We start from the raw sequence: 57671 nt of genomic DNA, 5'->3' as shown, positions 1-57671 counted from the left end.
GGGTAATGTTTAAATTTCAGATCTAATAAATATCGTAAAATCAACATTCATTCATTGAAATTAGACTATTAAAAAAATGCTCCAGCGGAGCTTTCAAAACACATAGAAATTCTGCACACATTTAAACAATTACAATCAAAAACACCTCTAAAACTTTTGGCTTTAGAGGTGTTTTTATTTTATGACAAATTGCTTTTATCGCTCGTCTTTAATCAAATCCATTATTGAAGCAGACAATAAACATATTATAGAAATGACAAAGAATAAAAATTTTGTATTTCCTGTTCTTTCAATAATATATCCAAGTAAAGGTTCTCCTAAAGCGGCAAAAAGATAACCACACATATTCATGGTTCCAATTGCAGTTCCTGTTCGCTCCCTTCCCATTATTTGCGGACACAAAGCCCAAAAATTGGCTTGAGGTCCGTAAACAAAGAAACCGCAGGCAATCAAAAGAAATCCTATCACAACTAGATTTGCATTATGCATAAAAAACAATAGAAACGAAAGTCCGCAGCAAACCAGCATTCCCATAAATATAGATTTGTAATTACTTTTAAAAAGCGTTGTTGACAGCTGTCCAAAACTAAAAGCGCCAAAAGCCATACCTAACGGAAGCAAAAAGGTAACCCAGATTAAAGAAGGATCTTCTTTCCAATTATCACCTAAAAAATGTACAGGAACCCAAAATATTAATCCGTAGCGCGCCATACTTTCTAAACCAAATGAGAGGCAGACTAATCTAAATTTTTTATGTCCCAGAACTTCACTGTAACTCTTTTTTATTGCTGCAAAATCAAAACCTTTTGACTTTCTTTCTACGGGAACCGGCGATGCTTTTATAAAAACTAAAAATACGGTGGCTGACACAAACAGTAATAAAACCGGCAGTCTAAACAACATCCTCCAGTCTAAATGCAGCGAGGTAATATAAATTGAAATACCAAAAGTCACTGCCGATGAAAATCCAGCTGCCATGGTATACAAACCAAAGGCTTTGTTCTGCTCTTCGGTTTTAAACCAATTGGCAATTATTTTTCCTCCAGGAGCCCAAGCCATCGATTGAAAGTAGCCATTTAAGAACCATAAAACTAAAATGATATAAGGCGAATGGGTAAAACTAATTCCTAAGTTGCAGGCTATAGACAAGTAAGCTCCTATAGGTACTAGGTATTTTGGATTAAAGCGATCGGCGAGATTTCCGTTGATAAACTGTCCTAGCGAATAACCTATCAGCATAGCGAAACTTATCCAGCCAATAAAAGTATATGAAATTCCTAAATCTTCGCGCATTGCTTTTGTTGCCCAGCCAAAGTTATGTCTGCCTGTATAAAAAAACAGGTAACAAAACATGGTGATAAAAAGCATTTGGTATTTTTTTGAGATTTTACTCATCATTAAATTGTAATTAAAACCCTGTATGGTTTATGTTTAATTGCATATTGAAATGCTTCCAGGGTTTCTTGCAATGGAAATTCTTTTTCGATGAAAGTACCAAAAGGATAATCTGAAAAATGATTTTCAAAAAATGAAACGGCATTAATAAAATCCTCATAATTATAATTATGCATTCCTTTAATGCTTAACAATTTACGAATCATCACCTCAGCATTAACTTCAATACTTTCTGTTGGAGTTACGGCGCCTATCCAAATGTGTTCTGCTCCTACTGCACTAAACTGTAAACCTGTTTTTATAGCTTCAATAGAACCGCTCATATCGATAACAACATCAAAACCTTTTTTATAAAATCCTGACGTTATCTGAGTAAGTTCTTCTATTGGATTTAAACTGTTGTAAATATAATCGGCACCAAAAGATTTACTTTTCTCTAATCGCCTGTCATCAATATCAATTACCGTAACCGATGATGCTTTTTTCTGTTTTGCAATCGCTGCAGCAATTAAACCTAGAACTCCTGCGCCAAGAATTAGTACATTTTTGCTTTCAATTTGACTAACTAATCGATAAGCTGCCATTGCTGTAGCTCCGGCGCAATTAATAATTGGTGCAAATTTTTCATCTATTGACGAAGGCACTTTCAAAATCCCTGTCCCCTTTTTCAATACACAATGCGTTCCTAATCCGCCGTTAAACTTCTCGTTTTCGGTAAACTGAACATGTCCGTATTTAAATAAACCCGCAGATTTCTGGGGCATTTTATCTCTTACAAACTCATCTGTATCTGTTGCGGCAAAAATGGTCCAGGTAATAAGATCACCTTCTTTTAAGATATTTCCATTTAAATCATAAAAAGGCTCGCTTTGCGATAATTCCAGAATTTCTCCTACGATCTCATGTCCTAAAACAATTGGCGATGGTTCTTTTCGTCTTCCTGTAAAAGTATGCAGGTCGCTGCCGCACAAAGTCGTGTATTTATTTTTTACTAAAATTTCGCCTGTCTGCAACGTTGGCAAAGCCGTATATTCTGGAAGAATACTGCCGTTTTTTTCATTAAACAGCATAACACATGAACTACACATTTTTCTTTAAGTTGTTTAAGTTATCAATTGTAAAATCAGGACCTTGCCTTTCATCACCATCTCGCAGCAGTATATCAGAATTGAATTTATAACTGATGTTGATTTGCTTTTTACTCACTTTCAAAATAAAATAGCCGTGAGCTGCAATATCATTGTAAATCATATGCGGATTAAGCTTGTATAAGAGTTTGCTTTTTTTTGCAATTTGCTCGCTTGTTAGGCGGTCATCATTTTTAGAAGTTATCGACGGCGTTAAAAACTCCCACGCAATACGTTTATTATTGGCCGAATCTGGTGCGTTTAATTCTAAAACATGACTTTGATGATGATCTCCTGTTAAAATAATCGGCGGGTTTTTCAAGCCCTCAAAAACTTCGATCAGCTGTTCTCTTTGGTAAGGATAACCTGTCCACCAATCCTCTTCTTTTACTGTTTCTATTTTTTTGCTTTTATAACCTGTAAACATGACCTGATTTACAAGGAAATTCCATCTTGCATCACTATTTTTCAATTCATCTGATAAATGATCAAACTGTTTCTTGGAAATCATTTTTCGCTGCGGATTAAATTTTTCTGGGTCGCTGCTTAATAACTGTTTATCTCTGCCGTCTAATCGTTCTTCTAAGAAAAAGAAATTGGCCTCCTTTCCTATTTTAATCGAACGAATCATTTCGCTTGTCGATTTAGCTCTCACTGGCATCCATTCAAAATAAGCTTGTACAGCAGCGGCGCTTCTGTCAGTCCAATTCCCTTCGTTTCTCTGGTGATTTTTTGCTCCGCCGAAATAGGCATTATTAGCCAGTTCGTGATCGTCCCAAATACAGATAAATGATTTTGTACTATGTGCTTTTTGAAGCTCTTTATCTTTACGATAAAGAGCATATCTTTTTCTATAATCTGCTAATGAAATAAGCTCATGAAGCGGGTCGTTTAAACGATTGCTTTCTTCAAGAAAAGCTTTATTAGCATATTGTCCTGTTCCGTATTCATAGATATAATCGCCCAAATGAAATACATAATCAATGGCTTTATTATCTGCAATATGACGGAATGAGGTAAAATAGCCGTCTTCGTAATTGTTGCAGCTTACAACTGCTATTTGAAGCGGTTTTAAAAGCGAATCAGGCAACGTTTTACAAACTCCAATATCAGAAGTCGTTTCGTTATAAATAAACCTGTAAAAGTAAACCTGATTACTTCCTAGATTCGTTGCATCAATCTTAACCGTATAATCGCGGTCTTGTGATGTTGTTACGAAGCCTTTTTTTACTATGTTTTTAAAAGCATCATCATTAGCGATCTGCCATTCGACATTGCAAATCCCTGAAAATTCTGTAGTAATACGTGTCCATAGTATCACTGCATCGTTTGTAGGATCTCCAGAAGCCACTCCATGCATAAAATACGCATTGTTATTTTGGGCAAATAATGAAAATACTTTTACAGGAAACAACAGCGGAATCATTCCGAGCATTGACCTTTTTACAAAACCTCTTCTGTTCATCTTATCTTTATAAAAAACACAATAGTACTACTTGAATGTTACCTTTATGTTTAGAAATTATTAAAATCTATAGCTTGCTCCAATTTTACCACGAATGCCGTAATACTCCACCTGCTCTGGTCTTGAAACTACGCCATGATAATAACGTAACTCTTGATTGTTAAGGTTGTTAATATCTATGAAGAATGTAATATTCTTAGGCGTTGTATAAGAAAGGTTCATATCTAGATGAAAATCTTTGTCCTGATATCTGTCAGCTCCTTTGTTATCGCGGATTTCAACTAAAAAGGCTTCACGGTAATTTGCCGCCAATCGTGCTGCAAAACCTTTGTACTCGTAAATAAGCGATGCATTAAAGATGTTTGGCGATTGATTCATTAAACCTATTTTTTCGTCACCTCGATCTGATAATGTGGTTTCGGATTTTGTAAACGTGTAATTTGCTTTTAGACTAAAATTGCTTAAAAATCCAGGTAATTCTTTAAATTTCTTATTGAAACCTACTTCTATTCCGTACAAGAATGCATTGTCAGAATTTAAAGGTCTTGAAACTTTATACAAATCTTCGGCTCCACCAACAGTTCTTATCTCGTCAGTCGTCGATGTATAAATTAAATCTTTAAGATCTTTATAGAAAACACTTCCGGTTACGTAATCGTTTTTGTTTAAATAATAAGAACCTACTACATCATAATTCCATGAAAATGTTGGTTTTAAATCGATGTTTCCTTCTACAACCGTATGATTATCGGGATTTACTCTATTACTCGGGCTCAACTCATTAAAAGCCGGACGGGCAAAAGTTCTGGTAACTGCCGCTCTTAAATCCAATTTCTTTGATGGTTTGTAAATCAGATGTGCCATTGGTAAAAATGCACCGTAATTTTTACTTCCGTATATTGGTGTAACTACTTTGGTTTTATCGTTGAACTCGTAACTTTTTGCATCTACAGCTGTGTTTTCGTATCGAATTCCACCCACAAAACGAAAATCATCGTTAATATTCCATTCTGCAGATCCGTAACCTGCCCAAACTTTTTCGGTCGCATCATAATTACCTGTTGCATAACTTGAATTGGTTACATCCTGATAGTTATACTTTAAGTTTTTGGCAATCGCAGGATTTCCCATTGGGTCAATAAAAGAGCTTTCTGTTGGATAATTGAATTTTAAATTATCATAATTATTATTCAATTCAGGAAACCAATTATTACTTGGAAATGCTTCTCTTTCCCATTGATTCAAATAAGCTTTTGGTGCTTTTGTATCGTAAATCCAGGTAATGTAACGGTAGTCGTATGTACTGGTTTTATTTCTAAATTTTCCTCCAAACTTAATTTTTAAATTTTCTTTTGCAGTATAATTAAAATCAGCGGCAGCTACTTGATCTTTCTCTTCGACATTACGAATTGAAGTTACATATCTGTCTAAATAATATTTTTCTGGATCATATGGAGCCGAAAAGTGCGGCTGAATATTATTGGATGGATCACCCACATAACCCGCTGGTCCGTCGCCTTGCAAAAACTTATAATTTGTACCGTCGACTTTTACCAAATTGTCATATTTTACAGTTTGTATCCAGTTTCCGTAATAATAACCTCTGTCATTTTTTGTTGCTGATGACGGACCGTTATAACCTGCCCATGAAGTATAAGCAGCAACTTTGGCGTTCATTTTTAATTTGTCCGATAGTTTACTTTCATATCCAAATTCACCTCCATAGTTTTTAAACAAATAATCTACGGTACTCCAACGCAATACAGCATTACTTGTCGTTTTATTAAAGTAGTGCATTGTTTTTCTGTTTTGCTCTTCGTCTAGAAATTGACTGTAGTAACCACGAGCATAAATTTTGTTTCGGCTGTTAAAACGAAAATCTGTTGCAACATTAAATCCGGTATTGGTTCTCACTCCCTGATAATTTCTAACATCCAGCGTATTTACATTGTGTAATGCATTACCATAAACAACCTCATAATCATCTGTAGAATAAGTACGTCGATTGTAATTGGTCATGGCTAGAAAGCCGAATTTCTTCTTAAAAAATCGGTTACCATATAATACTGTGCTATTATACCCCACTTTATCATCCGCACGAAGATTAACAGGAATAGCAACTGTCGCACGAAAAGTTTCTTTTTTTGGAGAAAACTTCGGAATATAATTAATTGTTCCCCCAATAGCATCTCCTTCATATTCTGGCGTAATTGCTTTTACAACCTGAATATATTCCAGAAATTCTGTTGGCAATAAATCCATTGGTACTGTACGATTACCAAGCAAATCTCCTGAGGTTTTTGCAGATGGCATTCTGTCTCCGTTAATAGTTGCCGAACTCCATTGCGACGGCGTTCCTCTTACGGTTACATATCTTCCTTCTCCTTGATCTCTGTCTATACTTACACCTGGAATTCTTTGTACGGCCTCAGCTGCACTAATATCTGGCATTTTACCCATTGCATCTGCACTTACAACATCCATAATCGCATTTGAACTTTGGCGCATATCCATCGCTTTTCTTTCTCCGCTGCTATAATACTCTAAAACTACTTCATCCAGTTTTTCCTCCTTACCAGTAAGAACAATAGTTCCTAAATCAATATTCTTTGTTGAAACGTTTACTGCAATTTTTTTTGAAGTATGGTTTTCACTTGAAATTTCTAAATGATATTGCCCTGCTTTAAGTTTAAAAGAGAAATTACCATTTTGGTCTGTGTCTACAATTCTAGATTGCTCTATAACTAAAATCGAAGCCGGATGTAAGGGACCGGATTCACTGCTGATTTTACCTTTAACTTCTTGTGCATACGAAGTTGTTAAGAATAATGCAGCTGCAATGTACAGTAAAGCCTTCATGTGTTTAATAAATTAAAGTTTGTTTTTTAATTCTGATAAATCGTCAATAATATAATGGTGATAATGATGCTCTAATTCCTCGCGGCTGTATGCTCCAGTGGTTACGCCGACTACTAATCCGCATTTTGCATTTTGACCTTGTTGTAAATCTGACATTGTATCACCAACTTTTCCAACTAATGAAGCGTCTGCGATATTAAAATGCTCCATAGCTCTAAAAATCATATCTGGATAAGGACGTCCGTGCTCAACCTCATCAGAAGTAATACTGAAATCGAAATCAACACCTTGTTTCCAGTTTAGTTTTGCGAAAATAGCATCGGCAATCGGACGAGAAAATCCTGTATCGAAAGCTACTTTTATACCAATGTTTCTTAAATACTGAATCGTTTCATGAGCATTTGAAGTTGCTTTTACATCATTGCTCTGCTCATAAAAAGCAATCATTTTTGCTACAAAAACTTGATGGATTTTATTTATTAACTCAGGTCTTTTTTCTTCTAATAAAATCGAAATCGCTACTGGTTTTTCGTAACCCATTACTACATTAATTTGATCAAGAGAAAAATCATAACCAAATTCTTTTAAAACGGTTTGCAATGTTAAGCCAACTTTATTTTCATCATGGACTGTCGTGCCAGCCATATCAAATACAATTAATTCCATACTTTTGTTTATTTTTACAGTGCAATATTACTATACAAATGTTTACTATATGTAAACAAATCGTAAAGTAATGTTTATTATTAATTAACTTTTGTATACAAATACTAAACATGGAAGGAGCTATTTTACTTGAAATCAGCAAGAGAATAAAACAATACCGAATCGAAAAAGGATTTACTGTACAGGAACTTGCAGATTTAAGTGACGTAAGCAAAGGCATGATTTCTCAAATTGAGAACGGAAGAAGCATTCCTTCATTAACAGTTTTACTTAGTGTCGTTTCTGCCCTGCAGATTAACTTGAGTGAGTTCTTTAAGGATATGACTCAGGAAGACGAAATGGTGCTTATAAAAAGAAAAGATGAATATGACCTGTTTCAAAAGGAAGGATCAAACGGTTTTTCGTATGAGCGTTTTTTAACCCGTACCATAAAAAATTCTACTATTGATATTGTTTTCTTAACTCTTGAACCTAATAGTTACAGAGATCAGGTAAGTACAGATGCTTTTGAATATAAATACATTATATCGGGCGAAGTTGATTATTTGATAGCAAATGAAACCTACACTTTAAAAGAGGGCGATTCGCTGTTTTTTGATGGAAGATTGAAACACGTACCGATCAACAAAAGCAAAAAGCCTGTAAAGATGCTAATCGTATATTTTTTCGATAATTAAAAAACTGCTTTTCTAGCTAACAATAAAAAAATCCCAAGTATCAATATGATGACACTTGGGATTTTCTTTTTTCTAAACTTAAACTATTACTTCAAAGAAGCCATATCAATTACAAAACGATATCTTACATCGCTTTTCAGCATTCTTTCATAAGCTTCGTTGATTTCCTGAATTTTAATAATTTCAATTTCCGAAACGATGTTGTGTTTTCCGCAAAAATCTAACATCTCTTGTGTTTCGGCAATTCCGCCAATTACAGAACCTGCAACAGATTTTCTGCCTAAAATCATTGGCACTGTATTTAAAATAGGCTCTAAACCTCCTAAATACCCCACTAGAACTAAAGTTCCACTGATACTTAATGTAGCAACATAAGGATTTACATCATGTACATAAGGAACAGTATCAATAATTAAATCAAATTTTCCGCTTACTGCATTCATCTGATTATTATCTGTTGAAATTACTACCGCATCTGCACCCAGTTCTAAAGCGTCTTTTTCTTTATCTGGCGTTCTTGAGAACAAGGTAACTTCGGCACCAAGACCTTTTGCCAGTTTAATAGCCATATGTCCAAGTCCGCCCAAACCAACTACTGCTACTTTGCTTCCTTTACCTACATTCCAGTGTTTTAATGGTGACCAAGTTGTAATTCCAGCACAAAGCAATGGTGCAACAGCGGCTAAGTTTAAGTTTGAAGGCACTTTTAAAACAAAATGTTCATCGACAACTACTTTTTGCGAATAACCACCATAAGTATGTCCTCCTAAATGAACATCTCGTCCATTGTAAGTTCCTGTAAAACCATTTAAGCAGTACTGCTCAAGGTCATTTTTACAACTATCACAAGTATGACATGAATCGACCAAACACCCTACTCCTGCTAAATCGCCAACTTTAAGTTTTGTTACTTCACTTCCTACCTTAGTTACTCTTCCCACAATTTCATGACCGGGAACAGCTGGATATTGTGTTCCTCCCCAATCGTTTCTTGCAGTATGTAAATCTGAATGACAGACACCACAATACAAAATTTCTATTTCGATGTCTTTTGCCAAAACTTCTCTGCGCGCGATTGTCATTTCTTCTAATGATGCATCGGCTGCAATGGTTCCAAATGCTTTTGCGTTAATTGTGTTCATACTTTATATATTAAATTATAGTGTAAAATTAAAAACCCTCTCTCTTTAAAAATAACAGAAAAGAAACATTTACTTATGAAATTCAAACAATTCTAAACCTTATAAAGGTAACTAATTGGATTGTTTTTTCATAACCTAAAAACAACGTAACAGCTAACAATCAACACCTTAAAAACAAAAACCGCAGCAATCATCGATTTTATACTGATAATTATATAATTGCAAAGTTCAATAATGTAAGCATTCCTGCTATTATCGATTTAACTTTGAAAAGAGCATTTTTTGAACTATAAACCGAAGATTATGGATTTATATATTCTCATACAACTGGTTTTAATTTCGGGAGCTGCGACATCAGCGATGACGTGGTTCAGCTATTTTATGTCTAAAAATTACAGAAAATTATACAAAGAACCCGTACTTCTAAGCTCGGTATTGGTCCAAATGAACATTGATATTACAAACGAGTGTAAAAATAATTTGGGCTGGTTTCTTCATTTTGTAATTGGCTTTCTATTTGTATCCGTTTATCATATCCTTTGGGCAGAAGATATTTTGGCAGTTTCACCACTTAGTGCTCTTATACTTGGAGTTATTAGTGGTATTATTGGCATAATCAGCTGGGTGTTTATTTTTAAAATCACTCATTATCGTCCCCCCCTTGGTTTTAGAGATTACTATATTCAGCTGTTTTTTGCCCATATCATTTTTACTATGGTAGCAACTGCTCTTTACTTTCTTACGTTAATTTTACTTATTGTTACGAAAGCTTATTTCACTATATAAAGACACTCATAAACTGACTAAAAGACATTTAAGGATATTTTTAAAATAAAAATGGCGCCTAATTGCGCCATTACACCTTATTAAAACAAAATCTTTACTTTTTATCAATTTTATAAAGTCTGCCTTGATCCGTCACTGCATACAAAGCACCGTCACTGCCTTGCGTAATATCTCTAAAACGTTGATTTTCGCTGGCAAGAAGTCTTTCTTCTCCAGCCACTTTATTATCTTTAATAACAAGACGAACGATATGCATACCGCTTAAACAGCCTACAAACAAATTGTTTTCCCATTCTGGTATACGATTTCCAGCGTAAAAAGTAATTCCGCTTGGCGATACAACAGGATCCCAATAATACACAGGCTGCTCCATTCCTTCTTTTTGTTGAATCGCGGCACCAATAGGTTCTCCGCTATACTCAATTCCATATGTAATTATCGGCCAGCCATAATTTAATCCAGCCTGAAGACGATTAATTTCATCACCTCCTCGCGGTCCATGTTCGCTCAACCAAATTTCTTTTGTAATTGGATGCACAGCCAGTCCTTGTGGATTTCTATGTCCGTAAGTAAACAATTCAGGCAATGCTCCTGCTCCCGCAAAAGTTGGATTTCCCGCTGCAGCTTTCCCCTCTTTTGTTATTCTGATCACTTTTCCTAAACTAGCTGTTAAAGATTGCGCCAAAAGTCTGGTTTCTAAAACGGAGCGTTCTCCTGTACTCACAATAAGATTTCCTGTTTGATCAAAAAGAATTCGTCCTCCATAATGCAAATTACTTGCGTTTGCTGGACTTGAACGATAAATTACTGTCGCATTTTCGATCGTTTTTTCATCATTAGATAATTTTCCCTTTGCCACCGAAGATATATTCCCGCCCGAAACTGCTTCAGAGAAAACCCAATAAATCATTCGGTTTGAAGTAAAATCAGGATCCAAACACAACCCTAATAAACCGCCTTGTCCTGAAGCATTTACTGCTGGAAGACCAGTAATAGGAGCACTTACAACTCCTGCAGGAGTAACAATACGCATTGTTCCTGTTTTTTGAGTAACCAAAAGGCGTCCGTCCGGCAGACTTTTTACTCCCCACGGATTTGTTAATTCTGATGTAAGAACAACAGCCTGAAACGCAGTATTGGTAGTCACGCCATTTACTCGGGTTTGCCCTGCAAATGCAGGTTTATAATTAGAATTTGGCTTTTCTTTTTCTACAGGATCCGTTTTTGTTCCTCCATCATTCTTTGCTTTATCATTACTTGAACAGCTAAATGTCAAAAAAGCAGTTGAAAGAACAAAAATGTATTTAATTTTTTTCATAGCAGTTATTAGTTAATTTGGGTTAATACAAACAAATATCTAAAATTAAGAATATTAAATCTTATATGATTTACATTTTAACTTATAGAATTTCACCAATTTACAAAAAAAAAGTCCAATCGAGTTGAATTGGACTTTTGAATTATTTTAAAGAAAAACTTAGAGTTTTATTGCAATTTTCCCAATCGTTTTTCCTGATTCTAAAAGCTGGTGCGCTTTTTTAAGATTATCTGCTGTAAGGCCTATTAATGTTTCATTTAAAGTGGTTTTCAAAACACCTTCATCTAACAAATCTGCTATTTTATTCAAAATGTTATGCTGTTCGATCATATCTTCTGTTTGAAACATCGAACGTGTATACATTAACTCCCAAGAAAAGGATACACTTTTACTTTTCAATTTATTCAACGCCACAGGGTCACTGCTGCCCGTAATTGAAGCAATATGTCCTTGCGGTTTTATCAATTCAACCATTAAATCCCAATACAAGTTGGTGTCAACGAAATCTAGAATAAAATCTACATTTTCAAAACCAGCTTCTCTAACTGAAGAAACTAAGTTTTTATGATCAACCACAAAATCAGCTCCTTGTTTTTTGCACCAATCTATCGTTTCTGGACGTGAAGCTGTTGCAATCACAGTTAAACCAGCGATTTTTTTAGCAAGCTGAATTGCAATCGACCCAACTCCTCCGGCGCCTCCAATTATTAAAATTGATTTTCCTTTATCCTTTTCCGGATTTATTCGGATTCGATCAAATAAAATTTCCCAAGCTGTTAAACCTGTCAACGGTATAACAGCAGCTTCTTCGATACTTAACGATTTTGGTTTTCTTCCGGTAATTCGTTCATCAATATTTTGATATTCGGCATTACTTCCTTGTTTTGTAATATCACCCGCATAATAAACTTCGTCCCCTTTTTTAAACAGCGTAACATTTTCGCCAACCGCTTCTACAATTCCAACAGCATCCCAGCCAATAATCTTCGGGTTTTCTAAAACGGTATCTTTGGCACTGCTCTGACGAACTTTAAAATCTACCGGATTTACTGAAATGGCATCTATTTTTACTAATAAATCATGAGCGGCAGGAACTGGTTTTGACGTTTCAAATTCGATAAAACTGTCTTTTTCCGCTATAGCTAATGATGTTTTAAATCCTATTGCTTTCATTTTTATACTTTTTTATTTCGTTATTTCTGTTTTTAGTACCTACCTCAACTAGTTTACTTTAACAAAGATACAAGGAGATTAAATTTTAAATATGGTATATTTTAATCCTATAATGGTACAAATTCAGCATTGTAAATATAAAATCATCACACGCTCTGAATATTATAATTGTAAATTTGTAAAAAGTAAAATACTCTATTATGGTTATCAGAAAAGCTGTTATCTCCGACTCTAAATACATTGCTCCAATTTTGTTACTTGCAATGGAAGACATTATTTATAAATTTATTTGCAAAAACGATTATAACAGCGCACTTGACTTTCTACAGCATTTTGTCGAAACAGAAAACAATCAGTATTCCTATCAAAATTGCTATGTAGCCGAAGCTGATAATGAAATTATTGGTGCCGTTAATCTTTATGATGGTGCCGATTTGCAAAAATTGCGCAATCCGATAATCGAATATGTGCGAAACAATTATAATCCCGATTTTAATCCTGAAGATGAAACGCAGGCTGGAGAGTATTATATTGACTCTTTAGGCATAAATCCTAAACATCAGGGAAAAGGAATTGGTTCTGCAATTCTGCAATTTTTAATTGATAAATACGTTCATAAAAATAAAGAGACTTTAGGTTTACTTGTAGAGGAAGATAATCCAAATGCCAAAAAATTATATTTAAAGCTTGGTTTTAAACCCGTTGGACATAAAACTTTGGTAAAAAAGAATTTGGAACATCTTCAAATTAACTAAAATAAAAATAAATGAGAAACATATCGACAGCAGATGCAGGATTAGTATTAAGAATAGTTTTAGGAATTACAATGCTTTCGGCAGTAGCAGATCGATTTGGACTTTGGGGCACACCAGGATCTAACGCAGTCGCGTGGGGAAACTGGGAAAATTTTGTTATCTATACCCAATCTCTTAACACGTGGGCAAGTAAATCTACGGCAGAAATATTAGGCACAGCAGCCACATTTTTTGAAATTCTGCTTGCCGTATTATTACTCAGCGGTTTTAAAACTAGAATTGCAGCTTTTGGCACCGCTGTTTTAATGCTTCTTTTTGCGCTCGCAATGGCTGGTTCTGTTTCAATAAAAGCACCATTTGATTATTCTGTTTTTACCAGTGCAGCTGCGGCTTTACTGCTTTCTACAATTGCTAAGACCACTTTTGCGGTTGATAATAGGATATGATTGCTAATGGTTATGAATAAAAAAGAGTTTGCATAGCAAACTCTTTTTTATGCTCATGAACTATAAACCACCAACCATAAACTAAAAACCTTTTTAAGCCATTTTTAAGCCCCTTATTTTTTCAGGAACTGATATGTATTCGTAAATTAGCCACAAACAAAACATATCTTAATGACAGTACTTACATTTACCCTGATTATGCTTCTTGGCGCTTTTATGGCTGGTTTCATTGGTTCGTTGTCAGGATTGGGCGGTGGTATAATTATTATTCCTTTATTGACTATTATACTTGGTGTTGATATACATTATGCAATTGGAGCTGCTTTAGTTTCGGTAATTGCAACTTCTTCCGGCTCTGCGGCGGCTTATGTAAAAGAAGGAATTACCAATATGCGTCTTGGAATTTTTCTTGAAATCGCAACCACTATTGGTGCCGTTGGAGGCGCTTTACTTTCGGCAATTGCTCCTACTTCTTTCATTGCTGTGTTATTTGGACTTACATTGATTTTTTCGGCAATAAATTCTCTTAGAAAAAAAGAAGAACATATTGTTTTAGAATCAAGTCCTTTGGCTAAAAAACTAAAACTGGAAGGAACTTATCCTACTCATAACGGAGAGGTTGTTCATTACGGAACAAAAAATGTTATTGGAGGTTTTAGCATGATGGGACTTGCCGGAATGATGTCTGGTTTACTCGGAATAGGTTCTGGTGCTTTTAAAGTAATTGCAATGGATAATATTATGCGTATTCCGTTTAAGGTTTCAACTACAACAAGTAACTTTATGATGGGTGTTACAGCAATGGCAAGTTCGGTAATTTATATACAAAAAGGATATATTGAACCCGGAATTTGTATGCCGGTTGTTATTGGTGTATTATTTGGCGCCATGGCAGGTGCTAAAATTTTGGTTAGAACAAACCCTAAAAAACTACGAATCTTTTTTGCCTGCTTGATCTTTGTTCTCGCAATTAATATGATATATAATGGACTTAATGGAAAAATCTAAAGTTATGCAGCACGAAAAATTTGGAGAAAAAGATTTTCAAACCATTATTGGTAATTTACTGCGTTACGGCGTTTGGATTTCTCTATCGGTAGCTTTTATTGGAGGTATCGTTTATTTAATGCATCACGGAAGCGACATTGAAAATTATACTGTTTTTAAAGAAAATGACCGCAATATCTTTGAAGTAATTTCAACTGTTTATCAGGGAGTACTTCAAGGTAATGGCGAATATTTAATCTATTTTGGAATCATTTTACTCTTCTTAACACCAGTTCTAAGGGTTATATTCTCTTTGTTTTCATTCTTCCTTGAAAAAGATTATTTATATGTCGTGATTACGTTAATCGTTATTCTGATCATTATAACCAGTATTTCTTTTGGATTCTCTCATTAATGTAATCTTTCAAATGTATTTTCAAACACATAGAAACAGCATTTTTCAACGTACTAAAATTAGTTTTATTCTATTTTTCTAGGTGTTAAATAATATTCTTTAGATAAAAATTAAACATAAATTTCACCTTTCAAATACAAAACAGCCTGACCAGATAATTTTACTCTGTCCTTTAATAAAGTGCATTTTATACTGCCTGTTCGCTCTGAAAGCTGAAAAGCACTTAACTGTTTCTTTTTTAACTTTTCTGCCCAAAAAGGAGTAAGTGTCGTATGCGCAGATCCACAAACGGGGTCTTCGTTTACACCAACTGCAGGTGCAAAAAAACGAGATACAAAATCATACTGAATACCTGGTGCTGTTACAATAATTCCTCTTGCTTCTATTTCTTTTATAAGCTGTAAATTGGGTTTTAGGTTTAGAATATCTTCTTCCTTTTCAAAAAGCAGCATATAATCTGTTCTGCCTTTGTATACAGCAATTGGTATTTTGTTGGTTAAAGATTTAAATTCATTTGACAATGTTACTTCTTGAGAGATATCCGCAGGAAAATCCAAAACAAAATTAGATTCTTCAACAGCTACAGATAAACTACCACTTCTTGGAGAATAAAATTCAATTACATCTTTGTTAAAATCCTCTTGAGTAAAAAGCACAAAAGCTGCTGCTAAAGTAGCGTGTCCGCATAAATCTACCTCAACTGTTGGCGTAAACCATCTTATTTCATATTTATTTCCTTTGGGCACATAAAATGCCGTTTCAGACAAATTATTTTCTGAAGCAATTTTCAAAAGCAAATCATCAGGAAGCCATTCTTTCAATGGACACACAGCTGCGGGATTACCTTTAAAAACACAATCTGTAAAAGCATCAACTTGATATATTATAAGTTTCATAACTATAAATTTTAAATCGTATTCTTTATTAATTGACCTAATCGTTTTAAGTCAAATTCTGTTTTTTCATTCCATTCTACAGCAAAATTAAGCCTCATACAATTATTATATTGATCGTGCTGTGTAAAAATTCTGCCCGGTGCAAAACCTATTTTTTGTTTTACAGCGGTATCAAAAAGCACCGCAGTATCAATGCTTTTGTCTACTTCAAGCCAAAGAAAAGAACCTCCCTGCGGCTGCGAAATCTTTGTGTTTTCTGGAAAATGATCTTCAATCGTTCGCTGAAAATGAAGTGAATTAGTGTATAATGTATTTCGAAAATTTCTTAAATGATGATCGTATCTTCCATGCTCCAAAAAATCAGCAACTACTTCTTGATACAATGAAGGCTGACAAATAGTTTGCACTAATTTTTCTCTAATTACCTGATCCTTAAATTTGCCCGGAACAACCCATCCTACTCTATATCCCGGAGCCAAAGTTTTAGAAACAGAACCGCACCACATTACAATACCAGCTTCGTCATAATATTTACAAGGTTTTGGTTTTGGTCTTGATCTGCCAAAGAAAAGATTCCCATACAAATCATCTTCTATAAGAGGAATATTATGATGAGTAAGCATTTTTACTAATTCTATTTTGCTTTCATCCGGCATCAAACTTCCAAGCGGATTACTGAAATTAGTCACAAAACAACAGACATCAATTTTATGAATCACTTTTTTCAACGCTTCTAAATCGACACCTGTAACTGGGTGTGTGGGAAGCTCAATAATATTAAGTCCCAAAGTTTGGGCAACTTGAATAATTCCAAAATATACAGGACTTTCAATTGCAATAGTATCACCTCTTTTGGCAACTGCCCTTAAACAATTATAAATAGCATTCATGGCTCCAGAAGTAATTACAAAATCATCTTCAGCCAGTTTTCCATCCAATATAAGAGACCATTTTGCTACATTTCGTCTCAAGTTGGCGTTTCCTTGAGCTGGTTCATATGTTGTACCACTTTCTGCCCAATTTCGTGCAACTTTTAAAAGCCCTTTGTTCAGTTTTGCAATTGGAAGCAGACTTTCATCAGGAACTCCTAATGAAAATCGGCTGATACTTTTATCCTGCAGTGTATCAAAAACCTTTGTAATTAAATCTTCTGGAGCAGCCTGCTTTTCAGATAGTTTTAATTTATTCATTGAAGGTATCGCCAGCTTCCTGTTTGAAGTATTACTAATGTAGAAACCAGATTTTGGTCTAGATTCAATCAATGATTTACTTTCAAGTTCTAAAAATGCTTGCTTTATGGTATTTAAACTTACATCGTGCAACTTTTGCAAAGCACGAATTGAGGGAAGTTTGTCTCCAATTTTTAAAGTTTCAGAGAATATTTGCTCTTCAATTGTATTTGCAATTTTTAAATATAAAACTTCTTTTGCCATCTTTTTATCCTCCAATCTGTATCCTGTAAAAATATAAAAATTAAATCTGTAACCGTTAAAAAATTAAATGCAAACACTTAACCAATTGCATAATTTTTCGGTTGCATTCTGAATTTTAACCGAACGTGTTCCAGTATCTTTAAATGTTGAATGGAAAATAGTTTCTGCATGAAATTTTAAATTTTGTTCTGCTTCAATGCTGTAAAATTCTTTTTCCCAATACGAATTAATTTCAGGTTCTTCTATATTATTAATCGTTACAAAAGCATAACCAATAACTCGATTTTCAAAAGAAGCAACACTTAATGGAAGTCCTAAATTATTGATTAAGTACAATGATTTGTCTTTAGAATTACTATTCACAGCACTTTTATTCTGGCACATATTTACAACAGCTTTTAATGATGATACATTAACTTCATTAAACTGAATTTTGGCTGTATTAGTGGTTTTCATTTCTCTAGTTATTTAGTTTCAAAGCAAAATTAGCGGGCAAAACAGATTAGATACAGATACAAAAAACAATTATTTCACAGGTACAGTTGACTAATATCAACACTCTTAAAATCGCTTTTTTTGAGAAGAGAAAAAAATAAATTTAATATCTTTACTATTATGATAGAAATAGGAATTGACAGTTTTGCTTCGGCAATGTATGGCGACAACAACACTTTAAGCAGTGTTGATGCAATGGAACAACTGCTGCAAAGAATTGAATTTGCAGATCAGGTTGGGTTGGACGTTTTCGGAATTGGAGAACATCATAAAAAAGAGTTTCTTGACTCGGCTACAGCTGTTATTTTAAGCGCAGCTGCAGCGAGAACAAAAAACATCAGACTGGCAAGTGCAGTTTCTGTTTTGAGTGCTGCTGATCCTGTGCGTGTGTATCAAAGTTTTGCAACACTTGATTTAATCTCTAAAGGAAGGGCTGAAATTGTTGTAGGCCGAGGATCTTCGATTGAAGCTTATCCCCTTTTTGGATACAATCTTAACGATTATGATGCTCTTTTTCAGGAAAAACTGGACTTGCTTTTACAAATTAGAGATAATGAATTTATAAACTGGAGCGGAAAATTTCGCCCGGCAATAAATAATCTGCCAATTTATCCTAGAGCATTACAGGAAAAACTTCCAGTTTGGCTGGGCGTTGGCGGAACTCCAGAATCATTTGTCAGAGCAGGAAGTTTAGGGTTGCCTTTGATGGCTGCTGTAATTGGAGGACAAACACATCGTTTTCGTCCGTTAATAGACTTGTATCGTGAAGCTGGAAAAGCAGCAGGTTTTAAACCACATGAACTAAAAGTAGGTTTGCACTCTCCAGGTTATGTTTCGAATACAACCCAAAAAGCTATCGACGACTATTATCCTGGCTATGCTGAACTTTGGACAAAATTAGGAAGAGAACGCGGCTGGCCTCCCGTAACAAAAGACAAATTTGATGGTTTGATTGATGATCTCGGCGTTTTAATTGTAGGAAGCCCCGAAAGAGCTGCCGAAAAAATTCTGCGTCACAGTGAAGCACTTGGCGGAATTTCGAGATTTACTTTTCAAATGGACAATGCAGGACTAACACATTCTCAGTTAATGAATGCTATAGAACTTATTGGTACAAAATTAATTCCTTTAATACATAAAGGATAGTTTTTTTTTGCCGCTCCCGATAGTTATCGAGATAAAAAGAGTAAAAGGGTTGTTTTCACGCAGATTTGGCAGATTAAGCAGATTTACTTTTGATATTAGAAATAGTAAAATCTCAGGAGATCTGCTTAAATCCCTTTAAATCTGCGTGAAAGCTATTTTGATACAGATTAAAAAATCCTCTTAATCCGTGGCTAAAATTATCCTATAGCTATCGGGATAAAAAGAGTAAAAGGATTGTTTTCACGCAGATTTGGCAGATTAAGCAGATTTACTTTTGATATTAGAAATAGTAAAATCTGAGGAGATCTGCTTAAATCTCTTTAAATCTGCGTGAAAGCTATTTTGATACAGATTAAAAAATCCTCTTAATACATGACAAAGTTTCTTTATGGCAGCATCCCCTTACGCAGACCTTCCACAACAATAAACTATAAACAAAAAAAGCATCCGCCAAAACTGACGGATGCTTTTTCGATTATAACAATTCTACGGTTTTAATTAAAACTTGTACGTTACACCAACTCTTACATTAATTGGCTGTTCTGTCTGCCAGTAATAAGCCGATAGATAAGAATAGTACGAACCGCTGTAAAGGTATTTGTTCAAGATATTAAATACGTTTGCCGTAACTTTAAACTTTCTAGTGTCATAAGATAAACCTCCATCGAGTTTAAAATAGTTAGGAAGTTTTTCAAGTCCTACACTCCAAGTATCTGTCATACGTCCTGCAAGATAAGTTCCTCCAATAGATGCTCCAAGACCTTTAAAGGTTCCGTTTTGAATACTGTAGTTTAACCAAGCATTTGCAGTATGTTTTGCATAACCCGGAACAATCGAACCTTCTTTAATAGTCGACACATTAGACTCCAATACAACAGATTCTGTAAAAGCATAATTTGCAATTAAATTAAGACCATCAAAGATTTTTCCTCTCAAATCAAGCTCAACACCTTGCGCTCTTTTTTCGCCTAAAACAAGACTAAACTGCTGACCTGGTGTATTTGCAGGATCTGATGTTAATTCGTTTTTCTTTAAAATGCTGTAGGCAGCCAATGTTGTACTCCAAGAACCATCAAACCAGTCTTTTTTAACACCAAATTCAACATTGTTTCCTGTAAGTGGTTTTACACTTTCTCCGCTTTTAATAATACCCGATTGAGGCGTAAAAGCCTGATCGTACAAACCATAAACCGCTAAATTTTCAGTAACAGAATAACTAAGTCCTACACGAGGCGTAATATGACTGTCTTCTTGTGTCGATCCCCAGCTTGATTGACTCAGCCAAGTATATCTTGCAGCAAGCGTTAACCTTAATTTATTCTCAAAAAAACCAAGTTCATCTTGAATATAACCAGCAGCATATTTAGAACTCATAAGTCCACCTGCTCTCTGGCTTAAAGGTGTTTTATGATCAAACTCAGGAAAACCATTAGAAGGCGTTCCGTAATCTGGATTATAAACATTAAAAGGCTTATCAACAGTATCAAGATCATGCGATTGTCCCCAATCTGCCATATAATCTTTGTTTCCTAAATCAACTCCACCTAATACTTTATGCGATACAGAACCAGTATTGAATTTTCCGTTAACAAATATTTGTCCTAAATACATATTACTTTCAGCATCCCAAATACCAACATTTCTAATAATTTCACCTTTTGCAAGAGTTCCTTCAGAAACACCGTCAAAATTTCTATCTACATTACCTGGTCCAACTACTCCCGGCCAAGAACTATATCCTTGTTGAATGTATTTAAAATATGAAGTTTGCGCAGTAAGTTTCCATTTATCATCAAATTTATGTTCAAACATCAAATAACCGCTGTGATCTTGAATATTAGTATCTGGTAATCCCGGCTGTGTCATTGTAAAACCAACTGGCAATGTTGCATATCCATCAGATTCAGGTCCAAATACATAAAAAGAACCTACTTCAGTCATATTTGCATATTGAAAATTATACTCCGCAGTAATTTTTGTTTTATCATCAATTTGGTATGAAATAACTGGTGCAATTACATAACGATCATTATGTTCGAAAGGACGATGTGAACCTTTTTTTTGTGCAGCACCATTAAAACGGTATAATAGTTTCCCTTTTTTATCCAATTTTCCGTCTAGATCAATACTTGCTCTGTAAAAATCATAGCTTCCTGCCATTACAGTCGCTTCCCCTTTTGTAATTCCTGTTGGCTTTTTAGTCACCACATTATAAAGTCCGCTTGGATCACCGCTTGAAAGCATAAATCCTGCAGGTCCTTTTACAAACTCAATGTGATCTACAAAACTCATATCTTCCGTTAATGGTCCCCAAAAAGAAGAAACTACATTAAAGCCATTACGAAAAGCCTGAATTTGCGAACCACGCATTGTAATATTAGTGTACATATCGCCCCAATGTTCTATACGTGTCGCACCACTCACATTACGAATTACTCCGTCGCTCATGCTCACAATCTGCTGATCTTTTAAGGTTTGTGCGCTTACAATTTGAATGTTCTGAGGAATCTCTAAAACAGGCGTTTGAAGACGCAGTGACAAAGAAGGTTTGTCCTGCTTGTATTTGTTTTTTGTAATTACAACCTCTTCGAGATCTTCTTGGCTTTCTGAAAGCGAAAAGTTTTTAGTAGTAGTTTGGTTTGCATAAACCTCAATCTCATTTTCTACAGCATGAATCCCAACCGCTCGAACACTTAATATATAAGAACCTGGCTTAACATTTTTAATCTCATACAATCCGTTATCATTTGTAACAGAAGTATATTTTGTTCCTTTAAGAACTACAGAAATACCTTCTGCGGGTTGTTTTCCGCTTAGCGAAACTTTACCGCTTACCTTCCCCAAGTTCTGACTTATCATGTTTAATGAACTTAAGAAAAGCATCAAAAAGCAAAATTTCTTAATCGTATTTATAATCATTTTAGTAAAATTTTAAGTTTTATTTGGCAAAAGTAATTGCTAATATTTTTCTATGCAAGTTATTTTTAATTATTCTAAATAAAATTAATTAAAAAATTCTCTTAGATTATCAACGACCAAATGGCATTTTTTCTCCCTGCAATCAAAATATCAATAAACTCTGCCTATCTTTAGTATTAAAATTTTATGTCATCGAAACAAAACTCTAGATATGAACAATACCACATCAATCAGAAAAGTTGCCATTGTAGGTTATAATCGAATTCCGTTTGCAAGAGCAAATACTGCTTATTCTAATGTTGGAAACCAAGATATGATGGTTGCTTCCTTAAATGGGCTTATCGATAAATACCGCCTAAACGGAAAACTACTTGGAGAAGTTGCGGGCGGAGCAGTAATAAAACATACTTATGATAATAATCTGATTCGCGAATGTGTAATGAAAACTTCTCTAGATCCAGCAACTCCTGCCTGCGATTTACAACAAGCCTGCGACACCGGAATTGAAAGTGCAATTTATATTGCTAATAAAATTGCACTTGGTCAAATAGAATCAGGAATTGCCGGCGGAGTCGATTCCATAAGTGATATACCGATGTCAATAAGCGAGAATTTGCGAAAGATTTTATTAGAAGCTCGAAATGCAAAATCATTTGGAGGAAAATTAAAAGCATTTCTAAAAATTCGTCCAAAGGATTTATCACCATTAGTACCTAAAAATGAAGAATCCCAAACGGGACTTTCGATGGGCGGACATACTGAAATCACAGCAAAATACTATAAAATATCTAGAGAAGAACAAGATCAATTTGCTCTTAAAAGTCATTTAAATATGGCAAAAGCGTATGACGAAGGCTTTTTTGATGATATGATTACGCCTTTTAACGGACTTGAAAAAGATAATAATCTAAGAAAAGACAGTTCGCCTGAAAAACTTGCAAAATTAAAACCAGCATTCGATAAAGTAAATGGAACTCTAACTGCTGGTAACTCAACTCCTCTTACCGACGGTGCTTCGTGTATTCTTCTTGCCAGTGAAGAATGGGCAAAAGAACAAGGTTTACCTATTTTAGCCTATATTACATTTGCCGAAGTTGCCGCAATTGAATATGTAAAAAATCAACAAAACCTTTTATTGGCACCTCTTTTTGCTGTAAGCAGAATGCTTGAAAAAGCAAACTTGAACTTACAAGATTTTGATTATTATGAAATTCACGAAGCCTTTGCTGCTCAAGTTTTGGCAACCTTAAAAATTTGGGAAAGCCCTGAATTAAGTGCAGAAGTTGGTTTAAAGAAAACACTTGGAGCAATCGATCTCGAGAAACTAAATATAAAAGGAAGCAGTTTGGCGGCAGCGCATCCTTTTGCTGCAACAGGCGGAAGAATAATTGGTGTTATGGCAAAATTGTTAAATGAAAAAGGCTCTGGACGCGGATTGATTTCAATATGCGCTGCAGGTGGACAAGGCGTTACGATGATAATTAAAAAATAACAACTTAAAAACTGACAATCAAATAATTGCACAATAAATTCAATCGGTTTACCTATAAAAATAATTAAAACTGTAACAAAATTAAAAAAAAGGTCTCTATAGATAAAAAGCTATTATTAAATCAAAACTAATATTACTTAACCTTTTTATTATGAAAACATTAAAACTTGTTACTGTATTCGTCTTTACTTTTGTTTCTTTTTCCAAAATAAATTCTCAGACTGCACAAAACGATAGTTTAAAGCTTGATTATACTAAGATTTATTCACTCGCATTAGACGGAAATCCTAAACAGGCTTTATCTTTATTAGAAATTGATCCTAACAAAAAAATATCTAAAAAAGACTTAAACTTTAAAACCGATTTTGAAAACCGTTTTAAATTTAAAAATGACAAAAGCGATTTCCTTGAAACCCGAAAATCAAAAATCGATCAATTACTGAAAATATACAGAGATTACTGGAGAATGTCTTTCTTAGACAAGGAAAAGAAAAATGACACGCTGCTTATGAAAAACGTTTTCAATTTTCTTAAAACAAAACTTCCTTCTTCAGAAAAATTGACTTTTAATGAAGACAGTATCAATGTGTATCAAAAAAAATACATTTCAAGTTTAGGGTATCACACCACAGGATTTGGTAAAACGGGAGGTTTGTACGATTTATTAGTTTGGAAAACGGAAAAAGATACTGTTTACAACCTCAATTACGACGGAAAAGAAACGGATGTCAAAATCTATTTTATGGATGATTTTGTTACTTTGGGCTGGAGCGAATATGCCACTTTAGGCCGCTATTATCCTGCAGGATGGGCAACAAAAGAAGCTTTGTTTTGTGTAAAGAAAGCTTATGATTTAAAATCAGAAACCTTTAAAATTAGCTACATCGGACACGAAGGAAGACATTTTGCTGACTATAAATTGTTTCCAAAATTAAAAGGAGTTGGTTCTGCTGATTTAGAATACAGAGCAAAATTGACTGAATTATCTCTTTACTCTCCCGATGGATTATACAAAAGATTGCAATTCTTTATCAATAATGGCAATTATGACAGTGAAAATGGTCATTCTATCGCAGCCTTTTGTGTTATAAGAGATTTATCCAGACTATTATTTCAAAATGACTACGAAAAAGACCTGGATAAATGGAAAGCAATTCCGGCAGCTAAAATAAATGAAGCCGCCACTAAACTTCTGGAAGAAAACACAAAAGCATTGGAGAAAATTCGAGACGTAGAAAAACTTATCAAATAATATATCTATTCCACTTCAAACAAAACACAGCCTAATTATAGAGCTGTGTTTTTGTTTTTATAACATTTTACATCTGAATATCAATTGGTAAGATAAAAAAAATAAAATTTTACCGAACATTTTTAATGCTTTTAAATAGTTTTTTATTTACAAAAAATCAAAATTTTATAGTAAATTAGACTTTCTTATAATTGAGTTTCTTGTTTAAGCTTTTGCATGAATTTATTTTAAACCGTAAAAGAATGATGGAATCAAAAATACCACACGGGCCTCTTCCCGAAAAATGGAGTACTTATAAAGCCAAAGCCAAGCTTGTAAATCCTGCAAATCGAAAAAAACTAAATATTATTGTTGTTGGAACAGGACTTGCAGGTGCTTCCTGCGCTGCCTCATTAGCAGAACAAGGCTATAATATTAAATCATTTTGTTTTCAGGATTCCGCAAGACGAGCACATTCTGTAGCGGCGCAAGGCGGTGTCAATGCTGCTAAAAACTACAAAAATGATGGTGACAGCGTTTACAGAATGTTTTATGACACGATCAAAGGCGGTGATTTTAGATCTCGTGAAGCAAATGTTTACCGCTTAGCCGAATGTTCTGCAGCTTTAATCGATCATGCCGTTGCGCAAGGCGTACCCTTTGCAAGAGAATATGCTGGGTATTTAAACAACAGATCTTTTGGCGGTGTTCAAGTTTCAAGAACCTTTTATGCCCGCGGGCAAACGGGGCAGCAACTATTATTGGGTGCCTATCAAGCCTTAATGAGACAAGTTTCTACAGGAAAAGTCACCACATACACACGTCATGAAATGCTGGACTTGGTCATTATTGACGGAAAAGCAAAAGGAATTATTGCTCGAAATCTTGAAACGGGAGCATTAGAGCGTCATAGTGCAGATGCTGTAGTTTTGGCTTCGGGAGGTTACGGAAAAGTATATTATCTTTCGACATTAGCAATGGGCTGCAACAGTTCTGCAATTTGGAGAGCGCACAAAAAAGGCGCTTATATGGCAGGTGTAAGCTGGATTCAGTTTCACCCTACTTCTCTGCCCCAACATGGCGCCAATCAATCCAAACTTACTTTAATGTCGGAATCATTGCGTAATGATGGACGCATTTGGGTTCCCAAAACGGCCAAAGATGATCGAAATCCAAATACAATTCCTGAAGAAGAACGGGATTATTATTTAGAACGCCGCTATCCCTCTTTTGGGAATTTAGCTCCAAGAGATATTTCGTCACGTGCAGCAAAAGAAAGAATTGATGCTGGACATGGCGTTGGTCCAATGAAAAATGCTATTTATCTCGATTTTTCTGATGCCATAAAAGCGCAGGGAAAAAAAAGTATAGAAGCAAAATACAGTAATCTTTTTGCGATGTACGAAAAAATCACTGGAATCAATGCTTATAAAGAACCAATGTTAATTTCTCCCGCAGCACATTTTACGATGGGCGGACTTTGGGTTGATTATGAGTTAATGACCACAATTCCTGGATTATTTGCTTTAGGCGAAGCTAATTTTTCAGATCATGGAGCCAATAGACTTGGCGCCAATTCGTTGTTGCAAGCTTGTGTTGATGGTTATTTTATAGCGCCGTATACTATTCCCAATTATTTATCAGGAGAACTTAATGCTCCTAAATTTGATACCAATCATCCCGCTTTTGAAGAGGCTGAAAAAGCAGTGAGAACGCAGTTAGATCATTTTTTAAATAGTAAAGGCACCCTCAGTGCAGATTATTTTCATAAAACGATAGGAAAGCTTCTTTATGAAAAATGCGGACTTTCTAGAACTAAGGAAAATCTTGAAGAAGCTATTGTCGAAATCAAAAAATTGAAAGCTTCTTTCGAAAAAGACCTCTTAATTACAGGCGATGATACTCTTAACAGCGAATTAGAAAAAGCGGGACGTATTGCCGATTATTTAGAATTGGCCGAATTAATGTGTTACGATGCTTTGCAGAGAGAGGAATCCTGCGGAGCTCATTTTAGAGAAGAATACCAAACTTCCGAAGGTGAAGCTGTTCGTAATGACAATGATTTCTGTTATGTTTCGGCTTGGGAATATCAAGGAAAAGATCATCCGCAAAAATTGCATAAAGAACCTCTTGTGTTTGAATCTGTAGAGCTTGCGGTAAGAAGTTATAAATAAATGTGAATTGTGAAATACAGCTGAAAATAGAATGCTGTACGCAAAAACCATAAACTATAAACCATAAACTATAAACCACAAACTAAAAGCATATGAAACTATTTTTAAAAATATGGCGTCAGTTTGATACTTCCTCAAAAGGAGAAATTGTAGATTACGAAATAGACGGCGTTTCTGAGCATATGTCTTTTCTAGAAATGCTTGATCTTTTGAACGAATCGCTTATTCAGAAAAAAGAACGTGTTATCGAATTTGATCACGACTGCAGAGAAGGCATCTGCGGACAGTGCGGCGTTATGATTAACGGACGTGCACATGGACCTTTAAAAAACACCACAACCTGCCAGCTTCATATGCGAAGCTTTAAAGATGGCGAAACTATTTATATTGAACCTTTTAGAGCAAAAGCTTTTCCAGTACTTCGAGATTTAAAAATCGATAGAAGTGCTTTCGATTCTATTATAACCTCTGGCGGATTTATTGGAGCCTCAACTGGTCAAGCGCCTGAAGCCAACAGCATACCAATATCTTATGAAACTGCCGAAGCTTCGTTTGATGCTGCCGCCTGTATTGGCTGCGGTGCCTGTGTTGCCACTTGTGTAAATGCAAGTGCAGCTTTATTTGTTGGAGCCAAAATAACTCATTTGGCTTTGCTTCCTCAAGGACAGCTAGAAGCTTCAAAAAGAGTATTAAATATGGTGAAAGAAATGGATGCTGAAGGTTTTGGAAACTGCTCTGATACAAGAGCCTGTGAAATCGAGTGCCCGCAAGGAATTTCGGTGCTTTCTATCGCAAAAATGAATTATGAATATAGCAAGGCTGTACTTTTGAGGAAATAAATTTTGATGTAATTTTTTTTAAGCCGCCGATTAATAGGATAAAAAAATATGTCATTTCGACTGAAAGGAGGCTCGAGCAATAGCGAACTGGCGAAGCAAATCGCACTAGAAATGCCGTAACAATGATCGCCAATCTTTGTTGACTCACTAGTGCGATTTCTCCTTTCAGTCGAAATGACAAATAATCTGCTTAATCAATATTTTAATACAAAACTTAGCGTTTTAGTGCCTTTGCAGTAACAAAACTGTTACACCGCAAAATAAGGCGTCAAAATATCTTCAAAATTATAAAGCCCTTTTTTCTTGTCTTTTAAGTTCTCGGCTACAAAAACAACTCCGTTTCCAAAGGCTTCCCTTGAAATAGATTCATGAATTAACCGCACGGTTTGGAACGGAAATCCAAAAATAACTTCGTGTTTTCCTACTATTCCTCCTGCTCTAACTGAATTTATATTTTCTTTTTCAATATCTAAGGCTTCTGCGATTTTTACCGCAGTTCCAGATGTTCCTTCTTTTTTCTTAAAATGCTCTTCGTTTACTTCAATATCAACCCAAGGTGCAATTTTCTTTAAAAATTTAGCAGCAAACAATAAATAATTTACTCCTAAAGTAATATTTGGTGACCAAAAAACAGTGGTTTTATTGGCTAGTTTTTTTAGCAGTTTTAATTCTTTCTCTTTATAATGTGAGATTGCCGAAATGATTTTTACTTTTCGATCCGCAGCACACTCTCCGTAAGTATAAATTCCCTCACTTGACGAAAAATCAATGATAACATCTACTGGATGTTTTTCCAGCAGCTCTTCAACGCCAGTATTAGAACTAGAATAGATTAATCCAGGTTCTTCTGATTCAATTCCTAAAAACTCTGGAACTGATCTGTGTTCTAAAACTTTGCTTTGTCTTAAAACCCATTCCAAAGAGAATCCTTTATTTTCTAATAGTATTGAAGCTACTGATTTTCCAGTTTTTCCGAATCCGATTAATCCTATTTTCATATGTAATTTTTTTTATTGAGTATGAAACTCGTTAGCAGAAATTGACCTATTTAAGATGAAAAGTAAATCATAAAAAATGCGTTTTATGAATCTTAAAAAAGGTCCTAGTAAGGTAAAAATAGGGATTATATAACAGGCTGACTAACAAAAACTGCATTATATAACATTTTTCAATGCTTTTAACAGGAATAATAAGCGTATTTTTTTTGAAGCAAAAAATGGTAATACTAATTCAAAAAAATACCAAAAACAATAAATTTCAAACCAAAACAACTAAATCAAACCTGCCAAATATGTCAGGATAGTTGAAATAATTCTCATAATCTTTTATTAAAACAAATAAGATACTATATTTGCAACACTGTTGCGTTACTTGTTTTTACTAATGATACTAACAAATAGCGCACAGAAATACCACTAAATGAAAAAGAAAGTCGTAGTTGTCAACTTCATAATATCTTTAACTGTATTGTTTACAATGCTGTTTCAGACTATTCACTCCTACGAACACGTTTTTAAACAATTATCTGAGAAACACTGCGATCACAAATATACTGCTGGTCAAAATGAGATAACACACAGTCATTCTACAGACACAAACTGTCCTATCTGCCATTTTGCATTTAGTACATTTATTCCAAACAACTTTCAGATCCTATCTTTTCATAAAGTAATTTCTGAAATATCTTATCAGTTTGTTTATTCTCAAACTGTTTCTACGTTTTTCAAAGGCAGTCTTTTTGCCCTTCGTGCACCGCCTGCATTACTTTAGTTTACAAAATTTTATTCGTCACAATTTTAAAATTGCCTCATGCCTATTTCACTGTAAATAAGCAAAATCGCGTTTTATTATTATGTCATTATTTAAGCTGTTTTATTCTAAAATCAGTTCAAACGCTTGAATAATCAATTTTCGTAAACAAATCTTCACATTTATTTTTAAAAACTAAAAATCAAGCTTTTACAAAACTGTATCAGCTCGAAGCTTCTATATCAAAAATCAAAATAATCCATCCAAATACATAAAAAAAATATGCTGACAGCTGAGAATCTTACCAAAAAATATGGTGACAATATTGCTTTGAACAAATTGAATCTAACAATAAAAGAGGGTGAAATTTTTGCTCTTTTAGGTCAAAACGGTGCAGGAAAAACAACAACGATTAATCTTTTTCTTGGATTTATTGAACCTACAGACGGCGAGCTGCGAATCAATAATATCTCGGTTACAGAAAATACGCAGGAAACAAAAAAACACGTGGCATACATTCCCGAAACGGTTATGTTATATCCTAATCTAAGCGGTTTAGAAAATCTAAAATTCTTTTCGTCGCTGGCTGGATTCAAATATTCTGCGGGAGAATTGACGTATTTTTTAACGAAAGCAGGTTTGCAAGCTGCTGCGCACAACAAAGATTTAGGAGGTTATTCTAAAGGAATGCGTCAGAAAGTTGGAATCGCTATTGCGATTGCAAAAAAAGCCAAAGTGCTTTTGTTAGATGAGCCTACGAGCGGTTTGGATCCAAAGGCTTCTAATGAATTTTCGCAGATTTTAAAAGAACTTTCTGCAGATGGAACGGCTATTTTAATGGCAACGCACGACATTTTTAGAGCCAGGGAAGTGGCTTCGCACATTGGAATCATGAAACAGGGAAATTTAGTTACAGTAATCGAAGCTGACAAAATCTCTGCAAATGAACTTGAAAATCTGTATTTACAAACGGTATAAAAGGAAATCGAATTTCCATTAAAGCAAAAAAATGAAACATTTATTCAGCCTTTTATTTTTAATAATTGGCACACATTATATACAATCTCAAACGGTTAACAGGAGATCAAAAGACACAATCGCTAAAGATTCTATCAAACGAAATGAGTTGCAAACGGTTGAAATTGTAGGCCGCTCAACCAAAAAATACAACAGCGATTACTCGTTTGCTGCAACAAAAATTGCAGCTTTAAACAAAGATATTCCGCAGTCTATTTCAACAATAACTAAAGAATTAATTGCGGATAAAGCTGCATTCTATCTAGCCGATGCAGTAAAAATGTCAAGCGGCGTTATTCCTGCGAGTTATTACAATCAATACACTATTCGAGGAATCAGTCAAAACGAAGAAGGTCAGATTATTAACGGAATGCGAACACGCCAATACTACTTTTTACAGCCTTTAACGAGTAATATAGAACGTGTTGAAGTTATAAAAGGTCCGTCGAGCGCAACATTTTCATCTGTAGATCCGGGTGGAAGCATCAATTTAGTAACAAAAAAGCCATTGGCAATAGACAGAAAAGAAGTTAGTTTGAGCGTTGGAAGTTTCAGTACTTTACGAGGAACTTTGGATTTCACAGGTCCTTTAAACGAATCCAAAACGCTTTTATATCGTGTAAACGGCGCTTATCAGCAGGCAAAATCATTTCGGGATTTAGTTAATAATAAATCGTTCTTATTCTCTCCTTCTTTCAGTTATATCCCGAACGAAAAAACAGCTCTTAATACAGAATTGATTTTAAGTAATATGACAGGAATTCTGGACAGAGGTCAACCTATTTTTGGCGCTGTTGCAGGAAAAACAAGTCTGAACAAAACCCCGATAAGCTTAAATCTTGGCGCACCGAGTGATTTTTTTAAATCGAAAGAAATGATCTTGACAACCAATTTTGCTCATAAATTCAGTTCAAAAATTGGTTTTAATGCTGTTTACATGAAACAAACCTGGACAGAAGATCTTCAGGAACATAGAACTACAAATGCTTTTGCGGTTGATATGAACAATAAACCGGTTACCAATCTCGCCATGATGCAGTTTGTACAGCGTCAGCAAAATTGGGATATTGACAACTTAAGTGCTTATTTCAATTTTAATTTAAAAACCGGAAAATTAAATCACAAACTACTAACAGGCTACGATTTAAGCAGCTGGAACAAAAACAAAGGCGGCGGGCAAAATGCGGCAAGAGGTTATTTGTTGAAAGACGGAACGGTTGCTGGTTCTTTTGTCGCAGCAAATGCAGCAAATTACCAAACGGTTACCATTGACGGCGTGGTGATGCCTAAACCAAATGTTGATTATTTTAATTTGGGCAATCCTACTTATAAAATCACAAGTCCTAACGATTATACTTTAAATGTTAGAACCGCTCTTCCATCAGCCTTAACAACAACAAATGCGGTTTATATTCAAGATCAAATACAATGGGAAAAATTTACTTTTTTATTGGGATTGCGAAATGAATGGTTTGAAGACATTACGAATTATGACACTAATAAAGAATTAAAAGTAAAAAAATCGGCTTTATTGCCAAGAGTTGGAATCACGTATGCTGTAAACGATGCAATTAATGTTTATACAACTTATCTCGAAGGTTATCAGCCGCAGTCAAACACGGTGACTTTAATGCCGCAAACAGGGACTTTGCCTGCCGGAAGTTTATTTGATCCTCTTGAAAGTGATTTGAAAGAAGTGGGAATAAAAACTACTTTTTTAAATAATTCTATGAGTTTCAATGCCGCGATTTACGAAATCAATCAACGCAATATTTTAATGAATGCTAATGATCCAGCAAATCCTGATTTATTGGTAACGAGAGGTGCTGAACGAAGCCGTGGTTTTGAGTGTGATCTTGCCGGATATATTACGGCTGACTGGCAAATTAATGTTTCGTATAGTTACATCGATGCCGAAATTATTCAAGACAATAATCCTGCATTAATTGGTGCCAGAAAACAAAATACACCAAAAAATAGCGCCAATTTATGGACACGTTACAACTTTGCTTCTGATTCTGTTTTAAAAGATCTCGGAATTGGTTTTGGAGTTCAATATCAAAGCAGTAAAGTGCCTTGGTTTACAAGAGATTTTACACTTCCTGATTTTACCATTTTTGATGCTGCTTTGTTCTACAAACCAAGTAAAAGTAATGTACAAATTGCTGTAAATGCAGGTAATTTATTAAACAAAACCTATTGGCTTGGTGCGCAGAATTATTTGCGTTTGTTTCCGGGAAGTCCTAGAAATGCAAGTCTTACTGTAACTTATAAATTTTAATTCGTTGAAGTGAAAAATATTTAAACACATAGAAACATAGATTTTTTTTCTAAAGAAGATAATTGAAAGAAACTAGTTTCTAACACATAGCTATATGAATTTATACAAATGAAACGCCTTGTAAAAACCAACCAAAAGCTATGTTTCTATGTGTTTAAACATTACACTCAACAGGTAAATTTTAATTAACATGAAATTATTACACACCGAAATACTTATTGCTAAACATTTTAAGAACTCCGTTTTTAAAAACGCTGCAATATATGTAATTACACTTTTTATTGGTGCTCTGCTCCTATTTGCAGCGTTTTCCGGCTGGGACAATTACAAAAGTCAAAACGAAACCAGCGAAAAATATCAGCATGAATCGCGCGAAGACTGGTTGAAAAATCCAGATAAAAATCCGCATAGAATGGCGCATTACGGAAATTTTGCGTTTCGAAAAAGTACGTCTTTAAGTGTTTTTGAATTTGGAATGGAACCGTTTTTTGGAAATGCGATTTTCCTCGAAGCGCACAAACAAAATACGGCTAATTTCTCTGAAGCAGGATTCTCAAACAGTATGCTTCGTTTTGGCGAAATCAGTATTGCGATGGTTTTGCAGGTTTTGCTTCCGCTATTAATCTTTTTTATTGGATTTAATTCTGTCGCTTACGAAAGGGAAAACGGAACTTTAAAAATCCTTTTAAGTCAAGGAATCAGCTGGAAACAACTTTTGTTTGGTAAAATCCTAGGCATTGCAAGCGTTGTTATGCTGTTTTTTGTTCCAACAATTATTGTTTTAGTTTTGATTTGGTTACTGCTTCAAAATTTCTCTATTTCGGCAGATGAATCGATTAAAATGCTGTTGTTTATTGGGTTTCATTTTATTTACCTGATGTTCTTTTGTGTTGTTGCCGTTTTGATTTCGGCTTCAAGCCAAACATCAAAAAAAGCGTTGGTTTCTTTAATTGGAATCTGGTTGATTTTTACCATTATTCTGCCAAGAACAACTCAGGCAATTGGAGCGTATTTGTATGAAGCACCATCAAAAATTCAGTTTAACAGCGATATCGAGAAAGACATTTTAAAACAAGGCGACAGTCATAATCCAAACGATGTGCATTACAAGGCTATAAAAGATTCTTTATTGAGAGTTTACAAAGTCGATTCCGTACAAAAACTTCCGTTTAATTATTCTGGGTTTATTATGACTGAGGGCGAAAAAATCAGCTCGAATATTTACAATAAACATTTAGAAAATCTTCTACAAATTTATGCTGAGCAAAATAGTTTTTCTAAAGCCGTTTCGTTCCTAAATCCCTACATCGCAATGAAAAATTTATCGATGGGATTATCAAATACAGATTATGATTCGTACATCGATTTTCAGAAACAAGCCGAGAAATATCGTTACGAAATGGCACAGAAAATGAATGCTTTACAAATTAAATACATCAGCAATAAAAAACCGCAGCCTAACGATAAACCTTTAACAATTGGCAAAGAACATTGGGCTGATGTTGAAGAATTTCATTATGAACCTAAAAGCATCTGGGAGGTTTTGAAAACCGAAATTGCCTCTGTTATTTCTATTCTTTTATGGGTAATTCTGTTGTTTGTTTTGATCCGAATTGCCGCTAAAAACCTAAAAGCCATTTAATATGTTAGTACTCTTATTTAAAAATTTTATCCGTTCGAAAGGCACCAAAATTGGATTGCTTTTTTTACTCGCAATTGGCTTTATAAGTCTTTTAATTGGACATCAGTTTCAGGAAAAACAACAGAACAATATTACCGAAGCGGCAATTTACCAAAAGGAACATATAGCGAGAAATGCCGCTTTTCATAAAGACGAAATTGGACTTCTGCTCTACTACATCAAGTTTTCATTGGTAAATAAAACACTGCCTATAAACAGTTTATCGATTGGGCAGCGCGATGTAAATCCGTCTATTCAAAGTGTTACCATTCGTGGTTTGGAAGCTCAGAAATACGATTCAGAACTTAATAATCCCAGCAATCTTTTAACCGGAAATATCGATTTTAGTTTTGTGCTTTTGTATTTATTTCCACTTTTGATAATCGCTTTTTCATATAATATTATTTCTGAAGAAAAAGAATCTGGAACTTGGAAAATTGTGGCGACACAGAGTCCAAACACCTTTTTATATATCTTGAAACTATTCTACGTCCGAATTTTAATTTTAATTGGACTTTTGACTTTGATTCTTTTAGCAGCGGTTATCTTTTTACAAATTCCAATTGACAAATCGTTTATTGTATTTTATGGACTTTCTGTTTTATACTTATTATTTTGGTTTGCCGTTTGTTTTTTTATTGTTTCGCTGCAAAAAAACTCAAACTTCAATGCGGTCATTCTATTGACGATTTGGTTATTCTTGATTATAATTCTTCCTTCGGGAATTAATACGTACATCATCAATACATACAAAGTTCCTGAGGCTTTAGAATTAACGCTTACGCAGAGAAACGCTTACCATGAAAAATGGGATATGGACAAGCAGGAAACGCTGGATAAATTCTACAAACATTATCCGCAATTTAAAAATTATCCTTTGCCTGATAAGGAGTTCAGCTGGCTTTGGTATTATGCCATGCAGCAAATGGGTGACGATGAATCTGCTGTTCATTCAAAAGAATTAGAAACTAAACTGCAGCAGCGCAATAATGCCGGCGAATTTATAGCACAGTTTATTCCAACGCTTCACACTCAAATTCAGTTAAATGAAATTGCAAAATCAGATTTACGAAATCAGCTTTTATTTTTAAAGGAAACGACAGAATTTCATGAAAAGCTGCGTTTGTATTTCTATCCAAAAATATTTGACAATGCTCCGGTTACTCAGGAAAAATGGGAAAATTTTAAAGTTGAAACTTTTAATGATAACTCTGATACTAGTTTTGTAAAAGCGTTTTTACCCTTATTGCTTTTTAATTTTTTGCTGATTGGTTTTGGATGGCGAAATTTTAAACGTAAGGTTATTTAACCGCAAAGAGCGCAAACAATTACGCAAAGTTCGCAAAGTTTTACACAAAGCTTTGCGAACTTTGCGTTTTTACTAAGCTTTTTTTAAACTCACAGATTTGTCATTTCGACGAAGGAGAAATCGCACTAGAAATTCCGTTGCTATTGCTGCCAAAACTTTGTAGATATACTTGTGTGATTTCTCCCTCCGGTCGAAATGACATTACTTTGTCTTAAATAAAACTTTCTAAACCTATTCTGAATAAAATCATTCGAATTAATCTTTATTTGAATTTTATTTAGAATTAATATAAATAAACTTTTATATTTGCCGCTTTCTTAGCAAATCGAAGTACTTTTCAAAATTTACTTAATATTGCTTTTTCAAAGTAAATTTCGTTTAATGAACAATAATACCAGTTTCGAATTAAATCTATTCTTGTCCTTTAAGGAAGGTGATGAAACTGCGTTTAAATTTTTCTACGACAAATATTTCAGACGAATTCAATCTTTTAGTGTTCAATTTATTTACGATTCAGACGAAGCTGAGAACCTTGCACAAGAAGCTTTACTTCATTTGTGGCAAAATAGAGAAAGCGTAGATTCTATCAACGGGATTCAGGCTTTTTTGTTTACTTACGCCAAATCTAAATGTTTGAATTTAATTCGTCATAACAAGGTAAAGGATAAGTTTAAAAATGATTTGTTGAACTATAAAGAGAGAGAACTGGATATTGAGGTTTTAAATTCGCTTCAGTTTGACACTTTAGAATTGACTGAACTTGAACATATAATTCAAGAATCGATTAACGATCTTCCACCTAAAACCAGAGAAGTTTTTATAAAAAAACGCTTTGAGAATAAAAAAAATGCAGAAATCGCCGAAGAAATGCAAGTTACTTTAAAAGCTGTTGAAGCCCACATGACAAAGGCTTTGAAGATTTTAAAAACAAAATTATCCGATTATTTATTTCTTATTTTTATCCTTATTTATAATAATTAAGAATAAAAGGTAGGGTTTTTTATTTCTGAGGTGTACTTACTATAACTAGAAGTTTAATATTTAAATATGACATCAGAAATAATAAATAAATACCTTTCTAACGAAGCTTCGGAGCAAGAAGTTCAGGCACTTTTTGAATGGATTGAAGCTTCTGCCGAAAACAAAAAACAATTTATTGCAGCAAAAAAAGCGTGGGTTCTTTCCGGCTTATCAAACGTTGGTGCAACTGATGTTGTTTCTGTAATTCAAATGAAACCAAAAAACAGACTGAGGCAATACTTAAGTTATGCTGCAGCATTTTTAGTTCTTTTAGGATTAGGAACGACATTTTTATTATTAACTAATACTTCTAAAACTTCAAAAGAGATTGTTCTAGAACTTGGCGACGGCCGTTTAGAATATTTTTCTGAGAAAAATCAAACTACACTTTTAAATGATAAAGGAGATTTAGTGGCCAAAAAATTCCCTGACGAAATTATTTATTTTGGTAAAACTTCTGATGAAAAGGTGGTTTACAACACACTTACGATTCCGTACGGAAAACGATTCAAACTTAAACTTTCAGATGGTACAATTGTAAATTTAAATGCAGGAAGTACTTTGCGTTATCCGCAGCAGTTTGGCATCAACGGCAATAGAAATGTTTATTTAACTGGTGAAGCTTTTTTTGATGTTGCCAAAGACAAGGAGCATCCGTTTATTGTAAACGCCAATCAGGTTGATATTAAGGTTCTTGGTACAAAATTTAATATCAGCGCTTATCCAGAAAACCCAACTGTTAACAGTACTTTGATAGAAGGGAGCATTGAAATGTTTGAAACTGCAAATCCTGCAAATGTTGTTTTACTTGAGCCAAACCAAATGGCTACTTGGCAGCATAATGCAAAAAAAATTACTTTAAAAAATGTTGATCCTGCCTTTTACTCAGCCTGGACAAAAGGTGAATTAGCGTTTAAAGACACCCCATTTTCTACAATCGCAAAGATTATTCAACGTACCTATGACGTTGAGATTATCAATGAAAATTCTGATTTGGCCAGACAGAATTTTACTGGTACTATAAAAATCAGCGAATCGAGTGTCGAGAACATTTTAGATCTTCTAAAACGTGACACGCCTTTTAATTATTCAATTGAACAAAAAACCATTACCATTACCAATCCTCGATAAATAAATAAACATGACATTTACGATACAACCCGTTTTAAGAAAAATTCTATTTTTCTTAGCCATACTTATATCTGGATTTAAAGGATTTTCTCAAAATAAATTAATAACGTTACATGTAAAAAACAAACCTATAAGCCTAATTATCAAATCGATTGAAGAACAGACTGATTTTAGAATAATTTATAATGCCAGAAAAATAGATGCTGATCAGCTGGCTGATTTAGATGTCAATAATGCGTCTCTTGAAACCACTTTGAAACTGTTATTGAAGGGTAAAAATATTTCTTTCTACATTCAGAAAAAACAGGTTTTATTAACGAATGCTGTTCCTGAAGTTACTGCAAATACGCAGGAAACAGAAAGATTTATTAGCGGTACGGTTTATAATGCAAAAGACAAACTGCCGCTTCCGGGTGCAACTATACGCATTAAAGGAACTGGAATGGGTGCTATTACTGACTTTAACGGAAAATTTGTTTATCTGTTAAAAGGAAATAATATCAATGATCTTGTTCTTGAAGTTGGCTTTTTGGGTATGGAAACGCAATCGCAAAAGGCAGACAACAAAAAACAATTTGTTTTTCATCTTCAAGAAACTACTGATGAGCTGAATCCGGTTATTATTACCTCATCATACGGTACAACAAAGTTAAAAGAGGAAATCGTGGGAAGTATCTCTACTTTGAACGCAAAAGATATTGCGGTCGAACAGGCTTCTGAATCTGTTGACAAAATGATTACGGGACAAATTGCAGGAGTTTTGGTTGAAAATACAACAGGAGTTGGAGGTCCTGTAAAAATTAATATCCGCGGACAAGGTACTCTGCCTTCTTTTACAAATGCTAGAACTGGAACTTCTACACAGCCTCTTTTTATTGTTGATGGCGTTGTTATGAGCGAAGAGTTTGGTTTAGACAGTACTTTTTTTAGTGGAAATGGAGATGCTACAGAAACATTTTCTAACCCGTTAATGAAGATTGCTCCAGAGAACATAGAAAGCATTTCGGTTTTAAAAGATGCTGCTGCAGTTGGTATTTATGGTGCTGATGGTGCAAATGGTGTAATTTTAATTACAACTAAAAAAGGAAAAAAAGGAAAAACACAATTTGGATTTTCAAATCAGCTTGGTATTTCGTCAGCCATTAATCAAATTAAATATTTAAATGGCGAACAGTATACTGAACTGCGCAATGAGTTTATAAAAAACACTTCACCTGGAAGTGCTTTAACGCCTTACAACGGGGTAAACACAGATTGGTTTAGTTTATTGAATAGAACTGGTGTTTACAATAAATATAACTTTAATGTTTCGGGTTCAACTTCAAAATTTTCATATCGTACTAATGTGAGTTATACCAAAATTGATGAACCTCAATTGGGTAATGATACGAAACAATTAAATGCAGGAATTAATTTAGGTTTTCACCATAAAAATCTAAATGTAAACTTAATGCTTAATCCAAGTTTTGTACAGCAGCACGCGCCAAATATCTTTTATTCATTTGCTTACCTTCCTACTCTGTCTCCTTATAATGCAGATGGTTCTTACTCTTTTTTAGGCTCAAGCGGTATTACCAGAGGAAATCCTTTGGCGGCAATTGAACAAAATAAAAATGAAACGAATACTTACGGTCTTTTAAGCAGTTTGAATGTTTCTTATCAGCTTAGCAAGGCGATAAAGTTCTCTACTCTTTTTGGTATTGATTATACGGATAAAGAACAGGATCGCTACTATTCTGCTGCAAATGAAAGCGGACAGTTTTTGAATACTTTTAAGTTGAATGGTATTGATTATCCTAGATGGGGACGCCGTCTTATAAACCAACGAAATTCTACAAAATGGAACTGGCAGGGACAACTTTTGTTCGAGAAACAGCTTACTGAAAGCCATGGTATTGATGGAGTTTTAGGTTTTGAACTTGCTGAGGATAAAACCAATTTTAATTATAAATCTGCTGTAGGTTTTGTGAATCCAAATCAAGTTAATGCTATTTCGGATGCTGTTATGGATGACAACCCAAATACGCCGGAAGATGAATCAAAAAACAATCAAACATTTGGAAATGATATAAGCTATAATTCGAGAGTTTCAGCATTTGCTCAGGTAAATTACAACTATAAAAAGCGTTATTACTTTTTGGCTAATTTCCGTCGCGACGAAAGTTCTGTTTTTGGTGTCGACAGCAATGTTGCTTTCAATGGCGGCGCAGGTGCAAGCTGGATTATAAGTAATGAAAATTTCCTTAATTCTAATTCTTGGATTGATTTCTTAAAATTAAAAACCAGTTACGGTTCTACAGGAAACTCAAGAATTGGTTCTTATAGATCTAAAGGTTTATACACAATTCATCAAAATGGTTATAATAGTCTAGATGGAGCAGTTCCTAATACAGCTCCAAATGGGGATTTAAGCTGGGAAAAAAACATAAAATTCAACGGCGGAATCGATTTTAATATTTTTAAACGTCTAGAGTTTTCTGTTGAATACTATTATAATAATTTGAGCGATTTGATTGCAACACGAGATATTCCTACTGAAACTGGGTATAATTCTCTTCAATTAAATGCGGCAACCATGTATAATAAAGGTTTTGAATTTTCAACCCGAATTAAATGGGTTAAAAGTGATGCTTTTAAATGGACCACGGCTTTTAATATTTCTACAATAAAAAATAAAGTAACAGAATTAAAAGGTTTAGGAAGCGATTATTCTCAAGCCGAAATGGCGCTTGCACAAAAAATAGGTTACAGCACCACTACCATTTGGGGATTAAACTGGGTTGGCGTTGATCCTGCAACGGGAAGAGACTTGGTACAAAAAAATGGTAAAATCTACGATATTATGACTTATAGATCATTGTATACTATCGCAGATTGGGAGCCAATTGGAGACCGCCAGCCAGATGCTTTTGGAGGATTTTACAATAGTTTTTCTTTTTACAGTAATCTTGTTTTATCATTTAGAGGAGATTTTCAAATTGGCGGTGAATTCTTAGCAAAAGATGTTCTTATCGATAAATATTCAAATACATTCAACAGAAACCTTTCTGTTAATGCTAATGATCATTGGAGAAATCCTGGAGACATTGTGTCGCAGCCCGCAGTTACTTCAACTCCAATCGTGGCAAACCTCAGCAAATATGTTTATGATGCGACTTATATCAGATTGAGTAATATTAATTTAAGCTATAATATACCGCTAAAAAATACATTTCTAGATACACTTGCCGTTTTTGCAGATGCAACTAATGTAGCATATTGGTACAAAGAAAAAAGCCCGAAAGGAATGAACGGAATACGCGAATTTAATTATACATATCCGCAAGCCAGAACAATCTCGCTTGGTGTTAATGCTAAATTTTAAGAAAATGAAATATTTAAAATATATAACAATTGCTGTCCTGCTATTTTCGGTACAAAGCTGCAGTGACTTTTTAGAGCAAGAACCTGGATTACAAACTTCTATAGATGAACTTTTACAAAATAAAAAAGGTGTTTTAACTGCCTTAAACGGATTGTATCGTGACGTAGAAGCAAATACCAGAGGCGAACGTTTTGCTGTTTATGCTGATATGCAGGGAGGAAACATAAAATTTACTCCTGCTTCAGCCGGAAACAGTAAAGGACAAATTACGGCTGCTCCAAATGTTAGAGCCGTATATTCTTTTGAAGATTTATCTGAAACCAGTAATTTTAAATTATTTTACGATGAAAGCTATGATATTATAAATCAAGCCAATTTAATTCTAGAATATATTCCATCGCTGCGTGATGCCACAGATAGTGAAAAAAATCAAATAAAAGCCGAAGCCTTGGCAATAAGAGCTTATACACACTTTTTACTTTCCTTAGTTTACAGTCAAAATTACGGTTACACACCAAATGCATCGCATTTAGGAATTGTTTATAATACTGAATCTATTAAGTCTGGCTTGAAATATCCGGCAAGAAAAACAGCCGCCGAAACGTATTCTTTAATTATTGCTGATCTAAAAACGGCTTTAGACAATTATTCCAGCAACGCCGCTTTAGCAGGACCTTCGTATTCATTTTTCAATAAAAACAATACAAAAGCACTTCTTGCAAGAGTATATCTCTATAAAAAAGACTGGGCAAATGCTTATGAAACTGCAAATGATGTTATTGCAAATTCAGGTATAACATTAGTAAGCTCTTCCAATTTAATTGCACAATGGTCACAGGCAGATATTCCTATTTCTGAAACATTATTAGAATTTTCGATTCCAAAAGATGCCGAAGGTTCTGTATCATCATCAATGTCCTCTTATTTTGGATATGACGGATCTAATTATGCCGCATATGTCGCTTCAAATGACTTAATTAATTTATATGAAAACAGTGATTTAAGAAAACAACTATTTATTACTGCCTCCCTGCCTACTTTAATAAACGGAGTGATTACTGGAGCCAATTACAACTTTACTAAAAAATTTCAGGATAACGCGGGTTATGTTGCTTTTAGGTTAAGCGAAATGTATTTAATACGAGCCGAAGCTGCTTTAGAAAACAATAGATCTGATCTTGCATTTGCCGATATTAATACCATTCGCAGCCGTGCAAATGCCTCATTGCTTACCAATACAACCAATTTAAAAGAAGCACTATTATTAGAAAGAAGAAAAGAATTGTGTTTTGAAGGTCAGCTTTTCTTTGATTTAACTCGTAATCAAAAAGGAATTACTAGAAATGACGGTTGTATTTCAAACAATTGCAGCATCGAATATCCGTCGCTAAAATTTGTACTGCCTATTCCAATCTTTAATATTAATCTTAATGAAAACTTACAGCAAAATGAATCGTATTAAGATATTCAGCATATTAACTTTAACCGCATTATTTATTTTTTCTTGTTCTAAAGACGATTACAAGATGGGTTCTGAAATTGATCCGCATTTGAGATTTAACTTTTTCGTAAAAAGCGACAATACTCCTTTAGAATATCCTGCGATTAATGGAACTCTTATTCCACAGTCAAACTATGTAAACAAAGCAATAAAAACATTAAAAGTTCCCGTTGCTCTAACAGCCTATTCCCTAAAAAATACCGTTACAGCCAATTTCAGCTCGACGATAACAGGCGACAATTCAGGTTTCAGATTAAATCCTGTCAATGAACTTGTTTTTCAGGCAAACAAATTGACTGACACAATTTCTATTTCGTTTGATAAAAGATGGGCCGCAAACCAAAGTATTACACTGAAACTCGAAACAATATCAGATCCAAGTATTCATATTGGAAACCTGAATACGGAATCTAAAAATGATACCTTCAAAATTGATTTGGCTCCAATAACAACAAATTATACATTTCCAATAAGCCGATTTGATATCAAAGGAGAAGCAGGAGAAAAATTTGACTTTAATGTTAATTTTCCAAACGGATATTTTCCTTCTGAAATGGAAAATCTTGAAATATTTGAATCCTTAGATGGATTTAATTATTCATTAACTCATGATCCTTTTAAAGCAAACAGCAATTCTGTTACTTATCATTTTACCCTTTTAGAAAACATTAAAAACGATGACGTCTATTATGAATCGGCTATTTCATTAGTAAATGCCGGTGATTATACGGCAACAGGAAACACGATTTTACAAATCGTAAAACCAATTAAATCAATAAGAGATGTCAATGCAAATCCAGCATCTAAATTTTATGATTTATCAAATGCTTTTTACCTTACTTACGGCGAAACTTGGTTTGATAGAAGCGGCGTTTGTGCATGGCAGGCTTACAATGCTTTTACCTTTCCTATTGTTGTTCCCAAAAGTCATGAAAATGCTGTTTTATACAGCGATAAAGGAACTGCAAATCCAAATGACGACGTTTATCACGATGCTTTCAGAATTGGTTTTAATGTAGCTTCTGGAACAAATACCACAAATTCATTCAACCTGAAAAGATGGTTCAGCAACGAAAGTACAACAGCAGCAAATTCGCCTGGATTTAATATTTCATCCGCTTTAGAGTTTTTTCCAGCAAACGGAAACAGTAAAACGAACGGTAATGTTTTAGTAATTCCGCAATACATTACCATCACAGGAAGCAATAAAAACAAACATATAATTGCAATTTCAGGATCAGGAACTTACAAAGCAATTAGTACTGGTTTATTTGAAATTTCGTTCGAGTTAAAACTGACAAACGATGCGCTTTTTGGAGGAACTGTCTCTACGCAATATAGAATATACAACAATAGAACATATCCTAAACCAGCAGCTCTAAACATCGACTGTCCTAAAGAAGTTGATCTATAATTTTTAATTGACAGCTTTAGGTTTGCGGATCATACTAATCTAAAGCTGTCAAAAAAAATACATTCAAAAAAAGAACAAAAACACAAAAAACAAAATTGAAAAAGCTAATCTTCCCTATTCTCTTTTTGGTAAGTTTAACGGCTTACAAAAGCATTGAGCAGCCAAATTACATTGATATTCAGGAATTACGAAAAATCTACTCTAGCGGAGATTTGTCCAAATGGCCTGCGGCAGAACTACATGAAAGCATCGATAAGTCGAAATTTCAAGATATTGGCGTTCTACCTGCCGTTCCTTATCCTGATTACAATCCATATTCTAAAGAAAAGAAAGTTTAGGTAAGATATTGTTTTTTGATCCGAGGTTATCTCGAAGCGGACAAATTGCCTGCGCATCCTGCCATAATCCAGAATTGGGATGGACTGATAATTTAACACGTTCTTTTGGTCACGACCGCCAAACAGGAAAACGTAATTCGATGACGATTTTAAACTCGGCATACGCCACTTCCCTATTTTGGGATGGACGCGCAAAAAGTTTAGAAGATCAAGCGCAATTTCCTATTGGAGATCCTTTAGAAATGAATGAGAAACTAACAATTGCCGTTGATAAAATTGCCAAAATTAAAGGCTATAAACCGCTTTTTGAAGCCGCTTTTGGAGATAAAAAAGTTTCTTTAGAACGTATTCAATATGCGATTGCTACATTTGAAAGATCGATTAATAGTCCGAAAAGTAAATTTGATCAATTTATAAGTGGAAAATCAGACATTTATACCGATCAGCAAGTAAAAGGGCTGCATTTATTTCGAACCAAAGCACAATGTATAAACTGTCACAATACACCTTATTTTAGTGACAATGAATTTCATAATGACGGACAGACTTTGTTTGGAACAAAAAATGAAGATTTTGGACGTTATAATGTTACTAAAGATGTAAAAGATATTGGCAAATTTAGAACGCCAACACTTCGTGAAGTAGTAAATACGAAACCATGGATGCATCACGGGCATTTTCCAACGTTGCTTGATGTTGTTGAGCTTTACAATTTAGGAAACCCCTCTCCTGTTCAAAAAAAATATTTGGGAACAGCACGAGATTCTTTGATTCCTAAAGTTGATCCTGCGCTTAAAAAGTTGAATTTGAACAAAGAAGAAATAAGCGATTTATTAGCTTTTATTGAAACTTTAAGTACACCAACCAGAAGAATTATGACACCTGAAATGCCAAAATAAATCAGTTAAAAACAATAATCTTAAAAGCCTGTTTTCAGTTAGAAAACAGGCTTTACTTTTATACAAAATCTAAACTGTACTTTTCCTTTTTCCGATAACAATTTGCTATTCTCACATTGAAGTATAAAATGACACCGCAGCTAAAATGATATTGTCATTTTTTAAATTTGTTTGAAACAAAAAGAAACTCTCCTTTTTATAAAAAAGACCACTTATGAAACTTGAACACATTCAACTTCAGACTGCAGATACTAAACAGACGGCATTATTTTATCAAGATATTCTTGGTTTACCGATTATAGAAAACAACTCCGAATTTGTTAGCATCAAAGCAGGAAACTCAACTTTAAAATTTGTTGAAAACAGCGATTTCAACTCAATATATCATTTTGCCTTCAATATTCCCGAGAACAAACTTGATGAAGCTATTGAATGGTGTAAAAGCAAAGTCGATTTAATTGTAATTGAAGATCAAAATGTTATTACTAATTTTGAAAACTGGAATGCTCACGCGGTTTATTTTTATGATAATAATGGAAATTTATTAGAGTTTATTGCCAGACATGATCTCGATAATTTTCAAACGGAAGAATTCAGTTCTAAATCCATTTTAAATATCAGTGAAATTGGAATCGTAAATGAAAATCCATTGAAATTAGGAAATCAATTAATCGCAAAACACGGCTTAAACTTCTTTACTAAAAACACAAACAGTGAAGCTTTTGCTGCAATTGGCGATGACGAAGGTTTATTGATTATGGTAAGACCTAATCGAAATTGGTATCCTACCCAAACTCCTTCTGAAAGTAATAAAACAGCTATTAGACTTGAAAATAATGGGCAGATTATTGATTTAAAATTTTAAGCAATTTCAAATTTCAGTTCATTATTAATTTCTTATTTTTATAAAAAGTTGACACTATTATACCAATAACATAAAAATATTTAAAATGCCATTTGTCCGAATCAGTCTGCCCAAAAAACTTTCTCAGGAAACAAAAAACACTATTTCAGAATCGATCCATCACTCTTTGATCGAAGAGTTTAATATTCCAAAAGATGATTATTTCCATGTTATTGAAGAATTAGAACCTCATCAAATAAAATATCCAGAAAGTTATCTCGGAATTTCACATTCTGATGAAATAATTTATGTTCAAATAACGGCTGGACAAGGAAGATCTTTAGAACAAAAGAAAAAGTTATATCATCAAATTGCCACAAGAATTTCGGCAACAACATCAATTTTAATCAATAATGTTATCATTGTTTTATTAGAAAATAACGGACATGAAAATTGGTCTTTTGGAAATGGTGAAATCCAGGAACAGAAACATTTAAAAAAGTAACATTATTAAAAATATAAAGCCCAATTCAAGTAATTTGAATTGGGCTTAATTTATGTTTAAAGTCAAAATTTAAAACTTCATTTTCTGAATTCTTACGGCATTCAATATCGCCAGTAAGGCAACTCCAACATCAGCAAAAACGGCTTCCCACATAGTTGCTAATCCGCCTGCGCCTAAAATCAGCACAAAAGCCTTTACAACAAAAGCGAGCGTAATATTCTGCCAGACAATTTTTTTGGTTTGTTTTCCAATATTAATTGCCATTGCTATTTTACTTGGTTTATCATCTTGAATTACAACATCGGCAGTTTCGATTGCAGCGTCACTTCCTAAACCTCCCATTGCAATTCCTACTGTGCTTAAAGCAATAACAGGCGCATCGTTTACGCCGTCTCCAACAAATGCAACGGTTTCGTTTTTAGCCTTAATTTCATTCACTTTATTTACTTTATCTTCTGGAAGCAAATCTCCAAAAGCATTGGTAATACCCAGTTTATCAGCTACAAATTGAACCACATTTGTTTTATCACCGCTTAACATTGTTACTTTTACACCTAATGCTTTTAGTTTAGTAACCGTTTCCTGCGCATCTTTTTTAATTTCATCTGCGATGGTTAAATAACCTGCAAATTTTCTGTCGTACGCGATGGCAATTGTCGTGTTAACAACTGTGCTGGGATCTATGTTGTACGGTATCGAAAATTTATCCAAGAGTTTAAAATTACCAACATGCAATTCCTTTCCGTTAAAAAGCGCTTTTAATCCGTGTCCTGAAATTTCCTCAACATTTTTCAGTTCAATCGATGAATCAATTTGACCCACATAATTATGAATTGCGGTTGCAACAGGATGCGTGCTATGGCTTTCTAAAACATTTACCAGATTCAGAATTTCTTTTTTATCAAATTCAGGATTAATAATTACTTCCTGAACTTTAAAAACACCTTCCGTCATTGTTCCGGTTTTATCCATTACAACATTCTGTATAACCGAAATACTGTCTAGATAATTACTGCCTTTAAACAAAATTCCGTTTTTACTTGCCGCTCCAATTCCGCCAAAATAACCTAGCGGAATACTAATTACTAACGCACACGGACAAGAAATAACTAAGAAAACTAACGCGCGGTACAACCATTCATTAAATACATAATAATCTACAAAAAGCATTGGCAATACACAAATTGCGATTGCGAGATAAACAACAATTGGAGTGTAGATTTTGGCAAATTTTCTAATAAACAATTCTGCAGGCGCTTTTTTTGTTACAGCAGTTTGAACCAATTCTAGAATTTTAGATAATTTACTATCGCTGTATGCAGTTGTAACTTTTACTTGAACAATTGTATTCTCATTTATCATTCCTGCGAGAACTGTTTCGCCTTTCTTTTTGGTATCTGGTTTACTTTCTCCCGTTAAAGCTGCGGTATTAAAAGATGCTGTATCTGATAATAACTCTCCATCTAATCCCAGTTTTTCTCCTGCTTTAAGCTGAATAACTGATCCTATTTTCACTTCAAAGGCTTTTACTTTTACAGCAATATTATTTTCAAAAATAGTAACCTCATCAGGGCGTGAATCTAATAGACTTTTAATATTCGATTTTGCTTTGCTGACTGCCATTCCCTGAAATGTTTCTCCAATGGTATAAAACAGCATAACGGCAACACCTTCAGGATATTCTCCAATTGCAAATGCTCCAATTGTAGCAATACACATTAAAAAAAACTCCGAAAAAACATCTCCTTTTATAATGCTTTCGTAAGCTTCTCTCAAAACAGGAAAACCTACCGGAAGATAAGCGGCAACGTACCAAGCAATCCTTACATAACCTGAAAACCATGTTTGAGGAAAATAGTTATCAAAACCAATTCCTATAAGTAATAAAACAAAGGATATGATGGCAGGCAGAAACATTTTAAACAAACTTCCTTCGCTGTTGTGTTCGTGATCATGTCCGTGATCATGCCCGTCATGATCAGAATGTACAGGCTCATCATGTGAACAGCTGCAGGATGGTTTTGCTTTATTTTTTGTACTTTTTATTTCTTTATCTTGATGTATCATGGGGAAACTTCTTGTTTAAACTTTTTCTAAATAATGCACTAAATTTACGGTTTTTATGCCAAAGTTCATTGCTGCAAAGACACTAAGCCGTTAAGTTTTTTATTAAAAAAAACATCCTAGTTTGTTATTTCGACTGAAAGGAGAAATCACAAACGTTACTCTACAAAAATTGGCAACACACTTTGTCAAAATTCTAGTGTGATTTCTCCTTTCAGTCGAAATGACATAAAATGAGAAAAACTTTGCACCTTATTTGCAAATAATCTAGTGACTATGCTCACCTCCGCCTTTCATGGCAGACAACAAATAAAAAGCTCCTTTTGTAACAATTTTAGCTCCTGATTCAATGGCACCAACAAACTTAATTTCTGTAAAACCTAAATCTGTTGTTCCTGGAACGACTTCAACGGCTTTAAAATGAACTTCTTTCTCGTGAGCTTCCTCTTTTTCGCCTGCTTTATGTTCGTGCTTTTCTTCTGCATGAGCTTCTTCCTGAACAAAAACAAAGTATTTATCGGCATTTCGAACTACGGCATCTTTTGGTAAAGCCGGTACAGTTGCATTAACAATATTAATATTTGCCGAAACATACATTCCCGGAATCAATCCTTTTGCGTCGGCTGGATCAATTTTAGCATGAACTGCAACAGTTTTACTTTCATTAGAAAATGATTTATTGATTCCGAAGATCTTTCCTTTAATTGATTTATTAGATTGGTTTGTTAATACAAAATCGATAACCTGACCAATCGAGATTGAACCCAAATCTTTTTCATAAACATTCAAATCTAAATGCATCTGACTATTGTCAACTACTTCAAACAAAGAAACTCCGGTTTGTGCAAAAGCACCTTTGGCAATATTAATTTTCCCAACATAACCGTTAATCGGCGCCACAATTGGAACTACAGAAGTACTTCCTTTTGTAGAAACATGCAAAGCTTCTAATTTGTTCTTTGCGGCTTGTGCTCGCGCTCTTTCAGCCGCTAATTTGGCTTTTACTTCCTGAAATGTTTTTCTCGGATTTACGTTTTCGTCACTCAATGTTTTCTGACGATTGTATTCTAACTGCAGATATTCAACATTGGCTGTTGCCGAATGATATTCTTCCTGCATTTCGATAACTTCAAGATTTTGAATTGTTGCCAATACTTTTCCTTTATTGACAAAAGTTCCTTCTAAAACAAAAATATCCTTCACCGTTCCGCCGATTAAAGTCGAAACTTCAGCTGAATTTTGCGGGGGAACCGTAGTATATCCATTTGCTTTGATGATTTTGTTAAGATTTCTGTCTTCAACAAATCCTGTTTCAATACCTACTGTTTTATACTGAGATTCTGTTAAAGCAACTTCTGTAGTAGATTTTTCTTCTTCTTTTGTTTCTTCTGTCTTTTTTTCATTGCATGAGATTAATATTCCGCTATAAGCTATAAGCAGTAAGCTGTAAGCAATTTTTCTTTGCGAACTTTGCGTTAAAATCTTTGCGACCTTTGCGGTTAAAGAATTATATATATTTTTCATTTTAATTGTTTTTGATGGTTGGAAATTGGAGTTCGATAGCACTTTGATTAAAACTGTGTGTTGCTTCAGCAAATTGTTTTTTAATATCGATTGCCTGATTTAAAAAACTAATATAAGACCAGTAACTCAAATCACCGTTTGCATACGTTTTTTGTGCTGTTTCAATAATCTGATTGGCGTATTGTAAACCTTCATTTTGATAATAATCCAGATTCTTCTGCTGTTTTTTGAAGTTGTTCTGTAATTCTTCTTTTTGAAGATTCAGCATAATCTTATTTTTATCTAATGCCAATTGTGATTGCGAAATACTGATTTCAGCCGCTTTTGCTTTTGCTGTATTTACTCCTCCAAATAATGGAATCTGAAGACCGGCTGTAAAACCTTGAAATAAAGATTCTTTATTAATTGTTTGTGCAAAATAACCTAAACCTACCTTTGGCGTTCGCATGGCTTTAAATGTTTTAGCTTCCTTTTGAAAAACCGAAATTTCTTGTTGATACAAATCCGTCATTACACTTTCGGCTTTTGAATCCTGATTTTCAATAAAAGAATATTTTAACGAAGTTGATTCATCTGGCAGTATATTTTCATTCGTTTGAATAAAAAACTGAAGCTGTTTTTGATAAATTGCCATATCATAAGCCAATTGTTCTTTCTGGGTTTCGATTTCCTTTACTTTCGCTTTGGCACTTATTACCTCAATATTACCGCTTTCTCCAGTTTTAAAACGAAGCTCAGCATTTTTTAGAAATTTGGTATAAATCTCATTTAATTCAGAATTCAACTTCTGAATCGAAATTCCGTACAAATACTGATAATAAGCCAATGTTACCGCTTTTTCAATCTCATAAGAAGATAAAGCCTTGCGTTTCTCTGCCAATTTTGCCAGTTCTTCCTGCAACTGTCTGTTAGCCTTTGTAATATTTCCTAACGGAAAAAATTGCTGCACCGAAACATTGTGATCATAATCAGCACTATTAAACTGTCCGCCTTGATATTGCACCTGAAGCGGATCTGGTTGAAAAGCAGTCTTCTGTAAAGTCTTTTGCTTTTCTATTTCCTTATCCGCAATTTTTAAATCAATGTTGTTTGATTTAGCAAGTTCTATTGCTTTCTCTAAAGATATTTTAGTTTGCGCTGATGCCAATGTGGTTATCAGTAAAAATGTGATTAACCACAATGTTTTATTCGCCAATAGGAACTTGTTTAACCGCAAAGTTCGCAAAGAATGCGCGAAGTTCGCAAAGGGAATTGTATTGATTTTATATAGTATTTTCATTTTTTATCTTTTATATTTCACGCAGATTTTAAAGGATTTAAGCAGATATATGCAGATTATTATTTGTCATTTTTAAAATTAAATCTGCTAAAATCTGCCAAATCTGCGTGAAAATCATTTTACTTTATGATTAAACTTCTCCAACATTAAATACAAAATCGGTAAAACGATTAAAGTCAGTAAAGTTGCAGAGAATAGTCCTCCTATTACAACTGTAGCCAATGGTTTCTGAACCTCTGCCCCGCCGCTTGTAGACAATGCCATTGGCAAAAATCCTAATGAAGCTACTGCTGCAGTCATTAAAACGGGACGTAATCTAGTTTTGGTTCCAATTAAGATTCTTTGCAACGGATCTAAAATCCCTTCTGTTTTTAATTGGTTAAAACACGAAATCAAAACAATTCCGTTAAGAACCGCAATTCCAAACAAAGCGATAAACCCAATTCCTGCAGAAATACTAAACGGCATTCCGCGCAGCGAAAGCGCAAAAACACCTCCAATTGCAGACAGAGGAATTGCTGTAAATATTAAAAGAGCTTGCTTGTAACTTTTGAATGTAAAATAGAGCAGTATTAAAATCAAGCTTAAAGCAATAGGCAATGCAATTGAAAGTCTTTTTGTAGCTTCGATCAAATTTTCAAATTGCCCGCCATACGTTACATAATAACCTGCAGGCAGTTTAAAATTTTTATCCAGTTTTTGCTGAATTTCTTCAACAACCGTTTTAATATCACGACCACGTACATTTAATCCAACCGTAATTCTGCGTTTCCCATCTTCACGAACCACCTGAACCGGCCCTTGCTCGTAATCGACTGTAGCTACTTGAGAAAGCGGTACCTGCTGACCGCTTGGAAGCGGAATAAACAAATTGCTTACATCAGTAATATCAGCACGATTATCTTCATTCATTCTAACCACAACATCAAAACGCTTGCTTTCATCATAGATTTTTCCCGCGCTTTCTCCCGCAAACGACGAACGAATGATTTGATTAATATCAGAAATATTCAATCCGTATAAGGCGATTTTATTGTAATCGTATTTAATCGTTATTTGCGGCAGACCTGTTACTTTATCTGCTTTTAAATCGCCAATTCCTTCAATACTTTTAATCTTCGAAATTAACTCGGCTGCCTTTGAATCTAGAATTTCCAAATCATCTCCAAAAATCTTGATCGCAATATCGCTTCGGCTTCCAGTCATTAATTCGTTAAAACGCATTTGAATTGGCTGTGAAATCTCAATATTGGCTCCAGGAATCACTTCCATTTCTTTTTTCATGGCATTTGCCAGTTCTTCCCAATTGCGATATTTGCCTTTCCATTCTTTCTTATCTTTCAAAACAATAATCAAATCGCCGCTTTCTATCGGCATTGGATCTGTTGGGATTTCACCACTTCCAATTTTCGTTACTATTGTTTTTATCTCTGGAAATTTAGCTTTTAGAATCTGTTCGTATTTAGTGGTTGTTTCAACCATCTGCGTAAGCGAACTTCCTGTCATAATTGTTGCATTGATAGCCAAATCGCCTTCTTCGATTGTAGGGATAAATTCTCCTCCCATATTCTGAAAAACAATAACACCTAATACAAACAATCCTAAAGAAGCTCCTAAAACTACTTTTTTAAACTGAAGTGCTTTGCTTAAAAATGGTGTGTATAAATTCTCGAACCAACGCATCATTCTATCGCTGAAGTTTTCTTTATGTTCTGTTTTTTTTGAAAGAAATAAAGCACTCATCATTGGTACATAAGTCAGCGAAAGTATAAATGCACCAATAACAGCAAAACCAACTGTCATCGCCATTGGTTTGAACATTTTTCCTTCGGTGCCCACTAAAGCCAGAATTGGTAAATACACAATCAAAATTATGATTTCGCCAAAAGCGGCACTATTTCTAATTTTTGATGCCGAATTGTAGATTTCAGCGTCCATTTCTTCCTGCGAAAGTTCTTTTTTACGTTTGAGTTTTTGCAAATGATGCATGGAAGCTTCAACAATAATCACGGCGCCGTCAACAATAATTCCAAAATCGATTGCACCAAGACTCATTAAATTTCCGCTTACGCCAAAGGCATTCATCAAAATAATGGCAAAAAGCATCGCAAGTGGAATTACAGAGGCTACAATTAATCCTGCACGAAGGTTTCCTAAAAATAAAATCAACACAAAAATGACGATTAAAGCTCCTTCTAATAAATTTTTTGTAACGGTTCCGATGGCGTTATCTACTAATTTTCCTCGATCAATAAAAGCCTCGGCAACAACACCTTCTGGCAGACTTTTATTAATTTGGATCATTCTTTCTTTAACACGATCAACAACTGCGCTGGAATTTTCGCCTTTCAACATCAAAACCATTCCTGACACGATTTCACCTTTACCGTCTTTAGTTGATGCTCCATAACGCAATGCAACGCCTTCGCGAACCTGCGCTACGTCGCGCACTAGAACTGGCGAGCCATTTCGGTTTTTAACCACTACATTTCCAAGATCTTTAACTCCTTTTGCCATTCCGACTCCGCGAATAAAAAAAGCATATTGGTCTTTCTCAATATAAGCACCGCCTGTATTTTGATTGTTTTTTTCTAAAGCATCAAAAATCTCGGTAATGGTTACGCCAAGACTGTTTAATGTATTTGGGTTTACGGCAATTTCATATTGTTTTAATTTTCCGCCCCAAGTACTTACGTCTGCAACTCCTTTAATTCCTTGCAATTGCGGAATAATGATCCAATCTTGAATGGTTCTTAGTTTTACGGCATCGTATTTATTTTCGTATCCTTTTTTAGCATAAACATCGTATTGATAAATTTCGCCTAAACCTGTAGAAATTGGCGCCAATTCTGGCGAACCAGCATATTCTGGAATGTTTTCTTCTGCTTGTTTTAAACGCTGAAATATTTGTTCACGCGCCCAATAAATATCGACATCGTCTTCAAAAACAACGGTAACGACAGATAATCCAAAACGTGAAATACTGCGCAGTTCTATAATATCCGGTACTGTTTTTACAGCTTGTTCTAATGGATATGTAATTAATTGTTCGACCTCTTGACTTGCCAATGTAGCCGCGGTTGTAATAATTTGAACTTGATTATTGGTCACGTCCGGCAAGGCATCAAGTGGTAATTTTTTAAGCGAATAGCTTCCCCAAGCTATTAAAACAAGGGTAAATAGTAGTATAACGAATTTGTTTCGTATACTAAACTGAATGATTTTATCTAGCATTTGAAATATTTAATGACATGAGAAATTAGACAAAAATTTGTCTTGTAATTTTGTGGAAAGTCCACAATTCTCTGACCCAAATAATGCTCTAGTTTTAAGATTTAAAACTAAACAATTGGGTTATCATTATACTATTTGCGGCGGCTGCCAAATACTTCCGTAAAAATTAGAAGTAAATACAGAAATGTAATTTGGTAAAGAAGTAGAAATAATGGTGTGAGCAGCAGGAAAATCATAACTCACCGAATATTGAAAAGTCAAAATTTGTGCTCCACAGCAGTTGCAAGCGCAAAAAGGAGAGCATAAATCATTGTCTTTATCGTGAGAATGATTGTTTTCTGATGAAAACTGAGCTGTTTTATGCATAGCACTACCTACTTCCACATCTGCACAAGGCATATTTGAAAGTACAGTTAAGTAAAGTGATAATACTATTGCGATCCATTTCATGACTGTAAAAATAATACTTTATCTCTTTAGTTGAAACAAATTATTTTACTCTGCCGTTTTTTAATTGCATTTTCTAAAAAAAATAGTACAAGTCAAAAGAAAATTTATTTAACTTTAACAATAATTAACATAATATTATACATTCAAAATTTCAACCTTTTATATCCTAAATATCTAAAAAACAAAATCGTACATACCTATCAGTTTAAGAATACATTAGTTCTATTTTATTTTGCGCAGTTTTATTAATTAACAAATACCACAATCAATGAAATGCAACACAGTAATATCAGCCTTTTTATTATTCTTTAGTGTACAGATTTTCGGTCAGGTTTATACCGATAAAATCGTAGGACAAAAAAATCAACAATTAAAAGATAGTCTTAAAGTAGAAGAATACCCATACGCTCTTCCTATATGGGGTGAAAAAGTTGCTCAAAAAGGCTATAAATTACCTTACTCAGCGGGATTATCAATAAATTATTTTTGGCAGGATTCTCAAATCGACATTAGTGATTTGAATGTTGGCTTCAATAATGGTCCGCAATTCAACTTAGATGAAATTGTGCGTTTTGACAAATCTTCGGTCGAAGCCGGCGCACTTACAATACGACCTGATATTTGGTTATTACCTTTTTTAAATATTTATGGAATTTTTGGAAAAGCAAATACTGCCACAAAAATTAATGCTGGTATTTGGATTCCAGATGCTGATAATAATTGGTCGCAAGTGGCTTCTTTTAGCACTAAAGCCAATTTTAATGCTACAACTTTTGGTTTGGGTATGACGCCAACAATTGGTATTGGCGGCGGCTGGCTTGCATTGGATATGAATATGGCTTGGACAGACATTAGTTCTTTAGATAAACCTGCATTTTCGTATGTTTTTGGACCTCGACTAGGTAAAACTTTTAAGTTTCATAAGCAAGATCAAAATATCGCTTTATGGGTCGGAGGTTTTAGAGTTCATATTTCTGGCGATACAAACGGAAATATTGCAATGTCTGATATTTTTGATTTAACTACGGCGCAAGGCAAAGTTGACAGTGGTTTAGAAAAAGTAGCCGAGAATCAAACAAAAGTAGATAACTGGTGGAACGGGTTAACTCCTGCACAACAAGCTAATCCTATAAATGCGGCAAAACATAATACTGCCAACAGAGCATTAGAAAGAGCTGGAACTTTTTTAACTAATCTTGATGGTGCCTTGAGTACTGCTGGAAATTCTTCTGTTCAGTACTCATTACAAAAAGCTCCAAAAGATATGTGGAATTTTATTATTGGAACTCAGTTTCAATATAACAAACACATTATGTTTAGGGCAGAATGTGGATTTCTAGGAAGTCGTACTCAAGTTTTAGGCGGACTTCAATATCGTTTTGGACTTTAAACCCAATTGTATGAAAAAAGGTTTACTCTTGCTTGCTGCATTATTAAGTATGTCTCAGGCGAAGTCTCAGGTGCTGATTTCCTTAATTTTTGGAGACAAACTAAATTCTCCTTTTTTAGAATTTGGATTAGAAGGAGGTATAAATTTTTCTACAATTTCTGATCTGGATAGTTCTGGAAGTAATCCTGGTTTTAATTTAGGTTTTTATTTTGATTTACGATCAAAACAAAATCCTGCTTGGATGATTAATACTGGTGTAATTGTAAAATCGCCAATGGGAGCGCGACATATTCCGCTGTATTCTTTAGACGATGCGAATTTAGATAATACTTTTGCAGGCGGAACTGTAAATCGTGAGATTCGATATTTTAATGTTCCCATTTTGATTAAGTATCAGTTTAAAAATAGAATTTATCTAAAAACAGGGCCTCAATTTGGTCTTTTAGCCAAAGCTTTTGACGAGTTTTCTAAAGAGGTAAATAAAGATGATGTGGTTTACAAAAAGAACATTCGAGATCAAATTCGTGTTATTGATGCCGGACTTGCTTTAGGAGCGGGTTATCATATGAATGTTGGAAATGGTTTGAACATAACAGTTCAATACTATTATGGTTTGGTTCCTGTAATGAAAGGCGATGGCCCAAATGTATACAACAGATCTTTGTATGTTACTGCTGGTCTGCCTATTGGAAAAGGAAAAGCTGCTCAAAAAAGAGCTGAAAAAGATGCCGAACTCAATAAAATTATTCTGACCAGAAGATGAAATGCCTAAAAAGTAATTAACACTACGCTTATAGGGAAAGAGTCAAAAAAAATCCAAATTTCTAGATTCAAGAAATTT

The 57671-nt window shown here is 34.4% G+C and carries 45 protein-coding genes; 27 read left to right on the top strand and 18 right to left on the bottom strand.

What is annotated here, in order from left to right; translation table 11 throughout:
• Window positions 1-195 precede the first annotated feature (195 nt).
• Genes BOW55_RS03615 through BOW55_RS03595 form a run of 5 tightly spaced genes read right to left on the bottom strand, consistent with a single transcriptional unit; the run spans window position 196 to window position 7512 of the window.
• A complete protein-coding gene (locus BOW55_RS03615) occupies window positions 196-1368 on the bottom strand; it encodes an MFS transporter (protein ID WP_129023012.1) in 1173 nt (390 codons plus the stop codon).
• A gap of 29 nt (window positions 1369-1397) precedes the next feature.
• Entirely contained in the window at window positions 1398-2483 is a 1086-nt protein-coding gene (locus BOW55_RS03610) for a zinc-binding dehydrogenase (RefSeq protein ID WP_129023011.1), read from the bottom strand.
• On the bottom strand, window positions 2476-3987 hold the full coding sequence (locus tag BOW55_RS03605) for an alkaline phosphatase (protein ID WP_129023010.1): 1512 nt from the start codon (window positions 3985-3987) through the stop codon (window positions 2476-2478). Before BOW55_RS03605 ends, BOW55_RS03610 begins: the two co-directional genes overlap by 8 nt.
• Before the next feature lie 60 nt (window positions 3988-4047).
• Window positions 4048-6846: a TonB-dependent receptor gene (locus BOW55_RS03600; RefSeq protein WP_129023009.1), complete on the bottom strand. Its 2799-nt coding sequence runs from the start codon at window positions 6844-6846 to the stop codon at window positions 4048-4050.
• Window positions 6847-6858: 12 nt separating this feature from the next.
• Window positions 6859-7512 (bottom strand): HAD hydrolase-like protein, encoded by a 654-nt coding sequence (locus BOW55_RS03595; protein WP_129023008.1) that lies wholly within the window; start codon window positions 7510-7512, stop codon window positions 6859-6861.
• 110 nt (window positions 7513-7622) lie between these two features.
• On the opposite strand from BOW55_RS03595, the gene BOW55_RS03590 reads away from it, so the two are divergent.
• Window positions 7623-8189, top strand: a complete 567-nt coding sequence (locus BOW55_RS03590) for a helix-turn-helix domain-containing protein (protein WP_089055530.1) — start codon at window positions 7623-7625, stop codon at window positions 8187-8189.
• Between the two features lie 86 nt (window positions 8190-8275).
• Here the strand turns inward: BOW55_RS03590 and BOW55_RS03585 are convergent, their stop codons facing one another.
• On the bottom strand, window positions 8276-9331 hold the full coding sequence (locus tag BOW55_RS03585) for an NAD(P)-dependent alcohol dehydrogenase (RefSeq protein WP_129023007.1): 1056 nt from the start codon (window positions 9329-9331) through the stop codon (window positions 8276-8278).
• A 282-nt stretch (window positions 9332-9613) separates the two neighbouring features.
• On the opposite strand from BOW55_RS03585, the gene BOW55_RS03580 reads away from it, so the two are divergent.
• A complete protein-coding gene (locus tag BOW55_RS03580) occupies window positions 9614-10117 on the top strand; it encodes a hypothetical protein (RefSeq protein ID WP_241686465.1) in 504 nt (167 codons plus the stop codon).
• A gap of 94 nt (window positions 10118-10211) precedes the next feature.
• On the opposite strand, the gene BOW55_RS03575 is transcribed toward BOW55_RS03580, so the two are convergent.
• Window positions 10212-11435 (bottom strand): PQQ-dependent sugar dehydrogenase, encoded by a 1224-nt coding sequence (locus BOW55_RS03575; RefSeq protein WP_129023006.1) that lies wholly within the window; start codon window positions 11433-11435, stop codon window positions 10212-10214.
• A gap of 159 nt (window positions 11436-11594) precedes the next feature.
• Window positions 11595-12608, bottom strand: coding sequence for a zinc-binding alcohol dehydrogenase family protein (locus tag BOW55_RS03570; RefSeq protein WP_129023005.1), 1014 nt, complete (start codon window positions 12606-12608; stop codon window positions 11595-11597).
• Window positions 12609-12808: 200 nt separating this feature from the next.
• Between BOW55_RS03570 and BOW55_RS03565 the strand changes: the two genes are divergently transcribed.
• From BOW55_RS03565 to BOW55_RS03550, 4 genes are all read left to right on the top strand, one after another.
• A complete protein-coding gene (locus BOW55_RS03565; protein ID WP_129023004.1) occupies window positions 12809-13363 on the top strand; it encodes a GNAT family N-acetyltransferase in 555 nt (184 codons plus the stop codon).
• 11 nt (window positions 13364-13374) lie between these two features.
• The gene (locus BOW55_RS03560) at window positions 13375-13809 is read left to right on the top strand and encodes a DoxX family membrane protein (protein ID WP_129023003.1); all 435 of its coding nucleotides are present in this window, start codon (window positions 13375-13377) and stop codon (window positions 13807-13809) included.
• A 171-nt stretch (window positions 13810-13980) separates the two neighbouring features.
• Window positions 13981-14817 carry a sulfite exporter TauE/SafE family protein gene (locus tag BOW55_RS03555; protein ID WP_089055537.1) on the top strand — a complete coding sequence of 279 codons (837 nt, stop codon included), beginning with the start codon at window positions 13981-13983 and terminating at the stop codon, window positions 14815-14817.
• A complete protein-coding gene (locus BOW55_RS03550; protein WP_129023002.1) occupies window positions 14804-15211 on the top strand; it encodes a DUF1634 domain-containing protein in 408 nt (135 codons plus the stop codon). The genes BOW55_RS03555 and BOW55_RS03550 overlap by 14 nt, the downstream gene beginning before the upstream one ends.
• 110 nt (window positions 15212-15321) lie before the next feature.
• Here BOW55_RS03550 and BOW55_RS03545 read toward each other — a convergent pair whose 3' ends face one another.
• The 3 genes from BOW55_RS03545 to BOW55_RS03535 form a co-directional block, all read right to left on the bottom strand.
• On the bottom strand, window positions 15322-16107 hold the full coding sequence (locus BOW55_RS03545; protein ID WP_129023001.1) for a PhzF family phenazine biosynthesis protein: 786 nt from the start codon (window positions 16105-16107) through the stop codon (window positions 15322-15324).
• 11 nt (window positions 16108-16118) lie between these two features.
• A complete protein-coding gene (locus BOW55_RS03540) occupies window positions 16119-17540 on the bottom strand; it encodes a PLP-dependent aminotransferase family protein (protein WP_129023000.1) in 1422 nt (473 codons plus the stop codon).
• Window positions 17541-17603: 63 nt separating this feature from the next.
• Window positions 17604-17996, bottom strand: coding sequence for a hypothetical protein (locus BOW55_RS03535; protein ID WP_129022999.1), 393 nt, complete (start codon window positions 17994-17996; stop codon window positions 17604-17606).
• 162 nt (window positions 17997-18158) lie between these two features.
• Here BOW55_RS03535 and BOW55_RS03530 point away from each other — a divergent pair, with 162 nt between their 5' ends.
• Window positions 18159-19181: an LLM class flavin-dependent oxidoreductase gene (locus BOW55_RS03530; protein WP_129023053.1), complete on the top strand. Its 1023-nt coding sequence runs from the start codon at window positions 18159-18161 to the stop codon at window positions 19179-19181.
• 498 nt (window positions 19182-19679) lie between these two features.
• Here BOW55_RS03530 and BOW55_RS03525 read toward each other — a convergent pair whose 3' ends face one another.
• On the bottom strand, window positions 19680-22100 hold the full coding sequence (locus tag BOW55_RS03525) for a TonB-dependent receptor (protein WP_129022998.1): 2421 nt from the start codon (window positions 22098-22100) through the stop codon (window positions 19680-19682).
• A gap of 211 nt (window positions 22101-22311) precedes the next feature.
• Here BOW55_RS03525 and BOW55_RS03520 point away from each other — a divergent pair, with 211 nt between their 5' ends.
• The 4 genes from BOW55_RS03520 to BOW55_RS03505 all read left to right on the top strand — a co-directional run bounded on the left by BOW55_RS03520 (window position 22312) and on the right by BOW55_RS03505 (window position 27836).
• A complete protein-coding gene (locus BOW55_RS03520) occupies window positions 22312-23592 on the top strand; it encodes an acetyl-CoA C-acetyltransferase (RefSeq protein ID WP_129022997.1) in 1281 nt (426 codons plus the stop codon).
• Between the two features lie 151 nt (window positions 23593-23743).
• Entirely contained in the window at window positions 23744-24844 is a 1101-nt protein-coding gene (locus tag BOW55_RS03515) for a hypothetical protein (protein WP_129022996.1), read from the top strand.
• 242 nt (window positions 24845-25086) lie between these two features.
• On the top strand, window positions 25087-26997 hold the full coding sequence (locus tag BOW55_RS03510; RefSeq protein ID WP_129022995.1) for a fumarate reductase/succinate dehydrogenase flavoprotein subunit: 1911 nt from the start codon (window positions 25087-25089) through the stop codon (window positions 26995-26997).
• A 92-nt stretch (window positions 26998-27089) separates the two neighbouring features.
• The gene (locus tag BOW55_RS03505) at window positions 27090-27836 is read left to right on the top strand and encodes a succinate dehydrogenase/fumarate reductase iron-sulfur subunit (protein ID WP_129022994.1); all 747 of its coding nucleotides are present in this window, start codon (window positions 27090-27092) and stop codon (window positions 27834-27836) included.
• A 248-nt stretch (window positions 27837-28084) separates the two neighbouring features.
• On the opposite strand, the gene BOW55_RS03500 is transcribed toward BOW55_RS03505, so the two are convergent.
• Window positions 28085-28834 (bottom strand): 4-hydroxy-tetrahydrodipicolinate reductase, encoded by a 750-nt coding sequence (locus BOW55_RS03500; protein ID WP_129022993.1) that lies wholly within the window; start codon window positions 28832-28834, stop codon window positions 28085-28087.
• Window positions 28835-29255: 421 nt separating this feature from the next.
• On the opposite strand from BOW55_RS03500, the gene BOW55_RS03495 reads away from it, so the two are divergent.
• The 14 genes from BOW55_RS03495 to BOW55_RS03435 all read left to right on the top strand — a co-directional run bounded on the left by BOW55_RS03495 (window position 29256) and on the right by BOW55_RS03435 (window position 46889).
• Window positions 29256-29606 (top strand): hypothetical protein, encoded by a 351-nt coding sequence (locus BOW55_RS03495; protein ID WP_129022992.1) that lies wholly within the window; start codon window positions 29256-29258, stop codon window positions 29604-29606.
• A gap of 261 nt (window positions 29607-29867) precedes the next feature.
• Window positions 29868-30563 (top strand): ABC transporter ATP-binding protein, encoded by a 696-nt coding sequence (locus tag BOW55_RS03490; protein WP_089056709.1) that lies wholly within the window; start codon window positions 29868-29870, stop codon window positions 30561-30563.
• A gap of 31 nt (window positions 30564-30594) precedes the next feature.
• Window positions 30595-32883, top strand: a complete 2289-nt coding sequence (locus BOW55_RS03485) for a TonB-dependent siderophore receptor (RefSeq protein ID WP_129022991.1) — start codon at window positions 30595-30597, stop codon at window positions 32881-32883.
• Window positions 32884-33073: 190 nt separating this feature from the next.
• Window positions 33074-34525, top strand: a complete 1452-nt coding sequence (locus BOW55_RS03480; protein WP_129022990.1) for a DUF3526 domain-containing protein — start codon at window positions 33074-33076, stop codon at window positions 34523-34525.
• A gap of 1 nt (window position 34526) precedes the next feature.
• Complete coding sequence (locus BOW55_RS03475; RefSeq protein ID WP_129022989.1) at window positions 34527-35873, top strand: DUF3526 domain-containing protein; 1347 nt, start codon at window positions 34527-34529, stop codon at window positions 35871-35873.
• Window positions 35874-36254: 381 nt separating this feature from the next.
• Entirely contained in the window at window positions 36255-36854 is a 600-nt protein-coding gene (locus tag BOW55_RS03470; protein WP_089055552.1) for an RNA polymerase sigma-70 factor, read from the top strand.
• Window positions 36855-36920: 66 nt separating this feature from the next.
• Entirely contained in the window at window positions 36921-38024 is a 1104-nt protein-coding gene (locus tag BOW55_RS03465) for a FecR family protein (protein WP_129022988.1), read from the top strand.
• Between the two features lie 10 nt (window positions 38025-38034).
• On the top strand, window positions 38035-41388 hold the full coding sequence (locus tag BOW55_RS03460) for a SusC/RagA family TonB-linked outer membrane protein (protein WP_129022987.1): 3354 nt from the start codon (window positions 38035-38037) through the stop codon (window positions 41386-41388).
• 4 nt (window positions 41389-41392) lie between these two features.
• Window positions 41393-42850, top strand: a complete 1458-nt coding sequence (locus BOW55_RS03455; RefSeq protein ID WP_241686464.1) for a RagB/SusD family nutrient uptake outer membrane protein — start codon at window positions 41393-41395, stop codon at window positions 42848-42850.
• Window positions 42837-44303 (top strand): hypothetical protein, encoded by a 1467-nt coding sequence (locus BOW55_RS03450; RefSeq protein ID WP_129022985.1) that lies wholly within the window; start codon window positions 42837-42839, stop codon window positions 44301-44303. The genes BOW55_RS03455 and BOW55_RS03450 overlap by 14 nt, the downstream gene beginning before the upstream one ends.
• Window positions 44304-44398: 95 nt before the next feature.
• The gene (locus tag BOW55_RS21220; protein ID WP_241686463.1) at window positions 44399-44641 is read left to right on the top strand and encodes a hypothetical protein; all 243 of its coding nucleotides are present in this window, start codon (window positions 44399-44401) and stop codon (window positions 44639-44641) included.
• An 8-nt stretch (window positions 44642-44649) separates the two neighbouring features.
• Window positions 44650-45540, top strand: coding sequence for a cytochrome-c peroxidase (locus BOW55_RS03445; protein WP_241686462.1), 891 nt, complete (start codon window positions 44650-44652; stop codon window positions 45538-45540).
• A 214-nt stretch (window positions 45541-45754) separates the two neighbouring features.
• Window positions 45755-46405 carry a VOC family protein gene (locus BOW55_RS03440; RefSeq protein ID WP_129022984.1) on the top strand — a complete coding sequence of 217 codons (651 nt, stop codon included), beginning with the start codon at window positions 45755-45757 and terminating at the stop codon, window positions 46403-46405.
• An 85-nt stretch (window positions 46406-46490) separates the two neighbouring features.
• Window positions 46491-46889 carry a tautomerase family protein gene (locus tag BOW55_RS03435; protein WP_129022983.1) on the top strand — a complete coding sequence of 133 codons (399 nt, stop codon included), beginning with the start codon at window positions 46491-46493 and terminating at the stop codon, window positions 46887-46889.
• A gap of 69 nt (window positions 46890-46958) precedes the next feature.
• On the opposite strand, the gene BOW55_RS03430 is transcribed toward BOW55_RS03435, so the two are convergent.
• From BOW55_RS03430 to BOW55_RS03410, 5 genes are all read right to left on the bottom strand, one after another.
• On the bottom strand, window positions 46959-48956 hold the full coding sequence (locus tag BOW55_RS03430) for a heavy metal translocating P-type ATPase (protein ID WP_129022982.1): 1998 nt from the start codon (window positions 48954-48956) through the stop codon (window positions 46959-46961).
• Window positions 48957-49220: 264 nt separating this feature from the next.
• Window positions 49221-50477 carry an efflux RND transporter periplasmic adaptor subunit gene (locus tag BOW55_RS03425; RefSeq protein ID WP_129022981.1) on the bottom strand — a complete coding sequence of 419 codons (1257 nt, stop codon included), beginning with the start codon at window positions 50475-50477 and terminating at the stop codon, window positions 49221-49223.
• Window position 50478: 1 nt separating this feature from the next.
• Complete coding sequence (locus BOW55_RS03420) at window positions 50479-51756, bottom strand: TolC family protein (RefSeq protein WP_129022980.1); 1278 nt, start codon at window positions 51754-51756, stop codon at window positions 50479-50481.
• Between the two features lie 114 nt (window positions 51757-51870).
• Entirely contained in the window at window positions 51871-54990 is a 3120-nt protein-coding gene (locus tag BOW55_RS03415; protein WP_129022979.1) for an efflux RND transporter permease subunit, read from the bottom strand.
• 126 nt (window positions 54991-55116) lie between these two features.
• Window positions 55117-55440: a DUF6660 family protein gene (locus tag BOW55_RS03410; RefSeq protein WP_241686461.1), complete on the bottom strand. Its 324-nt coding sequence runs from the start codon at window positions 55438-55440 to the stop codon at window positions 55117-55119.
• 268 nt (window positions 55441-55708) lie between these two features.
• Between BOW55_RS03410 and BOW55_RS03405 the strand changes: the two genes are divergently transcribed.
• On the top strand, window positions 55709-56830 hold the full coding sequence (locus BOW55_RS03405; protein ID WP_129022978.1) for a hypothetical protein: 1122 nt from the start codon (window positions 55709-55711) through the stop codon (window positions 56828-56830).
• A 10-nt stretch (window positions 56831-56840) separates the two neighbouring features.
• Window positions 56841-57593, top strand: coding sequence for a porin family protein (locus BOW55_RS03400; RefSeq protein WP_129022977.1), 753 nt, complete (start codon window positions 56841-56843; stop codon window positions 57591-57593).
• Window positions 57594-57671 lie beyond the last annotated feature (78 nt).

It is taken from the genome of Flavobacterium sp. YO12 (assembly GCF_004119495.1).
Classification (GTDB): Bacteria; Bacteroidota; Bacteroidia; order Flavobacteriales; family Flavobacteriaceae; genus Flavobacterium.
The sequence above is the reverse complement of the archived record's forward strand: the minus strand, read 5'-3'. Positions and strand labels throughout refer to the sequence as shown.

What these genes read in the sequence shown, in the direction of transcription:
- BOW55_RS03615 (WP_129023012.1), bottom strand. Translation starts at nt 1,368, where the DNA reads ATGCTTTTTATCACCATGTTTTGTTACCTGTTTTTTTATACAGGCAGA.
- BOW55_RS03610 (WP_129023011.1), bottom strand. Translation starts at nt 2,483, where the DNA reads ATGTGTAGTTCATGTGTTATGCTGTTTAATGAAAAAAACGGCAGTATT.
- BOW55_RS03605 (WP_129023010.1), bottom strand. Translation starts at nt 3,987, where the DNA reads ATGAACAGAAGAGGTTTTGTAAAAAGGTCAATGCTCGGAATGATTCCG.
- BOW55_RS03600 (WP_129023009.1), bottom strand. Translation starts at nt 6,846, where the DNA reads ATGAAGGCTTTACTGTACATTGCAGCTGCATTATTCTTAACAACTTCG.
- BOW55_RS03595 (WP_129023008.1), bottom strand. Translation starts at nt 7,512, where the DNA reads ATGGAATTAATTGTATTTGATATGGCTGGCACGACAGTCCATGATGAA.
- BOW55_RS03590 (WP_089055530.1), top strand. Translation starts at nt 7,623, where the DNA reads ATGGAAGGAGCTATTTTACTTGAAATCAGCAAGAGAATAAAACAATAC.
- BOW55_RS03585 (WP_129023007.1), bottom strand. Translation starts at nt 9,331, where the DNA reads ATGAACACAATTAACGCAAAAGCATTTGGAACCATTGCAGCCGATGCA.
- BOW55_RS03575 (WP_129023006.1), bottom strand. Translation starts at nt 11,435, where the DNA reads ATGAAAAAAATTAAATACATTTTTGTTCTTTCAACTGCTTTTTTGACA.
- BOW55_RS03570 (WP_129023005.1), bottom strand. Translation starts at nt 12,608, where the DNA reads ATGAAAGCAATAGGATTTAAAACATCATTAGCTATAGCGGAAAAAGAC.
- BOW55_RS03565 (WP_129023004.1), top strand. Translation starts at nt 12,809, where the DNA reads ATGGTTATCAGAAAAGCTGTTATCTCCGACTCTAAATACATTGCTCCA.
- BOW55_RS03560 (WP_129023003.1), top strand. Translation starts at nt 13,375, where the DNA reads ATGAGAAACATATCGACAGCAGATGCAGGATTAGTATTAAGAATAGTT.
- BOW55_RS03555 (WP_089055537.1), top strand. Translation starts at nt 13,981, where the DNA reads ATGACAGTACTTACATTTACCCTGATTATGCTTCTTGGCGCTTTTATG.
- BOW55_RS03550 (WP_129023002.1), top strand. Translation starts at nt 14,804, where the DNA reads ATGGAAAAATCTAAAGTTATGCAGCACGAAAAATTTGGAGAAAAAGAT.
- BOW55_RS03545 (WP_129023001.1), bottom strand. Translation starts at nt 16,107, where the DNA reads ATGAAACTTATAATATATCAAGTTGATGCTTTTACAGATTGTGTTTTT.
- BOW55_RS03540 (WP_129023000.1), bottom strand. Translation starts at nt 17,540, where the DNA reads ATGGCAAAAGAAGTTTTATATTTAAAAATTGCAAATACAATTGAAGAG.
- BOW55_RS03535 (WP_129022999.1), bottom strand. Translation starts at nt 17,996, where the DNA reads ATGAAAACCACTAATACAGCCAAAATTCAGTTTAATGAAGTTAATGTA.
- BOW55_RS03525 (WP_129022998.1), bottom strand. Translation starts at nt 22,100, where the DNA reads ATGATTATAAATACGATTAAGAAATTTTGCTTTTTGATGCTTTTCTTA.
- BOW55_RS03520 (WP_129022997.1), top strand. Translation starts at nt 22,312, where the DNA reads ATGAACAATACCACATCAATCAGAAAAGTTGCCATTGTAGGTTATAAT.
- BOW55_RS03515 (WP_129022996.1), top strand. Translation starts at nt 23,744, where the DNA reads ATGAAAACATTAAAACTTGTTACTGTATTCGTCTTTACTTTTGTTTCT.
- BOW55_RS03510 (WP_129022995.1), top strand. Translation starts at nt 25,087, where the DNA reads ATGATGGAATCAAAAATACCACACGGGCCTCTTCCCGAAAAATGGAGT.
- BOW55_RS03505 (WP_129022994.1), top strand. Translation starts at nt 27,090, where the DNA reads ATGAAACTATTTTTAAAAATATGGCGTCAGTTTGATACTTCCTCAAAA.
- BOW55_RS03500 (WP_129022993.1), bottom strand. Translation starts at nt 28,834, where the DNA reads ATGAAAATAGGATTAATCGGATTCGGAAAAACTGGAAAATCAGTAGCT.
- BOW55_RS03495 (WP_129022992.1), top strand. Translation starts at nt 29,256, where the DNA reads ATGAAAAAGAAAGTCGTAGTTGTCAACTTCATAATATCTTTAACTGTA.
- BOW55_RS03490 (WP_089056709.1), top strand. Translation starts at nt 29,868, where the DNA reads ATGCTGACAGCTGAGAATCTTACCAAAAAATATGGTGACAATATTGCT.
- BOW55_RS03485 (WP_129022991.1), top strand. Translation starts at nt 30,595, where the DNA reads ATGAAACATTTATTCAGCCTTTTATTTTTAATAATTGGCACACATTAT.
- BOW55_RS03480 (WP_129022990.1), top strand. Translation starts at nt 33,074, where the DNA reads ATGAAATTATTACACACCGAAATACTTATTGCTAAACATTTTAAGAAC.
- BOW55_RS03475 (WP_129022989.1), top strand. Translation starts at nt 34,527, where the DNA reads ATGTTAGTACTCTTATTTAAAAATTTTATCCGTTCGAAAGGCACCAAA.
- BOW55_RS03470 (WP_089055552.1), top strand. Translation starts at nt 36,255, where the DNA reads ATGAACAATAATACCAGTTTCGAATTAAATCTATTCTTGTCCTTTAAG.
- BOW55_RS03465 (WP_129022988.1), top strand. Translation starts at nt 36,921, where the DNA reads ATGACATCAGAAATAATAAATAAATACCTTTCTAACGAAGCTTCGGAG.
- BOW55_RS03460 (WP_129022987.1), top strand. Translation starts at nt 38,035, where the DNA reads ATGACATTTACGATACAACCCGTTTTAAGAAAAATTCTATTTTTCTTA.
- BOW55_RS03455 (WP_241686464.1), top strand. Translation starts at nt 41,393, where the DNA reads ATGAAATATTTAAAATATATAACAATTGCTGTCCTGCTATTTTCGGTA.
- BOW55_RS03450 (WP_129022985.1), top strand. Translation starts at nt 42,837, where the DNA reads ATGAATCGTATTAAGATATTCAGCATATTAACTTTAACCGCATTATTT.
- BOW55_RS03440 (WP_129022984.1), top strand. Translation starts at nt 45,755, where the DNA reads ATGAAACTTGAACACATTCAACTTCAGACTGCAGATACTAAACAGACG.
- BOW55_RS03435 (WP_129022983.1), top strand. Translation starts at nt 46,491, where the DNA reads ATGCCATTTGTCCGAATCAGTCTGCCCAAAAAACTTTCTCAGGAAACA.
- BOW55_RS03430 (WP_129022982.1), bottom strand. Translation starts at nt 48,956, where the DNA reads ATGATACATCAAGATAAAGAAATAAAAAGTACAAAAAATAAAGCAAAA.
- BOW55_RS03425 (WP_129022981.1), bottom strand. Translation starts at nt 50,477, where the DNA reads ATGAAAAATATATATAATTCTTTAACCGCAAAGGTCGCAAAGATTTTA.
- BOW55_RS03420 (WP_129022980.1), bottom strand. Translation starts at nt 51,756, where the DNA reads ATGAAAATACTATATAAAATCAATACAATTCCCTTTGCGAACTTCGCG.
- BOW55_RS03415 (WP_129022979.1), bottom strand. Translation starts at nt 54,990, where the DNA reads ATGCTAGATAAAATCATTCAGTTTAGTATACGAAACAAATTCGTTATA.
- BOW55_RS03410 (WP_241686461.1), bottom strand. Translation starts at nt 55,440, where the DNA reads ATGAAATGGATCGCAATAGTATTATCACTTTACTTAACTGTACTTTCA.
- BOW55_RS03405 (WP_129022978.1), top strand. Translation starts at nt 55,709, where the DNA reads ATGAAATGCAACACAGTAATATCAGCCTTTTTATTATTCTTTAGTGTA.
- BOW55_RS03400 (WP_129022977.1), top strand. Translation starts at nt 56,841, where the DNA reads ATGAAAAAAGGTTTACTCTTGCTTGCTGCATTATTAAGTATGTCTCAG.